Annotated in this window: 59 protein-coding genes and 2 tRNA genes (1 of these 61 running past the window's edge); 57 read left to right on the forward strand and 4 right to left on the reverse strand. The window is 59.8% G+C overall.

Annotated elements, in window-relative coordinates; all coding sequences use genetic code 11:
* The 44 genes from tuf (DQ397_RS10485) to bfr all read left to right on the forward strand — a co-directional run.
* A partial coding sequence (tuf, locus tag DQ397_RS10485; protein WP_139205772.1) for an elongation factor Tu occupies nt 1-1143 on the forward strand: 1143 nt, incomplete at its 5' end.
* Between the two features lie 55 nt (nt 1144-1198).
* Nucleotides 1199-1274: transfer RNA gene (locus DQ397_RS10490), tRNA-Trp, on the forward strand.
* 43 nt (nt 1275-1317) lie between these two features.
* Nucleotides 1318-1686 carry a preprotein translocase subunit SecE gene (gene secE, locus DQ397_RS10495; protein WP_043215359.1) on the forward strand — a complete coding sequence of 123 codons (369 nt, stop codon included), beginning with the start codon at nt 1318-1320 and terminating at the stop codon, nt 1684-1686.
* A gap of 9 nt (nt 1687-1695) precedes the next feature.
* Complete coding sequence (gene nusG / locus DQ397_RS10500; protein WP_011531880.1) at nt 1696-2229, forward strand: transcription termination/antitermination protein NusG; 534 nt, start codon at nt 1696-1698, stop codon at nt 2227-2229.
* 119 nt (nt 2230-2348) lie between these two features.
* A complete protein-coding gene (gene rplK / locus DQ397_RS10505; protein WP_043215356.1) occupies nt 2349-2780 on the forward strand; it encodes a 50S ribosomal protein L11 in 432 nt (143 codons plus the stop codon).
* Entirely contained in the window at nt 2780-3475 is a 696-nt protein-coding gene (gene rplA / locus DQ397_RS10510; RefSeq protein ID WP_043215354.1) for a 50S ribosomal protein L1, read from the forward strand. The genes rplK and rplA overlap by 1 nt, the downstream gene beginning before the upstream one ends.
* Before the next feature lie 200 nt (nt 3476-3675).
* Complete coding sequence (rplJ, locus tag DQ397_RS10515) at nt 3676-4176, forward strand: 50S ribosomal protein L10 (RefSeq protein ID WP_043215352.1); 501 nt, start codon at nt 3676-3678, stop codon at nt 4174-4176.
* An 80-nt stretch (nt 4177-4256) separates the two neighbouring features.
* Nucleotides 4257-4628: a 50S ribosomal protein L7/L12 gene (gene rplL / locus DQ397_RS10520; protein ID WP_043215349.1), complete on the forward strand. Its 372-nt coding sequence runs from the start codon at nt 4257-4259 to the stop codon at nt 4626-4628.
* 219 nt (nt 4629-4847) lie between these two features.
* Entirely contained in the window at nt 4848-8921 is a 4074-nt protein-coding gene (gene rpoB / locus DQ397_RS10525; RefSeq protein WP_043215345.1) for a DNA-directed RNA polymerase subunit beta, read from the forward strand.
* 64 nt (nt 8922-8985) lie between these two features.
* Entirely contained in the window at nt 8986-13185 is a 4200-nt protein-coding gene (gene rpoC, locus DQ397_RS10530; protein WP_043215343.1) for a DNA-directed RNA polymerase subunit beta', read from the forward strand.
* 210 nt (nt 13186-13395) lie between these two features.
* Nucleotides 13396-13767, forward strand: coding sequence for a 30S ribosomal protein S12 (rpsL, locus tag DQ397_RS10535; RefSeq protein WP_003257088.1), 372 nt, complete (start codon nt 13396-13398; stop codon nt 13765-13767).
* A 105-nt stretch (nt 13768-13872) separates the two neighbouring features.
* On the forward strand, nt 13873-14343 hold the full coding sequence (gene rpsG / locus DQ397_RS10540; RefSeq protein ID WP_003246741.1) for a 30S ribosomal protein S7: 471 nt from the start codon (nt 13873-13875) through the stop codon (nt 14341-14343).
* Between the two features lie 30 nt (nt 14344-14373).
* Entirely contained in the window at nt 14374-16521 is a 2148-nt protein-coding gene (fusA, locus tag DQ397_RS10545) for an elongation factor G (protein WP_043215341.1), read from the forward strand.
* 30 nt (nt 16522-16551) lie between these two features.
* Nucleotides 16552-17745, forward strand: coding sequence for an elongation factor Tu (tuf, locus tag DQ397_RS10550; RefSeq protein ID WP_099593972.1), 1194 nt, complete (start codon nt 16552-16554; stop codon nt 17743-17745).
* A 141-nt stretch (nt 17746-17886) separates the two neighbouring features.
* Nucleotides 17887-18198, forward strand: a complete 312-nt coding sequence (gene rpsJ / locus DQ397_RS10555) for a 30S ribosomal protein S10 (RefSeq protein WP_003186070.1) — start codon at nt 17887-17889, stop codon at nt 18196-18198.
* A gap of 81 nt (nt 18199-18279) precedes the next feature.
* Entirely contained in the window at nt 18280-18915 is a 636-nt protein-coding gene (gene rplC / locus DQ397_RS10560) for a 50S ribosomal protein L3 (protein WP_043210317.1), read from the forward strand.
* Between the two features lie 12 nt (nt 18916-18927).
* On the forward strand, nt 18928-19530 hold the full coding sequence (gene rplD / locus DQ397_RS10565; protein WP_043210315.1) for a 50S ribosomal protein L4: 603 nt from the start codon (nt 18928-18930) through the stop codon (nt 19528-19530).
* Complete coding sequence (gene rplW, locus DQ397_RS10570; protein WP_003255484.1) at nt 19527-19826, forward strand: 50S ribosomal protein L23; 300 nt, start codon at nt 19527-19529, stop codon at nt 19824-19826. The genes rplD and rplW overlap by 4 nt, the downstream gene beginning before the upstream one ends.
* Nucleotides 19827-19840: 14 nt before the next feature.
* Nucleotides 19841-20665, forward strand: a complete 825-nt coding sequence (gene rplB, locus DQ397_RS10575) for a 50S ribosomal protein L2 (protein ID WP_043210313.1) — start codon at nt 19841-19843, stop codon at nt 20663-20665.
* Nucleotides 20666-20681: 16 nt separating this feature from the next.
* The gene (rpsS, locus tag DQ397_RS10580) at nt 20682-20957 is read left to right on the forward strand and encodes a 30S ribosomal protein S19 (RefSeq protein WP_010486981.1); all 276 of its coding nucleotides are present in this window, start codon (nt 20682-20684) and stop codon (nt 20955-20957) included.
* An 11-nt stretch (nt 20958-20968) separates the two neighbouring features.
* A complete protein-coding gene (rplV, locus tag DQ397_RS10585; RefSeq protein ID WP_003103908.1) occupies nt 20969-21301 on the forward strand; it encodes a 50S ribosomal protein L22 in 333 nt (110 codons plus the stop codon).
* A gap of 13 nt (nt 21302-21314) precedes the next feature.
* The gene (gene rpsC / locus DQ397_RS10590; RefSeq protein ID WP_003255481.1) at nt 21315-22001 is read left to right on the forward strand and encodes a 30S ribosomal protein S3; all 687 of its coding nucleotides are present in this window, start codon (nt 21315-21317) and stop codon (nt 21999-22001) included.
* 12 nt (nt 22002-22013) lie between these two features.
* Nucleotides 22014-22427, forward strand: coding sequence for a 50S ribosomal protein L16 (rplP, locus tag DQ397_RS10595; RefSeq protein WP_009397508.1), 414 nt, complete (start codon nt 22014-22016; stop codon nt 22425-22427).
* Nucleotides 22427-22618 carry a 50S ribosomal protein L29 gene (gene rpmC / locus DQ397_RS10600; RefSeq protein WP_002555481.1) on the forward strand — a complete coding sequence of 64 codons (192 nt, stop codon included), beginning with the start codon at nt 22427-22429 and terminating at the stop codon, nt 22616-22618. The genes rplP and rpmC overlap by 1 nt, the downstream gene beginning before the upstream one ends.
* A gap of 2 nt (nt 22619-22620) precedes the next feature.
* Complete coding sequence (rpsQ, locus tag DQ397_RS10605) at nt 22621-22887, forward strand: 30S ribosomal protein S17 (RefSeq protein WP_043210310.1); 267 nt, start codon at nt 22621-22623, stop codon at nt 22885-22887.
* 23 nt (nt 22888-22910) lie between these two features.
* A complete protein-coding gene (gene rplN / locus DQ397_RS10610; protein WP_008089810.1) occupies nt 22911-23279 on the forward strand; it encodes a 50S ribosomal protein L14 in 369 nt (122 codons plus the stop codon).
* 11 nt (nt 23280-23290) lie between these two features.
* Nucleotides 23291-23605: a 50S ribosomal protein L24 gene (rplX, locus tag DQ397_RS10615; protein ID WP_013970637.1), complete on the forward strand. Its 315-nt coding sequence runs from the start codon at nt 23291-23293 to the stop codon at nt 23603-23605.
* 20 nt (nt 23606-23625) lie between these two features.
* Nucleotides 23626-24165, forward strand: a complete 540-nt coding sequence (gene rplE / locus DQ397_RS10620; protein WP_043210306.1) for a 50S ribosomal protein L5 — start codon at nt 23626-23628, stop codon at nt 24163-24165.
* 13 nt (nt 24166-24178) lie between these two features.
* A complete protein-coding gene (gene rpsN / locus DQ397_RS10625; RefSeq protein WP_013970638.1) occupies nt 24179-24484 on the forward strand; it encodes a 30S ribosomal protein S14 in 306 nt (101 codons plus the stop codon).
* Nucleotides 24485-24693: 209 nt separating this feature from the next.
* Nucleotides 24694-25086: a 30S ribosomal protein S8 gene (gene rpsH, locus DQ397_RS10630; protein ID WP_043210304.1), complete on the forward strand. Its 393-nt coding sequence runs from the start codon at nt 24694-24696 to the stop codon at nt 25084-25086.
* A 12-nt stretch (nt 25087-25098) separates the two neighbouring features.
* A complete protein-coding gene (gene rplF / locus DQ397_RS10635; protein WP_043210302.1) occupies nt 25099-25632 on the forward strand; it encodes a 50S ribosomal protein L6 in 534 nt (177 codons plus the stop codon).
* Nucleotides 25633-25642: 10 nt separating this feature from the next.
* The gene (gene rplR, locus DQ397_RS10640; RefSeq protein WP_011531893.1) at nt 25643-25993 is read left to right on the forward strand and encodes a 50S ribosomal protein L18; all 351 of its coding nucleotides are present in this window, start codon (nt 25643-25645) and stop codon (nt 25991-25993) included.
* Between the two features lie 3 nt (nt 25994-25996).
* The gene (gene rpsE / locus DQ397_RS10645) at nt 25997-26497 is read left to right on the forward strand and encodes a 30S ribosomal protein S5 (protein ID WP_023382626.1); all 501 of its coding nucleotides are present in this window, start codon (nt 25997-25999) and stop codon (nt 26495-26497) included.
* A 2-nt stretch (nt 26498-26499) separates the two neighbouring features.
* Nucleotides 26500-26676 carry a 50S ribosomal protein L30 gene (gene rpmD, locus DQ397_RS10650; RefSeq protein ID WP_009397493.1) on the forward strand — a complete coding sequence of 59 codons (177 nt, stop codon included), beginning with the start codon at nt 26500-26502 and terminating at the stop codon, nt 26674-26676.
* 3 nt (nt 26677-26679) lie between these two features.
* The gene (gene rplO / locus DQ397_RS10655) at nt 26680-27114 is read left to right on the forward strand and encodes a 50S ribosomal protein L15 (RefSeq protein ID WP_003257107.1); all 435 of its coding nucleotides are present in this window, start codon (nt 26680-26682) and stop codon (nt 27112-27114) included.
* Nucleotides 27115-28446 carry a preprotein translocase subunit SecY gene (secY, locus tag DQ397_RS10660; RefSeq protein WP_043210294.1) on the forward strand — a complete coding sequence of 444 codons (1332 nt, stop codon included), beginning with the start codon at nt 27115-27117 and terminating at the stop codon, nt 28444-28446.
* A gap of 28 nt (nt 28447-28474) precedes the next feature.
* Nucleotides 28475-28591 (forward strand): 50S ribosomal protein L36, encoded by a 117-nt coding sequence (rpmJ, locus tag DQ397_RS10665; protein WP_011531897.1) that lies wholly within the window; start codon nt 28475-28477, stop codon nt 28589-28591.
* Nucleotides 28592-28722: 131 nt separating this feature from the next.
* Nucleotides 28723-29079 (forward strand): 30S ribosomal protein S13, encoded by a 357-nt coding sequence (gene rpsM / locus DQ397_RS10670; RefSeq protein WP_003255457.1) that lies wholly within the window; start codon nt 28723-28725, stop codon nt 29077-29079.
* A gap of 18 nt (nt 29080-29097) precedes the next feature.
* Complete coding sequence (rpsK, locus tag DQ397_RS10675) at nt 29098-29487, forward strand: 30S ribosomal protein S11 (RefSeq protein ID WP_003255454.1); 390 nt, start codon at nt 29098-29100, stop codon at nt 29485-29487.
* A 15-nt stretch (nt 29488-29502) separates the two neighbouring features.
* Nucleotides 29503-30123 (forward strand): 30S ribosomal protein S4, encoded by a 621-nt coding sequence (gene rpsD, locus DQ397_RS10680; protein ID WP_043210292.1) that lies wholly within the window; start codon nt 29503-29505, stop codon nt 30121-30123.
* A gap of 22 nt (nt 30124-30145) precedes the next feature.
* Entirely contained in the window at nt 30146-31147 is a 1002-nt protein-coding gene (gene rpoA / locus DQ397_RS10685; RefSeq protein ID WP_003255452.1) for a DNA-directed RNA polymerase subunit alpha, read from the forward strand.
* 42 nt (nt 31148-31189) lie between these two features.
* On the forward strand, nt 31190-31576 hold the full coding sequence (gene rplQ / locus DQ397_RS10690) for a 50S ribosomal protein L17 (RefSeq protein WP_043210290.1): 387 nt from the start codon (nt 31190-31192) through the stop codon (nt 31574-31576).
* 170 nt (nt 31577-31746) lie between these two features.
* Nucleotides 31747-33186 carry a catalase gene (locus tag DQ397_RS10695; protein ID WP_043210287.1) on the forward strand — a complete coding sequence of 480 codons (1440 nt, stop codon included), beginning with the start codon at nt 31747-31749 and terminating at the stop codon, nt 33184-33186.
* A 164-nt stretch (nt 33187-33350) separates the two neighbouring features.
* Nucleotides 33351-33815 (forward strand): bacterioferritin, encoded by a 465-nt coding sequence (gene bfr, locus DQ397_RS10700; RefSeq protein WP_028690240.1) that lies wholly within the window; start codon nt 33351-33353, stop codon nt 33813-33815.
* Nucleotides 33816-33887: 72 nt separating this feature from the next.
* Here the strand turns inward: bfr and uvrA are convergent, their stop codons facing one another.
* Nucleotides 33888-36722, reverse strand: a complete 2835-nt coding sequence (uvrA, locus tag DQ397_RS10705) for an excinuclease ABC subunit UvrA (RefSeq protein WP_043210283.1) — start codon at nt 36720-36722, stop codon at nt 33888-33890.
* A gap of 129 nt (nt 36723-36851) precedes the next feature.
* Between uvrA and DQ397_RS10710 the strand changes: the two genes are divergently transcribed.
* Both DQ397_RS10710 and DQ397_RS10715 read left to right on the forward strand, forming a co-directional pair.
* Nucleotides 36852-38246 carry an MFS transporter gene (locus tag DQ397_RS10710; protein ID WP_043210280.1) on the forward strand — a complete coding sequence of 465 codons (1395 nt, stop codon included), beginning with the start codon at nt 36852-36854 and terminating at the stop codon, nt 38244-38246.
* Nucleotides 38247-38255: 9 nt separating this feature from the next.
* Nucleotides 38256-38801, forward strand: coding sequence for a single-stranded DNA-binding protein (locus DQ397_RS10715; protein WP_043210277.1), 546 nt, complete (start codon nt 38256-38258; stop codon nt 38799-38801).
* A gap of 84 nt (nt 38802-38885) precedes the next feature.
* Here the strand turns inward: DQ397_RS10715 and DQ397_RS10720 are convergent, their stop codons facing one another.
* On the reverse strand, nt 38886-40268 hold the full coding sequence (locus DQ397_RS10720; RefSeq protein ID WP_043210274.1) for a PLP-dependent aminotransferase family protein: 1383 nt from the start codon (nt 40266-40268) through the stop codon (nt 38886-38888).
* Between the two features lie 273 nt (nt 40269-40541).
* Here DQ397_RS10720 and DQ397_RS10725 point away from each other — a divergent pair, with 273 nt between their 5' ends.
* The 8 genes from DQ397_RS10725 (at nt 40542) to DQ397_RS10760 (ending at nt 50664) form a co-directional block, all read left to right on the forward strand.
* Entirely contained in the window at nt 40542-41312 is a 771-nt protein-coding gene (locus tag DQ397_RS10725; protein ID WP_043210271.1) for an SDR family NAD(P)-dependent oxidoreductase, read from the forward strand.
* Nucleotides 41313-41477: 165 nt separating this feature from the next.
* On the forward strand, nt 41478-44546 hold the full coding sequence (gene fdnG, locus DQ397_RS10730; RefSeq protein ID WP_148921544.1) for a formate dehydrogenase-N subunit alpha: 3069 nt from the start codon (nt 41478-41480) through the stop codon (nt 44544-44546).
* Nucleotides 44546-45496 carry a formate dehydrogenase subunit beta gene (gene fdxH, locus DQ397_RS10735; protein ID WP_043210267.1) on the forward strand — a complete coding sequence of 317 codons (951 nt, stop codon included), beginning with the start codon at nt 44546-44548 and terminating at the stop codon, nt 45494-45496. Before fdnG ends, fdxH begins: the two co-directional genes overlap by 1 nt.
* Complete coding sequence (locus DQ397_RS10740; RefSeq protein ID WP_043210265.1) at nt 45493-46149, forward strand: formate dehydrogenase subunit gamma; 657 nt, start codon at nt 45493-45495, stop codon at nt 46147-46149. Before fdxH ends, DQ397_RS10740 begins: the two co-directional genes overlap by 4 nt.
* A 4-nt stretch (nt 46150-46153) precedes the next feature.
* On the forward strand, nt 46154-47074 hold the full coding sequence (gene fdhE, locus DQ397_RS10745; RefSeq protein ID WP_043210263.1) for a formate dehydrogenase accessory protein FdhE: 921 nt from the start codon (nt 46154-46156) through the stop codon (nt 47072-47074).
* A gap of 141 nt (nt 47075-47215) precedes the next feature.
* On the forward strand, nt 47216-48643 hold the full coding sequence (selA, locus tag DQ397_RS10750) for an L-seryl-tRNA(Sec) selenium transferase (RefSeq protein ID WP_043210262.1): 1428 nt from the start codon (nt 47216-47218) through the stop codon (nt 48641-48643).
* Complete coding sequence (selB, locus tag DQ397_RS10755) at nt 48640-50562, forward strand: selenocysteine-specific translation elongation factor (protein ID WP_043210260.1); 1923 nt, start codon at nt 48640-48642, stop codon at nt 50560-50562. The genes selA and selB overlap by 4 nt, the downstream gene beginning before the upstream one ends.
* 6 nt (nt 50563-50568) lie before the next feature.
* Nucleotides 50569-50664, forward strand: a tRNA-Sec gene (locus tag DQ397_RS10760).
* A gap of 74 nt (nt 50665-50738) precedes the next feature.
* Here the strand turns inward: DQ397_RS10760 and DQ397_RS10765 are convergent.
* Nucleotides 50739-51728: an asparaginase gene (locus DQ397_RS10765; protein ID WP_043210258.1), complete on the reverse strand. Its 990-nt coding sequence runs from the start codon at nt 51726-51728 to the stop codon at nt 50739-50741.
* A 70-nt stretch (nt 51729-51798) separates the two neighbouring features.
* Nucleotides 51799-53241, reverse strand: a complete 1443-nt coding sequence (locus tag DQ397_RS10770) for a sodium:alanine symporter family protein (protein WP_043210256.1) — start codon at nt 53239-53241, stop codon at nt 51799-51801.
* A gap of 175 nt (nt 53242-53416) precedes the next feature.
* Between DQ397_RS10770 and DQ397_RS10775 the strand changes: the two genes are divergently transcribed.
* The 3 genes from DQ397_RS10775 to DQ397_RS10785 all read left to right on the forward strand — a co-directional run.
* Nucleotides 53417-54229, forward strand: coding sequence for a helix-turn-helix transcriptional regulator (locus tag DQ397_RS10775; RefSeq protein WP_043210254.1), 813 nt, complete (start codon nt 53417-53419; stop codon nt 54227-54229).
* Between the two features lie 157 nt (nt 54230-54386).
* Entirely contained in the window at nt 54387-55271 is an 885-nt protein-coding gene (locus DQ397_RS10780) for a sugar nucleotide-binding protein (protein ID WP_043210252.1), read from the forward strand.
* Nucleotides 55264-55925, forward strand: the 5' portion of a protein-coding gene (locus DQ397_RS10785) for an NAD-dependent epimerase/dehydratase family protein (protein WP_043210250.1). 271 nt of this gene lie beyond the right edge of the window; only the first 662 of its 933 coding nucleotides appear in the window; it begins with the start codon at nt 55264-55266; the stop codon falls past the right edge of the window. Before DQ397_RS10780 ends, DQ397_RS10785 begins: the two co-directional genes overlap by 8 nt.

Genomic DNA, 55925 nt, shown 5'->3' on the forward strand with positions numbered 1-55925 from the left:
ATCGGCCACGTTGACCACGGTAAGACCACTCTGACTGCAGCTCTGACCCGCGTCTGCTCCGAAGTCTTCGGTTCGGCCGTCGTTGAGTTCGACAAGATCGACTCGGCGCCAGAAGAAAAAGCACGCGGTATCACCATCAACACCGCTCACGTCGAGTACAACTCGAACATTCGTCACTACGCTCACGTTGACTGCCCAGGTCACGCTGACTACGTGAAGAACATGATCACCGGTGCTGCCCAGATGGACGGCGCGATCCTGGTTTGCTCGGCCGCCGATGGTCCGATGCCACAAACCCGTGAGCACATCCTGCTGTCCCGTCAGGTTGGCGTTCCGTACATCGTGGTCTTCCTGAACAAGGCTGACCTGGTAGACGACGCTGAGCTGCTGGAACTGGTCGAGATGGAAGTTCGCGACCTGCTGTCCACCTACGACTTCCCAGGCGACGACACTCCGATCATCATCGGTTCGGCTCGTATGGCTCTGGAAGGCAAAGACGACAACGAAATGGGTACCAGCGCTGTTAAGAAGCTGGTTGAGACTCTGGATGCCTACATCCCTGAGCCAGTTCGTGCCGTTGACCAGCCGTTCCTGATGCCGATCGAAGACGTCTTCTCGATCTCGGGTCGTGGTACCGTTGTTACCGGTCGTATCGAGCGTGGTATCGTCCGCGTTCAGGACGCCCTGGAAATCGTTGGTCTGCGTCCAACCACCACCACCACCTGCACCGGCGTTGAGATGTTCCGCAAGCTGCTGGACGAAGGTCGTGCTGGCGAGAACTGCGGCGTCCTGCTGCGCGGCACCAAGCGTGACGAAGTTGAGCGTGGCCAGGTTCTGGTCAAGCCAGGTTCGGTCAAGCCGCACACCAAGTTCACTGCAGAAGTCTACGTCCTGTCGAAGGAAGAAGGCGGTCGTCACACTCCGTTCTTCAAAGGCTACCGTCCTCAGTTCTACTTCCGTACCACTGACGTGACCGGTAACTGCGAACTGCCGGAAGGCGTTGAAATGGTAATGCCAGGTGACAACATTCAGATGACTGTTACCCTGATCAAGACCATCGCAATGGAAGACGGTCTGCGCTTCGCTATCCGTGAAGGCGGTCGTACCGTCGGCGCCGGCGTCGTAGCAAAAATTATTGAATAAGTAGTTGATTTCTCATGATCAGGCCGGCATAATGGCCGGCCTGATACAGCGTTAAAGGTCAGTAGCTCAATTGGCAGAGCGACGGTCTCCAAAACCGTAGGTTGGGGGTTCGATTCCCTCCTGACCTGCCATTCACCTCGGTGTGATGGCTTTCTTCTCACAGGATCCTCCTCGATGACTCCCAAAACTGAAGCCCAAGAATCGCGTTTTGATCTGTTCAAGTGGCTGGCTGTTGTTGTATTGGTAGTCGTTGGTGTTGTGGGTAATCAGTATTACTCCGCAGCTCCAATCCTGTATCGCGTCCTTGCGCTTCTTGCTCTGGCTGCCGTTGCGGGCTTTGTCGCCTTGCAGACTGCGAAGGGTAAGTCGTTCTTTGCGCTGGCGAAGGAAGCTCGTACCGAGATTCGTAAAGTCGTGTGGCCGACCCGCCAGGAAACCACTCAGACCACGCTCATTGTTGTGGTTGTCGTGTTGGTTATGGCGTTGCTGCTGTGGGGGCTCGATTCCCTGCTCGGCTGGGCGGTCTCCTTGATTGTTGGCTAAGGGTGTCCCGTGGCTAAGCGTTGGTACGTCGTGCATGCTTACTCGGGTTACGAGAAGCATGTGATGCGCTCCCTGATCGAGCGCGTCAAGCTGGCTGGCATGGAAGACGAGTTCGGCGAGATCCTGGTCCCGACCGAAGAAGTTGTTGAAATGCGCAATGGCCAGAAGCGCAAGAGCGAGCGCAAATTCTTCCCTGGCTATGTGCTGGTCCAGATGGAAATGAACGAAGGGACTTGGCACCTCGTCAAGGACACCCCTCGTGTCATGGGTTTCATTGGTGGTACCGCAGACAAGCCTGCGCCGATCACCGATAAAGAAGCTGAAGCTATCCTGCGTCGCGTTGCCGATGGTAGTGACAAGCCTAAGCCCAAGACGCTGTTCGAGCCGGGTGAAGTGGTTCGAGTCATTGATGGTCCGTTTGCTGACTTCAATGGCAGTGTCGAAGAAGTTAACTACGAAAAGAGCAGGCTGCAGGTTGCAGTGCTCATTTTCGGTCGCTCTACTCCGGTAGAGCTCGAGTTCAGCCAGGTCGAGAAGGTCTAGGCGAACGACGCATCCCATACCCCGCAGCCCTATGTGCTGCGGGGTTTTGTCGTCACTGGGATAAAACGCAAGTCATACGGGGAGCCATCTGGCGTTCGTACCCGATTTTGGAGTAGCTCATGGCTAAGAAGATTCAGGCTTACATCAAGCTGCAAGTTAAGGCCGGCCAGGCCAACCCAAGCCCACCCGTTGGTCCAGCACTGGGTCAACACGGTGTTAACATCATGGAATTCTGCAAGGCCTTCAACGCCCGTACTCAGGGTCAAGAGCCAGGTCTGCCGACTCCAGTGATCATCACTGTCTACAGTGACCGTAGCTTCACCTTCGAAACCAAGAGCACCCCTGCCTCGGTTCTGCTGAAGAAAGCTGCTGGCCTGAGCAGTGGTTCGGCTCGCCCGAACACCGTCAAGGTTGGTACCGTTACCCGTGCTCAGCTGGAAGAGATCGCCAAGACCAAGCAGGCTGATCTGACTGCCGCTGACCTGGATGCAGCTGTGCGCACCATCGCCGGCTCTGCCCGCAGCATGGGCCTGAACGTGGAGGGTGTGTAATGGCTAAGCTGACTAAGCGCCAAAAGGCTATCGCCGAGAAAATCGAAGCAGGCAAGGCCTACAACTTCGAAGAGGCCGCGACTCTGCTGGCTTCGCTGCCGGCCGCCAAATTCGTCGAGTCCTATGACATCGCCGTCAACCTCGGTGTTGACCCGCGTAAATCCGACCAGGTCGTTCGCAGCGCTACCGTGCTGCCGCATGGCACTGGCAAGACCGTTCGCGTTGCCGTCTTCACCCAGGGCCCAGCTGCTGAAGCTGCTCTGGCTGCCGGCGCTGACCGCGTAGGTATGGACGATCTGGCTGCCGAAATGAAAGGCGGCGACCTGAACTATGACGTCGTAATCGCATCGCCTGATGCCATGCGCGTTGTGGGTCAGCTGGGTCAGGTCCTGGGTCCTCGCGGCCTGATGCCGAACCCGAAAGTGGGTACTGTAACTCCAGACGTAGCCGGCGCCGTCAAGAATGCCAAGGCTGGTCAGGTTCGCTACCGTACCGACAAGAACGGTATCATCCATACCTCCGTTGGCAAGGTCGGCTTCGAAGCTGGCAAGCTGAAGGAAAACGTTGAAGCCCTGATCGCCGATCTGAAGCGTATCAAGCCGGCTTCCTCGAAAGGTATCTACGTCAAGCGCGTCACCCTGAGCACCACCATGGGCCCAGGTCTGATCATCGATCAGAGCTCGCTGAACGTGTAATGCTCGGCCGGTGCGGCCCTGTCCGCACCGGCTGCTGAAAATTGGGGTCCCTGCCTGGCGGGGGCTATCCAAGACCGTAGGCGGCGCAAGCCTTAAACCACAAGCCTACGCAGATGGTGCTCCCGATTCGTTACCGAATCAGACACCAAAACGACATCCGGCCTCGGCTGGATGAAACGGTAGAAACCAGGAGTAAACCCGTGGCAATTAAACTCGAAGACAAGAAGGCCATCGTCGCTGAAGTCAACGAGGCTGCCAAAGTCGCTCTGTCCGCTGTCGTGGCTGATGCCCGTGGTGTGACTGTAGGCGCAATGACCGGACTCCGTAAAGAGGCCCGCGAAGCTGGCGTTTACGTACGTGTCGTACGTAACACCCTGCTCAAGCGCGCTGTTGAAGGCACCGAGTACTCGATCCTCAACGACGCGTTCAAAGGCCCGACCCTGATCGCCTTCTCCAATGAACATCCGGGCGCTGCTGCTCGTCTGTTCAAAGAGTTCGCCAAGGGTCAGGACAAGTTCGAGATCAAGGCAGCTGCGTTCGACGGCAAGTTCCTTGCCGCTAACCAGATCGACGTGCTGGCAACTCTGCCAACTCGCGACGAGGCTATCGCACAGCTGATGAGCGTAATCCAAGGTGCAACCAGCAAGCTGGCTCGTACCCTGGCTGCTCTGCGCGACCAGAAAGAAGCTGCTGCTGCCTAAGGCCGCGTAGCTTATTTCGAAATCAAACGTTTAATTTGATGGCCGCGTAGGCTGTCACCCCAATACAGGAATTCATAGTCATGTCTCTGACTAACGAGCAAATCATCGAAGCGATCGGCCAGAAAACCGTTCTGGAAATTGTTGAACTGATCAAAGCGATGGAAGAAACCTTCGGCGTTACCGCTGCTGCCGCCGTTGCTGCTGCCCCTGCTGGTGGCGCTGCTGCCGCTGCTGAAGAGCAGACCGAGTTCAACGTCGTTCTGGCCGAAGCTGGCGACAAGAAGGTCAACGTGATCAAGGCAGTTCGTGAACTGACCGGTCTGGGCCTGAAAGAAGCCAAAGAGAAAGTAGACGGCGCTCCTGCTGTCATCGCTGAAGGCGTTTCGAAAGAAGCCGCTGAAGACGCGAAGAAGAAGCTGGAAGAAGCAGGCGCTAAAGTCGAGCTGAAGTAATTTCGACTTTGCGACTCCAGCCCAAGCGTTGAGCGAAAGGCTGACGGCTGGTGGCTTATGCCACCGGCCTTTTTCCGTTATTGGTGGCCGATCAGGTCGGCCCCGATAACGAGCTGTAAAACACCCAAGAGGGTGTGCAAACCATGGGGTTTGCAGATTTTCTGGCTGCTTCCGCTCGGAAGGAGCCAAACAAGCAGGTGACCAAGCTGGGGAACGCTGATGGCTTACTCATACACTGAGAAAAAACGTATCCGCAAGGACTTTAGCAAGTTGCCGGACGTCATGGATGTGCCTTACCTCCTGGCCATCCAGCTGGATTCGTATCGCGAATTCCTGCAGGCGGGAGCATCCAAGGATCAGTTCCGCGACGTCGGCCTGCACGCGGCCTTCAAATCGGTATTCCCGATCATCAGCTACTCCGGCAATGCTGCCCTGGAGTACGTCGGCTATCGCCTGGGCGAGCCGGCTTTCGATGTGAAGGAATGTGTCCTGCGCGGTGTGACATTCGCTGTTCCGCTGCGTGTGAAGGTGCGCCTGATCATCTTCGACAAGGAATCGTCGAACAAAGCGATCAAGGACATCAAAGAGCAAGAAGTCTACATGGGTGAAATCCCCCTGATGACTGAGAACGGTACCTTCGTTATCAACGGTACCGAGCGTGTAATCGTTTCCCAGCTGCACCGTTCGCCAGGTGTGTTCTTCGACCACGATCGTGGCAAGACCCACAGCTCCGGCAAACTGCTGTACTCCGCCCGTATCATTCCTTACCGCGGTTCCTGGCTGGACTTCGAGTTCGATCCGAAGGACTGCGTGTTCGTTCGTATCGACCGTCGCCGCAAGCTGCCGGCCTCGGTACTGCTGCGAGCGCTGGGCTACAGCACCGAAGAAATCCTCAACACCTTCTACACCACCAACGTGTTCCACGTTTCCGGCGAAAAACTCAGCCTGGAACTGGTGCCTCAGCGTCTGCGTGGTGAAGTCGCGGTCATGGATATCCATGACGGCAGCGGAAAGATCATCGTTGAGCAAGGCCGTCGTATCACCGCGCGCCATATCAACCAGCTCGAAAAAGCCGGCGTCAAGCAGCTGGACGTTCCAATGGAGTACGTCCTGGGCCGCACCACTGCCAAGGCCATCGTGCATCCGGCCACCGGCGAGATCCTTGCCGAATGCAACACCGAGCTGACCACTGAGCTGCTGATCAAGGTCGCCAAGGCTCAGGTTGTACGCATCGAGACGCTGTACACCAACGACATCGATTGCGGTCCGTTCATCTCGGATACTCTGAAGATCGACACCACCAGCAACCAGCTGGAAGCCTTGGTGGAAATCTACCGCATGATGCGTCCAGGTGAGCCGCCAACCAAGGATGCCGCCGAGACCCTGTTCAACAACCTGTTCTTCAGCGCCGAGCGTTACGATCTGTCCGCTGTTGGCCGCATGAAGTTCAACCGCCGTATCGGTCGTACCGAGATCGAAGGTTCGGGCGTGCTGAGCAAGGAAGATATCGTCGACGTCCTCAAGACCTTGGTCGATATCCGTAACGGCAAAGGCATCGTCGACGACATCGACCACCTGGGTAACCGTCGTGTCCGTTGCGTTGGCGAGATGGCCGAGAACCAGTTCCGTGTCGGCCTGGTGCGCGTCGAGCGTGCGGTCAAGGAACGTCTGTCGATGGCGGAAAGCGAAGGCTTGATGCCGCAGGACCTGATCAACGCCAAGCCGGTCGCGGCGGCGGTGAAGGAGTTCTTCGGTTCCAGCCAGCTCTCGCAGTTCATGGACCAGAACAACCCACTCTCCGAGATCACCCACAAGCGCCGTGTCTCCGCGCTCGGCCCAGGTGGTCTGACCCGTGAGCGTGCAGGCTTCGAAGTCCGTGACGTACACCCGACTCACTACGGCCGTGTATGCCCGATCGAGACCCCTGAAGGTCCGAACATCGGTCTGATCAACTCCCTGGCGGCCTATGCCCGCACCAATCAGTACGGCTTCCTGGAAAGCCCGTACCGCGTGGTGAAAGAAGGCGTGGTCACCGACGAAATCGTGTTCCTGTCTGCCATCGAAGAGGCCGATCACGTGATCGCCCAGGCTTCCGCTGCGATGAACGAGCAGAAGCAACTGGTCGATGAGCTGGTCGCCGTACGTCACCTGAACGAATTCACCGTCAAGGCGCCGGAAGACGTCACCCTGATGGACGTTTCGCCGAAGCAGGTTGTTTCCGTCGCTGCCTCGCTGATTCCGTTCCTCGAGCACGACGACGCCAACCGTGCATTGATGGGTTCGAACATGCAGCGTCAGGCTGTTCCGACCCTGCGCGCCGACAAGCCGCTGGTAGGTACTGGCATGGAGCGCAACGTTGCTCGTGACTCCGGCGTCTGCGTCGTTGCTCGTCGCGGTGGTGTGATCGACTCGGTCGACGCCAGCCGTATCGTCGTGCGTGTAGCCGATGACGAAGTAGAAACTGGCGAAGCAGGTGTGGATATCTACAACCTGACCAAGTACACCCGTTCGAACCAGAACACCTGCATCAACCAGCGTCCGCTGGTGAGCAAAGGTGATGTGGTCGCGCGTGGCGACATCATGGCCGACGGCCCGTCCACCGACATGGGTGAGCTGGCGTTGGGTCAGAACATGCGCATCGCGTTCATGGCGTGGAACGGCTTCAACTTCGAAGACTCCATCTGCCTGTCCGAGCGTGTGGTTCAGGAAGACCGCTTCACCACTATCCACATCCAGGAACTGACCTGTGTGGCGCGTGACACCAAGCTTGGCCCAGAGGAAATCACTGCGGACATCCCGAACGTGGGTGAGGCTGCGCTGAACAAGCTGGACGAAGCCGGTATCGTCTATGTGGGTGCTGAAGTCGGCGCAGGCGACATTCTGGTCGGTAAGGTCACTCCGAAAGGCGAGACCCAGCTGACTCCAGAAGAAAAGCTGCTGCGTGCGATCTTCGGTGAGAAGGCCAGCGACGTAAAAGACACCTCCCTGCGCGTGCCGACCGGCACCAAAGGTACTGTCATCGACGTCCAGGTCTTCACCCGTGACGGCGTTGAGCGCGACAGCCGCGCCCTGGCCATCGAGAAGATGCAACTGGACGAGATCCGCAAGGACCTCAACGAAGAGTTCCGCATCGTCGAGGGCGCGACCTTCGAGCGTCTGCGTGCAGCCCTGAACGGCCAGGTGGTCGATGGTGGCGCGGGCCTGAAGAAAGGCACCGTGATCACTGACGACGTACTGAACGGTCTGGAGCACGGCCAGTGGTTCAAGCTGCGCATGGCCGAAGATGCTCTGAACGAGCAGTTGGAAAAGGCTCAGCAGTACATCGTCGATCGCCGTCGTCTGCTGGACGACAAGTTCGAAGACAAGAAGCGCAAGCTGCAGCAGGGCGATGACCTGGCACCGGGCGTGCTGAAGATCGTCAAGGTCTACCTGGCTATCCGTCGCCGCATCCAGCCGGGCGACAAGATGGCAGGCCGTCACGGTAACAAGGGTGTGGTCTCCGTGATCATGCCGGTCGAAGACATGCCGCACGACGCCAACGGTACTCCAGTCGACGTCGTTCTGAACCCGCTGGGTGTACCTTCGCGTATGAACGTCGGTCAGATCCTTGAAACCCACCTGGGCCTCGCGGCCAAGGGCCTGGGCGAGAAGATCGATCGCATGCTCGAAGAGCAGCGCAAAGCCGCTGAGCTGCGCAGCTTCCTGACCGAGGTCTACAACGAGATCGGTGGTCGTCAGGAAAACCTGGACGAGTTCTCGGACGAAGAGATCATCGCTCTGGCCAACAACCTGAAGAAAGGCGTGCCGATGGCTACGCCGGTCTTCGACGGTGCCAAGGAGCGTGAAATCAAGGCCATGCTGAAGCTGGCCGACATGCCTGAGAGCGGCCAGATGGTCCTGTTCGATGGCCGTACCGGCAACAAGTTCGAGCGTCCTGTGACCGTTGGTTACATGTACATGCTCAAGCTGAACCACTTGGTGGACGACAAGATGCACGCGCGTTCCACTGGTTCGTACAGCCTGGTTACCCAGCAGCCGCTGGGTGGTAAGGCGCAGTTCGGTGGTCAGCGTTTCGGGGAGATGGAAGTGTGGGCGCTGGAAGCATACGGCGCGGCATACACCCTGCAAGAAATGCTCACAGTGAAGTCGGACGACGTGAACGGCCGTACCAAGATGTACAAGAACATCGTGGATGGCGATCACCGTATGGAGCCGGGCATGCCCGAGTCCTTCAACGTGTTGATCAAAGAGATCCGTTCGCTCGGTATCGATATCGATCTGGAAACCGAATAACACGTGACGCGAAGGGGAGCGGGGCAGGTATTGCCCGCTTCCTGCTCCGCCAGGAGGAAAGGCCTTGAAAGACCTACTGAATTTGCTGAAAAACCAGGGTCAAGTCGAAGAGTTCGACGCCATCCGCATCGGTCTGGCGTCGCCTGAAATGATCCGTTCGTGGTCGTTCGGTGAAGTTAAGAAGCCGGAAACCATCAACTACCGTACGTTCAAACCTGAGCGTGACGGCCTGTTCTGCGCCAAGATCTTTGGCCCAGTCAAGGATTACGAGTGCCTGTGCGGAAAGTACAAGCGCCTCAAGCATCGCGGCGTCATCTGCGAGAAGTGCGGCGTTGAAGTCGCTCTGGCCAAGGTTCGTCGTGAGCGCATGGCGCACATCGAGCTGGCCTCGCCGGTTGCCCACATCTGGTTCCTGAAGTCGCTGCCGTCCCGTATCGGCCTGCTGATGGACATGACCCTGCGTGACATCGAGCGCGTGCTCTATTTCGAGAGCTACGTCGTTATCGATCCGGGCATGACCACCCTCGAGAAGGGTCAGCTGCTCAACGATGAGCAGTACTTCGAAGCACTGGAAGAGTTCGGTGACGACTTCGACGCCCGTATGGGTGCCGAGGCTGTTCGCGAGCTGCTGCACGCTATCGACCTGGAGCACGAAATTGGTCGCCTGCGCGAAGAGATTCCGCAGACCAACTCGGAAACCAAGATCAAGAAGCTGTCCAAGCGCCTGAAGCTGATGGAAGCTTTCCAGGGCTCGGGCAACCTGCCTGAGTGGATGGTCCTGACCGTTCTGCCGGTTCTGCCGCCGGATCTGCGTCCGCTGGTTCCGCTCGATGGCGGTCGCTTCGCGACTTCCGACCTGAACGACCTGTACCGCCGGGTGATCAACCGTAACAACCGTCTGAAGCGCCTGCTCGATCTGTCGGCGCCGGACATTATCGTGCGCAACGAAAAGCGCATGCTGCAGGAAGCGGTCGACGCCCTGCTGGACAACGGCCGCCGCGGTCGCGCCATCACTGGCTCGAACAAGCGTCCGCTGAAGTCCCTGGCTGACATGATCAAAGGTAAGCAAGGTCGCTTCCGTCAGAACCTGCTCGGTAAGCGCGTGGACTACTCCGGTCGTTCCGTAATTACCGTAGGTCCGACCCTGCGCCTGCACCAGTGCGGTCTGCCGAAGAAGATGGCGCTGGAGCTGTTCAAGCCGTTCATTTTCGGCAAGCTGGAAATGCGCGGTCTGGCGACCACCATCAAAGCTGCCAAGAAGATGGTCGAGCGCGAGCTGCCGGAGGTGTGGGACGTCCTCGCCGAGGTGATCCGCGAACACCCCGTACTGCTCAACCGTGCACCGACCCTTCACCGTCTGGGTATCCAGGCGTTCGAGCCGGTGCTGATCGAAGGCAAGGCTATTCAGCTGCACCCGCTGGTGTGTGCTGCGTACAACGCCGACTTCGACGGTGACCAGATGGCCGTTCACGTGCCGCTGACGCTGGAAGCCCAGCTGGAAGCGCGCGCGCTGATGATGTCGACCAACAACATCCTGTCGCCTGCCAACGGTGAGCCGATCATCGTGCCGTCCCAGGACGTGGTTCTGGGTCTGTACTACATGACCCGTGAAGCCATCAACGCCAAAGGTGAAGGTCGTGTGTTCGCCGACCTGCAGGAAGTCGACCGCGTATTCCGCGCCGGCGAAGCTGCGCTGCACGCCAAGATCAAGGTCCGTATCAACGAGACCGTGAAAGAGCGTGACGGCAGCATCGTCAAGAACACCCGTATCGTCGACACTACCGTCGGCCGTGCGCTGTTGTTCCAGGTAGTGCCAGCCGGTCTGCCGTTCGACGTCGTCAACCAGTCGATGAAGAAAAAGGCGATTTCCAAGCTGATCAACCAGTGCTATCGCGTGGTGGGTCTGAAGGAAACCGTCATCTTTGCCGACCAGCTGATGTACACCGGTTTTGCCTACTCGACCATTTCCGGCGTTTCCATCGGTGTTAACGACTTCGTTATCCCAGATGAGAAGGCGCGCATCATCGGTACCGCTACCGATGAAGTGAAGGAAATCGAGAGCCAGTACGCCTCCGGCCTGGTAACCCAGGGCGAGAAGTACAACAAGGTCATCGACTTGTGGTCCAAGGCGAACGACGAAGTGTCCAAGGCGATGATGGCCAACCTCTCGAAAGAGAAGGTCATCGATCGTGATGGCAACGAAGTCGAGCAAGAGTCCTTCAACTCGATGTACATGATGGCTGACTCCGGTGCGCGGGGTTCCGCTGCCCAGATCCGTCAGTTGGCCGGTATGCGTGGCCTGATGGCCAAGCCGGACGGCTCCATCATCGAGACGCCGATCACCGCGAACTTCCGTGAAGGTCTGAGCGTACTGCAGTACTTCATTTCGACCCACGGTGCTCGTAAAGGTCTGGCGGATACCGCATTGAAGACCGCGAACTCCGGTTACCTGACCCGTCGTCTGGTTGACGTGGCACAGGATCTGGTCGTGACCGAGATCGACTGCGGCACTGATCAGGGTCTGCTGATGACCCCGCACATCGAAGGCGGTGACGTTGTAGAGCCGCTGGGTGAGCGTGTACTGGGTCGTGTCATCGCCCGTGACGTGTTCAAGCCAGGCACCGAGGACGTCATCGTTCCGGCCGGTACCCTGGTCGACGAGAAGTGGGTCGAGTTCATCGAGCTGAACAGCATCGACGAAGTGGTCGTGCGTTCCCCGATCAGCTGCGAAACCCGCTACGGCATCTGCGCCAAGTGCTACGGTCGTGACCTGGCTCGTGGTCACCAGGTGAACATCGGTGAAGCTGTCGGCGTTATCGCTGCCCAGTCGATCGGTGAGCCGGGTACCCAGCTGACCATGCGTACGTTCCACATCGGTGGTGCTGCAAGCCGTACCTCGGCTGCCGACAGCGTCCAGGTGAAGAACGGCGGTATGGTTCGTCTGCACAACCTCAAGCAGGTCGAGCGTGCCGATGGCAACCTGGTTGCCGTTTCGCGTTCCGGCGAGCTGGCCATCGCCGACGAATTCGGTCGCGAGCGTGAGCGCTACAAGCTGCCTTACGGTGCGGTGATTTCGGTCAAGGAAGGTGAGAAGGTCGAAGCTGGCGCCATCGTCGCCAAGTGGGACCCGCACACCCACCCGATCGTTACCGAACTCAAAGGTACCGTGACCTTCGTGGGCATGGAGGAAGGCATCACCATCAAGCGTCAGACCGACGAGCTGACCGGCCTGACCAACATCGAAGTGATGGACGTCAAGGATCGCCCTGCCGCAGGCAAGGAAATCCGTCCAGCGATCAAGATGGTCGACGCTGCTGGCAAGGATCTGTACCTGCCGGGTACCGACGTTCCAGCCCAGTACTTCCTGCCGGCCAACGCCCTCGTCGGTGTGGCTGACGGTGCACAGATCGGTGTAGGTGACGTTATCGCGCGTATTCCGCAAGAAACGTCCAAGACCCGAGACATCACCGGTGGTCTGCCGCGCGTTGCCGATCTGTTCGAAGCGCGTCGTCCGAAAGAAGCCTCGATCTTGGCTGAAGTCAGCGGCACCATCGCGTTCGGTAAGGAAACCAAGGGCAAGCGTCGCTTGGTCATCACGCCGACCGATGGCAGCGAGCCGTACGAAGAGCTGATTCCGAAGTGGCGCCACTTGAACGTCTTCGAAGGCGAACAGGTAAACCGCGGCGAAGTTATCTCCGACGGCCCGAGCGATCCGCACGACATCCTGCGTCTGCTGGGTGTAAGCGCGCTGGCCAAGTACATCGTCAACGAGATTCAGGATGTTTACCGCCTGCAGGGCGTGAAGATCAACGACAAGCACATCGAGACCATCCTGCGTCAGATGCTGCGTAAAGTTGAGATCACCGAATCCGGCGACTCCAGCTTCATCAAGGGCGACCAGATGGAACTGACTCAGGTGCTGGTCGAGAACGAGCGTCTCGCCGCCGAAGATAAGTTCGTCTCGAAGTTCTCGCGTGTACTGCTGGGTATCACCAAGGCCTCGCTGTCGACCGAGTCGTTCATTTCCGCGGCTTCCTTCCAGGAAACCACGCGCGTCCTGACCGAAGCGGCCGTCACCGGCAAGCGCGACTACCTGCGCGGCCTGAAAGAGAACGTGGTCGTGGGTCGTCTGATCCCGGCAGGTACCGGTCTGGCCTACCACAGCGAGCGCAAGCGCCGCCGTGATGCCGACAAGCCGCTGCGTGTAAGTGCCAGTGAGGTGGAAGCCGCACTGACCGAAGCGCTGAACTCCAGCGGTAACTAAGAACAGGGCTAGGCCCCGGTTCATCCTCCACGTCATTGGCGACATGAATTGTTGCCGATGACCGGGCGGGGAGGGCCGGGGCCTCGTCTTGACTGGGTGCAAGATCCTCTTTAGACTTTTGTACCCTTAAATTTGGTGAGGCTCCGTCTCGCCAATTTTTGGCTTTCTTGCAAGACAATAGCGTCGCAAGACAATCAGTGGAGCTAGTAGATGGCAACTATCAACCAGCTGGTACGTCAGCCGCGTAAGCGTACCGTCGAGAAATCCGACGTACCTGCGCTGCAGAACTGCCCGCAGCGTCGTGGCGTGTGCACCCGTGTGTACACCACCACGCCGAAAAAACCTAACTCGGCACTGCGTAAAGTATGCCGTGTGCGTCTGACCAACGGTTTCGAGGTTTCCTCGTACATCGGTGGTGAAGGCCACAACCTGCAAGAGCACAGCGTCGTTCTGATCCGTGGCGGCCGTGTAAAAGACTTGCCAGGTGTTCGTTACCACACCGTTCGCGGCTCTCTGGATACTTCGGGCGTTAAAGGCCGTAACCAGGGTCGTTCGAAGTACGGTACCAAGCGTCCGAAGTAATCGGCCGTTTGCAGACATCCATTTTTTGAGTCGATAAGAGTAAGGTCGGGCAGGGGTCGAAGACCCGCGTCCCGGGCTAACCTGAAGACCGTTTGAGGGCTTATCATGCCAAGACGTCGTGTAGCAGCAAAACGTGAGATCCTGGACGATCCGAAGTACGGATCCCAGATTCTCGCCAAGTTCATGAACCACGTGATGGAAAGCGGCAAGAAGGCCGTAGCCGAGCGCATCGTTTACGGTGCCCTGGATACCGTCAAAGCACGCAAGAACAGCGACCCCCTGGAAATCTTCGAGAAAGCTCTCGACGCCATCGCTCCGCTGGTCGAAGTAAAGTCCCGCCGTGTAGGCGGTGCCACTTACCAGGTTCCGGTTGAAGTTCGTCCGTCCCGTCGTAATGCTCTGGCAATGCGCTGGCTCGTAGACTACGCCCGCAAGCGTGGCGAGAAGTCCATGGCTCTGCGCCTGGCCGGTGAACTGCTGGATGCTGCTGAAGGCAAGGGTGCTGCAGTCAAGAAGCGTGAAGACGTGCACCGTATGGCCGAGGCCAACAAGGCGTTCTCGCACTACCGCTTCTAATTCAAGCATCAATCTTTTTGCGAGGGCTTTATGGCTCGTACTACAGCAATTAACCGCTACCGTAACATCGGTATCTGCGCGCACGTTGACGCGGGCAAGACTACCACTACCGAGCGGATCCTGTTCTACACAGGTCTGAGCCACAAGATGGGCGAGGTGCATGATGGCGCCGCGACCACCGACTGGATGGTGCAGGAGCAGGAGCGCGGTATCACCATTACCTCCGCTGCCGTTACCACCTTCTGGAAAGGCTCCCGTGGTCAGTACGACAACTACCGCGTAAACGTCATCGATACCCCCGGCCACGTTGACTTCACCATTGAAGTTGAGCGTTCGCTGCGCGTACTCGACGGCGCGGTCGTCGTATTCTGCGGTACCTCTGGCGTTGAGCCGCAGTCCGAAACCGTATGGCGTCAGGCCAACAAATACGGCGTTCCACGTGTTGTTTACGTGAACAAGATGGACCGTGCTGGTGCCAACTTCCTGCGCGTTGTCGGCCAGATCAAGAACCGTCTGGGTCACACCCCGGTTCCAATCCAGCTGGCTATCGGTTCGGAAGACAACTTCCAGGGTCAGGTTGACCTGATCAAGATGAAGGCCATCTACTGGAACGATGACGACAAGGGCACCACCTATCGCGAGGAAGAAATTCCTGCCGATATGCTGGAGCTGGCTGAAGAGTGGCGCGCCAATATGGTCGAGTCCGCTGCTGAAGCCAACGAAGAGCTGATGAACAAGTACCTTGAAGAAGGTGACCTGTCTGTCGAAGAGATCAAGGCCGGTCTGCGCGCCCGTACTCTGGCGAGCGAAATCGTTCCTGCCGTCTGCGGCTCCTCGTTCAAGAACAAGGGCGTTCCCCTGGTTCTCGATGCCGTGATCGACTTCCTGCCTGCTCCGACCGAGATTCCTGCGATCAAGGGTATCCACCCTGATCTGGCTGATACGCCGAAGGAAGAGATCACCGAAGAGCAGCAGGACGAGCGTCATGCCGACGACAACGAGCCGTTCTCGGCTCTGGCGTTCAAGATCGCTACCGACCCGTTCGTTGGTACCCTGACCTTCGTTCGCGTCTACTCGGGCGTTCTGACCTCTGGTGACTCGGTCATCAACTCGGTCAAAGGCAAGAAAGAGCGCGTTGGTCGTATGGTGCAGATGCACGCCAACCAGCGTGAAGAGATCAAGGAAGTTCGCGCTGGCGACATCGCGGCCCTGATCGGCATGAAAGACGTTACCACTGGTGAAACCCTGTGCGACGCCGACAAGCCAATCATCCTTGAGCGCATGGACTTCCCTGAGCCTGTAATCTCGCTCTCCGTTGAGCCGAAGACCAAGCAGGATCAGGAGAAGATGGGTATCGCTCTGGGCAAGCTGGCTCAGGAAGACCCGTCGTTCCGCGTCAAGACCGACGAAGAGACTGGTCAGACCATCATCTCCGGTATGGGTGAGCTGCACCTGGACATCATCGTTGACCGCATGAAGCGTGAATTCAACGTTGAAGCCAACATCGGCAAGCCGCAGGTTTCTTACCGCGAGAAGATCACCAAGTCCGGTGTCGAGATCGAAGGCAAGTTCGTTCGTCAGTCCGGTGGCCGTGGTCAGTTCGGTCATTGCTGGATCCGCTTCTCCGAGCCGGACCAGGATGCCAACGGCAACATCACTGAAGGCCTGGTCTTCACCAACGAAGTCGTTGGCGGTGTTGTTCCGAAGGAATACATCCCTGCGATCCAGAAGGGTATCGAAGAGCAGATGAAGAACGGCGTCGTTGCCGGCTATCCTCTGATCGGCCTGAAAGCTACCGTGTTCGACGGTTCGTACCACGACGTCGACTCCAACGAGATGGCGTTCAAGATCGCGGCCTCCATGGCGACCAAGCAGCTGGCTCAGAAGGGCGGCGGTGTTGTGCTTGAACCGATCATGAAGGTTGAGGTAGTAACCCCTGAGGATTACATGGGTGACGTGATGGGTGACCTGAACCGTCGTCGTGGTCTGATCCAGGGTATGGATGACTCGGTCTCCGGCAAGGTTATCCGTGCAGAAGTCCCGCTGGGAGAAATGTTCGGTTATGCAACCGACGTCCGTTCCATGTCTCAGGGTCGCGCAAGCTACTCCATGGAATTCTCCAAGTACTCCGAAGCTCCGTCGAACATCGTCGAAGCACTCGTTAAAAAACAAGGCTAATCCAGCCCTTTAGGCAAGAGGTTCACTGTCGTGGCTAAAGAAAAATTTGATCGTTCCCTTCCCCACGTTAACGTCGGCACCATCGGCCACGTTGACCACGGTAAGACCACTCTGACTGCAGCTCTGACCCGCGTCTGCTCCGAAGTCTTCGGTTCGGCCGTCGTTGAGTTCGACAAGATCGACTCGGCGCCAGAAGAAAAAGCACGCGGTATCACCATCAACACCGCTCACGTCGAGTACAACTCGAACATTCGTCACTACGCTCACGTTGACTGCCCAGGTCACGCTGACTACGTGAAGAACATGATCACCGGTGCTGCCCAGATGGACGGCGCGATCCTGGTTTGCTCGGCCGCCGATGGTCCGATGCCACAAACCCGTGAGCACATCCTGCTGTCCCGTCAGGTTGGCGTTCCGTACATCGTGGTCTTCCTGAACAAGGCTGACCTGGTAGACGACGCTGAGCTGCTGGAACTGGTCGAGATGGAAGTTCGCGACCTGCTGTCCACCTACGACTTCCCAGGCGACGACACTCCGATCATCATCGGTTCGGCTCGTATGGCTCTGGAAGGCAAAGACGACAACGAAATGGGTACCAGCGCTGTTAAGAAGCTGGTTGAGACTCTGGATGCCTACATCCCTGAGCCAGTTCGTGCCGTTGACCAGCCGTTCCTGATGCCGATCGAAGACGTCTTCTCGATCTCGGGTCGTGGTACCGTTGTTACCGGTCGTATCGAGCGTGGTATCGTCCGCGTTCAGGACGCCCTGGAAATCGTTGGTCTGCGTCCAACCACCACCACCACCTGCACCGGCGTTGAGATGTTCCGCAAGCTGCTGGACGAAGGTCGTGCTGGCGAGAACTGCGGCGTCCTGCTGCGCGGCACCAAGCGTGACGAAGTTGAGCGTGGCCAGGTTCTGGTCAAGCCAGGTTCGGTCAAGCCGCACACCAAGTTCACTGCAGAAGTCTACGTCCTGTCGAAGGAAGAAGGCGGTCGTCACACTCCGTTCTTCAAAGGCTACCGTCCTCAGTTCTACTTCCGTACCACTGACGTGACCGGTAACTGCGAACTGCCGGAAGGCGTTGAAATGGTAATGCCAGGTGACAACATTCAGATGACTGTTACCCTGATCAAGACCATCGCAATGGAAGACGGTCTGCGCTTCGCTATCCGTGAAGGCGGTCGTACCGTCGGCGCCGGCGTCGTAGCCAAAATCATCGAGTAATCACTCGGTCGATTGAAAAAGCCCCCGCTCAGCGGGGGCTTTTTTTATTGGGTTGACACTAAATAGGGGCGTCTATAGAATCACGCCTCCTTTTAACGGGCGTAGTGCGCCCGATGGGAACAGCCTGGAGTCTGAAATCCAATGCAAAATCAGCAAATCCGTATCAGGTTGAAGGCTTTTGACCATCGCCTGATCGACCAATCCACCCAGGAAATCGTGGAAACCGCGAAACGTACTGGTGCACAAGTGCGTGGTCCAATTCCACTGCCAACCCGCAAAGAGCGTTTCACCGTTCTGGTTTCCCCGCACGTCAACAAAGACGCGCGTGACCAGTACGAGATCCGCACTCATAAGCGTGTTCTGGACATCGTCCAGCCAACGGATAAAACCGTTGACGCGCTGATGAAGCTTGACCTTGCGGCAGGCGTGGAAGTACAGATCAGCCTCGGCTAAGACTTCGGTCTGAGTCGTGTAACGCTCTGAAATGGGCGGCCATAGCGGGTGAAAGCCCCGTACACTCATGAGGTTTACAACATGACTATTGGTGTAGTCGGTCGCAAGTGCGGTATGACCCGCATTTTCACCGAAGAAGGTGTCTCCATTCCGGTCACGGTCATCGAGATCGAGCCGAATCGCGTCACCCAGTTCAAAACTGAAGAAACCGATGGCTACCGTGCAGTGCAAGTCACTGTTGGTGAGCGTCGTGCTTCGCGCGTGACCGCCGCTCAGGCAGGTCACTTCGCCAAGGCTAACGTTGCCGCTGGTCGCGGTGTCTGGGAGTTCCGTCTTGAAGAAGGCGATTTCCAGGCTGGCGATCTGATCAAAGCTGAACTCTTCACTGCAGGCCAGCTGGTAGACGTAACCGGTCAGTCCAAAGGTAAAGGCTTCGCCGGTACCATCAAGCGTTGGAACTTCCGTGGTCAAGACAACACCCACGGTAACTCTGTATCGCACCGTGTCCCTGGCTCCATCGGCCAGTGCCAGACTCCTGGTCGTGTATTCAAGGGCAAGAAGATGTCCGGTCACATGGGCGCCGAGCGCGTGACTGTTCAGTCCCTGGAAGTAGTACGCGTAGACGCAGAACGCAACCTGCTGCTGGTCAAGGGTGCCGTTCCAGGCGCTACTGGCGGCGACGTGGTTGTGCGTCCAGCTGTCAAGGCTCGCGGTTAAGGGGAAACTGACATGCAACTTAATGTAAATGACGCTCAGGCGATCGAAGTTTCCGAACTGACTTTCGGTGGCGAATTCAACGAGACGCTGGTACACCAAGCAGTCGTGGCCTACATGGCCGGCGGCCGTCAGGGCACCAAGCAGCAGAAGACCCGTTCCGACGTAGCTGGTGGCGGCAAGCGCCCGTGGCGTCAGAAAGGCACCGGCCGCGCTCGTGCCGGTACCACTCGCGGCCCAATCTGGCGCGGCGGTGGTGTCACCTTCGCAGCTCGTCCGCAGGACCACTCGCAGAAGCTCAACAAGAAGATGTATCGCGCAGCCCTGCGCTCCATCCTCTCCGAGCTGGTACGTAGCGAGCGTCTGGTCGTAGTTCAGGACTTCGCTGTTGAAGCTCCGAAGACCAAAGACCTGCTGAACAAGCTGAACGGCATGGGTCTGAACGACGTACTGATCGTTTCCGACGCTGTTGATCAGAACCTGTACCTGGCTGCTCGTAACCTGCCGCACGTCGACGTACGTGACGTTCAGGGTTCCGATCCGGTCAGTCTGATCGCATACGAGAAAGTGTTGATCACTGTCTCGGCCGTGAAGAAATTCGAGGAGCTGCTGGGATGAACCAGGAACGCGTATTTAAAGTCCTCCTTGGCCCGCACGTTTCCGAGAAGGCTACCGTTCTGGCTGAGAAGAAAGGCCAGTTCGTATTCAAGGTTGCTACTGACGCAACCAAGCTGGAAATCAAGAAAGCTGTCGAAGGCCTGTTCAACGTAAAAGTTGAAAACGTGTCGACTGTTAACGTTCTGGGTAAAACCAAGCGTACCGCACGTGGTCTGGGCAAGCGTAATGACTGGAAGAAGGCGATCGTCTCCCTTCAGCCAGGCCAAGATCTCGATTTCAGCAGCAGTGCTGAGTAAGGAAGGGGTGCATCATGGCAATCGTTAAATGCAAACCGACTTCCCCTGGCCGCCGTTTCGTGGTCAAGGTGGTCAACAAGGAGCTGCACAAAGGCGCTCCTCACGCACCGCTGATCGAGAAGAAATCGAAGTCTGGTGGTCGTAACAACAATGGCCGCATCACCACTCGTCACGTTGGTGGTGGTCATAAGCAGCATTACCGTCTGGTTGACTTCCGTCGCAACGACAAAGATGGCATCCCAGCCACCGTCGAGCGTATCGAATACGACCCGAACCGTACTGCTCACATCGCCCTGCTGTGCTACGCAGACGGCGAGCGTCGCTACATCATCGCCCCTAAAGGCGTTGTTGCTGGCGACCAGCTGATCGCAGGCGCTCTGGCCCCAATCAAGGCCGGTAACTCCCTGCAACTGCGCAACATCCCAGTAGGTAGCACCATTCACGGCATCGAACTGAAGCCGGGCAAAGGTGCTCAGATCGCTCGTTCCGCTGGTGCTTCGGCTCAGCTGATCGCTCGCGAAGGCGCTTACGTGACCCTGCGTCTGCGCTCTGGTGAAATGCGTAAAGTACTGGCTGAGTGCCGTGCGACCCTGGGCGAAGTCTCGAATTCCGAGCACAGCCTGCGTTCGCTGGGTAAAGCTGGTGCCAAACGCTGGCGCGGCGTTCGCCCAACCGTTCGTGGTGTTGCCATGAACCCGGTTGACCACCCACATGGTGGTGGTGAAGGTCGTACCTCCGGTGGTCGTCATCCGGTATCGCCATGGGGCTTCCCGACCAAGGGTGCGAAGACCCGTGGTAATAAGCGTACCGACAATATGATCGTCCGTCGTCGCAAGTAACTAGAGGGATACGACAGTGCCACGTTCTCTGAAAAAAGGTCCTTTTATCGATCTTCACCTTCTGAAGAAGATCGAAGTGGCGGTGGAGAAGAACGATCGCAAGCCAGTTAAAACCTGGTCGCGCCGTTCGATGATCCTGCCACAAATGGTCGGTCTGACCATCGCGGTACATAACGGTCGCCAGCATGTCCCAGTTCTCGTGAACGAAGACATGGTCGGCCACAAACTGGGCGAGTTCGCCGGTACCCGCACCTATCGCGGGCACGTGGCTGACAAGAAAGCCAAGCGTTAAGGGGTAAGGAAATGGAAGTAGCCGCTAAGTTGTCGGGCGCTCGAATCTCCGCCCAGAAAGCCCGCTTGGTCGCCGACCAGATCCGCGGGAAGAAGGTGGGCGAAGCGCTCAACCTGTTGGCCTTCAGCAGCAAAAAAGCCGCTGAAATCATGAAGAAAGTCCTCGAGTCGGCCGTAGCCAACGCCGAACACAACGAAGGCGCAGACGTTGATGACCTGAAGGTCTCCACCGTCTTCGTCAACGAAGGGCGTTCGCTGAAGCGCATCATGCCGCGTGCCAAAGGCCGCGCTGATCGCATCGTCAAGCGGTCTTGCCATATCACTGTCAAGGTTGCGGACAAGTAACGGAGTCGATCAGATGGGTCAGAAAGTACATCCCACTGGCATTCGCCTGGGAATCGTCAAGGAGCACACCTCCGTCTGGTATGCAGACGGCGCTACTTACGCAGATTACCTGTTGAAGGATCTGAAAACGCGTGAGTACCTCCAGGACAAACTAAAAAGCGCGTCCGTAAGCCGTATCGATATTCATCGTCCGGCCCAAACTGCACGCATCACCATCCACACCGCTCGTCCCGGTATCGTTATCGGCAAGAAGGGTGAGGACGTTGAGAAGCTGCGTCAGGACCTGACCAAGCAGATGGGTGTGCCTGTGCACATCAACATCGAAGAGATCCGCAAGCCGGAACTCGACGCAATGCTGGTTGCCCAGAGCGTAGCTCAGCAGCTGGAGCGCCGCGTAATGTTCCGTCGCGCCATGAAGCGCGCCGTTCAGAACGCCATGCGTATTGGTGCCAAGGGCATCAAGATCCAGGTTAGCGGTCGTCTCGGCGGTGCCGAGATCGCTCGTACTGAGTGGTATCGCGAAGGTCGTGTGCCTCTGCACACCCTGCGTGCCGATATCGACTACAACACCTACGAAGCTCACACCACTTACGGTGTGATCGGTGTGAAGGTTTGGATCTTCAAAGGCGAAGTTATTGGTGGTCGCCAGGAAGAGCTGAAGCCTCAAGCGCCAGCGCCTCGTAAAAAAGCTGCTAAGTAAGGGGTACGCCAAATGTTGCAACCAAAGCGTACAAAATTCCGTAAGCAGATGACCGGCCACAACCGTGGTCTGGCACTGCGCGGTAGCAAGGTCAGCTTCGGCGAATTCGCCCTGAAGGCTGTTGCTCGCGGTCGTCTCACCGCCCGTCAGATCGAGTCGGCACGTCGTGCCCTGACCCGTCACGTAAAACGTGGCGGCAAGATCTGGATCCGCGTCTTCCCGGACAAGCCGGTTACCAAGAAGCCTCTCGAGGTTCGTATGGGTAAAGGTAAGGGTTCCGTGGAATACTGGGTTGCCCAGATTCAGCCAGGCAAAGTCCTGTACGAGATCGAGGGTGTTTCTGAAGAGCTGGCGCGCGAGGCCTTCGCCCTGGCTGCTGCAAAGCTGCCACTCGCCACCTCCTTTGTTAAGCGGACGGTGATGTGATGAAAGCGAATGAACTTCGTGAAAAATCGGCACAGCAACTGAATGAGCAACTGCTCGGCTTGCTGCGCGACCAGTTCAATCTGCGTATGCAGAAGGCAACTGGCCAGTTGGGGCAGTCGCACCTGCTCTCGCAAGTTAAGCGTGACATCGCTCGCGTGAAAACTGTGCTCAACCAGCAGGCAGGTAAGTGATCATGGCTGAAGCTGAAAAAACCGTCCGTACGCTGACTGGCCGTGTCGTCAGCGACAAAATGGACAAGACCATCACCGTTCTGATCGAGCGTCGCGTCAAGCACCCGATCTACGGTAAATACGTTAAGCGTTCGACTAAGCTGCACGCGCACGACGAGACTAACCAGTGCAAGATCGGCGACAAGGTTTCCATTCGTGAAACCCGTCCGCTGGCCAAGACCAAGTCCTGGGCACTGGTTGAAGTCATCGAACGCGCTGTTGAAGTCTAAGGGCGAAGGGTCGGAGAAATTTTATGATTCAGACTCAATCCATGCTCGATGTGGCCGATAACAGCGGCGCTCGTCGCGTCATGTGCATCAAGGTGCTCGGCGGTTCCCACCGCCGTTACGCCGGTATCGGTGACATCATCAAAGTTACCGTCAAGGAAGCAATTCCTCGCGGTAAGGTCAAAAAAGGCCAGGTGATGACTGCCGTTGTCGTTCGTACCCGTCATGGTGTACGTCGCGCTGACGGTTCCATCATTCGTTTCGACGGCAACGCTGCTGTTCTGCTGAACACCAAGCAAGAGCCGATCGGCACTCGCATCTTCGGGCCAGTGACCCGTGAACTTCGTACCGAGAAGTTCATGAAGATCGTCTCGCTCGCCCCTGAAGTGCTCTAAGGAGATCCGACATGCAAAAGATTCGTCGTGACGACGAGATCATCGTGATCGCCGGCAAGGACAAAGGTAAGCGCGGTAAGGTGCTGAAGGTTCTCGCTGACAACCGTCTGGTTGTTGGTGGTGTCAACCTGGTCAAGCGTCATACCAAGCCTAACCCAATGGCGGGCGTCCAGGGCGGTATCGTCGAGAAAGAAGCGCCTCTGCACGCTTCCAACGTTGCCATTTTCAATGGTGAAACCAACAAGGCTGACCGCGTTGGCTTCAAGGTTGAAGACGGCAAGAAAATTCGTGTCTTCAAGTCGACCCAGAAAGCGGTTGATGCTTGAACACTGCTAGGTAGAAGACAATGGCACGACTGAAAGAGATTTACCGGAACGAAATCGCTCCCAAGCTTAAGGAAGAACTTAAGCTGGCGAACGTGATGGAAGTTCCTCGCGTAACCAAGATCACCCTGAACATGGGTCTGGGCGAAGCGGTCGGTGACAAGAAAGTCATCGAGAACGCCGTTGCCGACCTGGAAAAGATCACCGGCCAAAAAGCCGTTGTGACTTTCGCTCGCAAGTCGATTGCGGGCTTCAAGGTTCGTGAAGGTTGGCCGATTGGCGTCAAGGTAACCCTGCGCCGTGATCGTATGTACGAATTCCTGGACCGCCTGCTGGCGATCTCCCTGCCTCGGGTTCGCGACTTCCGCGGCCTGAATGCCAAGTCCTTCGACGGTCGTGGCAACTACAGCATGGGCGTGAAAGAGCAGATCATCTTCCCGGAAATCGACTACGACAAGATCGATGCTCTGCGCGGTCTGGACATCACCCTGACCACCACTGCTCGTACGGATGACGAAGGTCGCGCTCTGCTGCGTGCTTTCAAATTCCCGTTCCGCAACTGATTGGAGTAGGAAAATGGCCAAGAAGAGCATGAAGAACCGCGAGCTGAAGCGTCAGCTCACGGTAGCCAAGTACGCTAAGAAGCGTGCTGAGCTGAAAGCGACCATCGTCAACCTGAACGCCTCTCCTGAAGAGCGTTTCGCTGCCGTAGTCGCTCTGCAGAAGCAGCCACGCGACGCTAGCGCCTCGCGCCTGCGTAACCGTTGCCGCCTGACCGGTCGTCCTCACGGTGTATACCGTAAGTTCGGCCTGGGCCGTAACATGCTGCGTCAAGCTGCAATGCGTGGCGACGTACCGGGTCTGGTCAAGGCCTCCTGGTAATCGCTGCAGGTGTAGAACCGGCGGAAGGGGAGCGATCTTCCGACCGTCGGTAACTTCGCCAACGAACAAGCCCCTTCATGGGGCTTGTTTCGTTTCTGCCTTGTGTCTAGAATGACCGGCTCACCTGAGCCTGGGTTTTTTACCCTGCCCGCTCGGGTGGTTGTGATAGCCGCAAGGCTAATAATTCTTGTATCAGGAGCATCTAGCCCATGAGTATGCAGGACCCGTTAGCGGACATGCTAACTCGCATCCGTAATGCCCAGATGGCTGAAAAGTCCGTCGTAAGCATGCCTTCCTCCACCCTGAAGGTCGCGGTTGCCAAAGTTCTGAAGGACGAAGGTTACATCGCTGGCTACCAGGTAACTGGTGAGGCCAAGCCTTCCCTGTCGATCGAACTGAAGTACTTCGAAGGCCGTCCGGTCATCGAGGAACTGAAGCGCTCCAGCCGTCCAGGCCTGCGCCAGTACAAGTCCGTCGCAGACCTGCCGAAAGTACGTGGCGGCCTGGGCGTGTCTATCGTCTCCACCAACAAAGGTGTGATGACTGATCGCGCTGCGCGCGCTGCCGGTGTCGGCGGCGAAGTTCTGTGCACAGTGTTCTAAGGGGAGATAGGCATGTCTCGCGTCGCTAAGAACCCCGTTAAGCTGCCAGCTGGCGTCGAAGTCAAATTCGCCGGCCAACAGCTTTCGGTTAAGGGTGCCAAAGGCACTCTCGAACTGAACGTTCACTCGTCTGTTGAAGTTACCGAAGAGTCTGGTGAGCTGCGTTTCGCCGCTCGCAACGGTGACCAGCAAGCCCGCGCCATGGCCGGTACCACCCGTGCTCTGGTCAACAACATGGTTCAGGGCGTAAGCCAAGGCTTCGAGCGTAAGCTCCAGCTGATCGGTGTTGGTTACAAAGCACAGGCCAAGGGCTCCGTCCTGAACCTGGCTCTGGGCTTCTCGCACCCAGTGGACTACGAACTGCCAGCCGGCATCACCGCTGAAACTCCCAGCCAGACCGACATCCTGATCAAGGGTATCGACAAGCAGCTGGTTGGTCAGGTGGCCGCTGAAATCCGCGACTTCCGTCCGCCAGAGCCTTACAAAGGCAAGGGTGTGCGTTACGCGGACGAAGTAGTCCGTCGTAAAGAAGCCAAGAAGAAGTAGGGCCTAGCAAATGACCGACAAAAAAGTTACTCGACTGCGTCGCGCTCGCAAAGCACGCCTGAAAATGCACGAGCTCGAAGCCGTGCGTCTCTGCGTGTTCCGCTCCTCGCAGCACATCTACGCCCAGGTCATTTCGGCCGACGGCAGCAAGGTTCTGGCAAGCGCCTCTACCTTGGACAAAGAACTGCGTGATGGCGCCACCGGCAACATCGACGCGGCCACTAAGGTTGGCAAGCTGGTAGCTGAGCGCGCGAAAGCCGCCGGCGTCTCTCAAGTTGCTTTCGACCGTTCTGGCTTCAAGTACCACGGCCGCGTCAAGGCGCTGGCTGATGCTGCTCGTGAAGGCGGGCTGGAGTTCTAAGTTATGGCAAATAACGACCAAAAGCGCGACGAAGGCTACATCGAGAAGCTGGTTCAAGTTAACCGCGTTGCAAAAACCGTCAAAGGCGGCCGTATCTTCACCTTCACCGCGCTGACCGTGGTAGGTGATGGCAAGGGCCGTGTCGGCTTCGGCCGTGGCAAGTCGCGCGAAGTACCTGCTGCGATTCAGAAAGCCATGGAAGCTGCCCGTCGCAACATGATCCAGGTTGACCTGAAGGGCACTACCCTGCAGTACGCCACCAAGGCCGCCCACGGCGCCTCGAAGGTTTACATGCAGCCTGCCTCGGAAGGTACCGGTATCATCGCCGGCGGCGCAATGCGTGCTGTCCTGGAAGTTGCTGGTGTCCAGAACGTTCTGGCCAAGTGCTACGGTTCGACCAACCCAGTGAACGTGGTTTACGCCACCTTCAAGGGTCTGAAAGCCATGCAATCTCCTGAGTCCATTGCTGCCAAGCGCGGCAAGAGCGTTGAGGAGATCATCTGATCATGGCAACCGTAAAAGTAACGCTGATCAAAAGCACCGCCGGCCGCCTGCCTAACCACAAACTGTGCGTTAAGGGTCTGGGTCTGCGTCGCATCGGTCACACTGTAGAAGTCCAAGACACTCCCGAAAACCGCGGGATGATCAACAAGGCTTACTACATGCTGCGCGTCGAGGGTTAATCGATGAAACTCAATGATCTGAGTCCAGCGCCGGGTTCCCGTCGCGAGAAGCATCGTCCGGGTCGTGGTATCGGTAGCGGTTTGGGCAAGACCGGTGGCCGCGGCCACAAAGGTCAAACCTCCCGTTCCGGTGGTTCGATCGCTCCGGGCTTCGAAGGCGGTCAACAGCCGCTGCACCGTCGTCTGCCGAAGTTCGGCTTCGTTTCCCTGAAAGCTATGGATCGCGCTGAAGTGCGTCTGTCCGAGCTGGCCAAGGTGGAAGGCGACGTGATCTCCGTGCAATCCCTGAAGGATGCCAACGTGATCGGCCAGAACGTACAGCGTGTGAAAATCATGCTGTCGGGCGAAGTCACTCGCGCAGTCACCATCAAGGGTATCGCAGCCACCAAGGGTGCGCGTGCGGCTATCGAAGCAGCTGGCGGCAAGTTCGAGGAATAAATGGCTAAGCAAGGTGCTCTCTCTTCGCTCGGTAAGGGCGGGATGTCGGAACTCTGGGCTCGTCTGCGCTTTCTGTTCATGGCGATCATCGTCTATCGAATTGGCGCGCATATCCCGGTGCCTGGCATCAATCCGGACCGTCTGGCGGATCTGTTTCGGCAGAATGAGGGGACCATTCTTAGCTTGTTCAACATGTTTTCCGGTGGTGCGCTGGAGCGCATGAGCATCTTTGCACTGGGGATCATGCCGTACATTTCGGCATCGATCATCATGCAGCTCATGACCGCGGTCAGCCCACAACTGGAGCAGTTGAAGAAGGAAGGTGAAGCTGGCCGTCGCAAGATCAGCCAGTACACCCGCTACGGCACCGTTATCCTGGCACTGGTTCAAGCCATTGGCATGTCCATCGGCTTGGCCAACCAGGGCGTGGCGTTTTCTGCAGGCCTGAGCTTCTATGTTGTCGCCGTTGCCACCTTCGTGGCCGGCGCGATGTTCATGATGTGGCTGGGCGAGCAGATCACCGAGCGCGGTGTGGGCAACGGTATCTCGATGTTGATCTTCGCAGGTATCGTTGCCGGTCTTCCGAGAGCAATCGGGCAGTCTTTCGAGTCTGCGCGTACAGGCGATATCAACATCTTCGCCCTGGTCGCTATCGGTTTGCTGGCAGTAGCGATTATCGGCTTCGTGGTGTTCATTGAGCGTGGTCAGCGTCGTATCGCCGTTCACTACGCCAAGCGTCAGCAGGGCCGTAAGGTCTTTGCTGCGCAGACTAGCCACTTGCCGCTCAAGGTGAACATGGCGGGGGTTATCCCGGCTATTTTCGCCAGCAGCATTTTGCTGTTCCCGGCTTCGCTGGGTGCCTGGTTCGGTCAGTCCGAAGGTATGGGCTGGCTGCAAGACATCTCGCAGTCGATCGCTCCTGGTCAGCCGTTGAACATTCTGCTGTTTAGTGCAGGGATCATTTTCTTCTGCTTCTTCTACACAGCATTGATGTTCAATCCGAAAGACGTAGCGGAAAACCTGAAGAAGTCCGGTGCCTTTATTCCGGGTATCCGTCCTGGTGAGCAGTCGGCGCGCTATATCGATGGCGTTCTGACTCGTTTGACCATGTTCGGTGCTCTTTACATGATGGCCGTCTGCCTTCTGCCCCAGTTCCTGGTGGTGGCAGCAAACGTGCCGTTCTACCTTGGCGGGACCTCGTTGCTGATTGTGGTAGTGGTTGTGATGGACTTCATGTCCCAAGTACAATCGCACCTCGTTTCGCACCAGTACGAATCCCTGATGAAGAAAGCCAACCTGAAAGGCTACGGTGGCAGCGGCCTGCTGCGCTGATAGTCCCCTAAGGTTCGAGGAGTCGGTAATGAAAGTTCGTGCATCGGTGAAAAAGCTGTGCCGCAACTGCAAGATCATTCGTCGCGAAGGTATCGTGCGCGTGATCTGCAGCGCGGAACCGCGTCACAAGCAGCGCCAAGGCTGAGTGTGATCCGCGCTTCAAACCCAGCAGCTAGTGTGCTGCTGGGTTGATTATTCGTTTCTACAGCGATATTATCTCGCGCCCTATTTCTTGGCTTCCGGGGCGTAGGTAGCTGTCAATTGGAGTCCCACTGAATGGCCCGTATTGCAGGCGTCAACATTCCAGATAACAAGCACACTGTTATCTCGCTGACCTACATCTATGGTGTCGGTCGCACAACTGCACAGAAGATCTGTGCAGACGCTGGTGTAAATCCAGCCGCTAAGATCAAGGATCTGAGCGACGAGCAAATCGAAACCCTGCGTGGCGAAGTCGCGAAGTTCACCACCGAAGGTGACCTGCGCCGTGACATCAACATGAAGATCAAGCGCTTGATGGACCTGGGTTGCTACCGCGGCCTGCGTCATCGTAAAGGTCTGCCGGTTCGCGGTCAGCGCACCAAGACCAACGCACGCACCCGTAAGGGCCCGCGTAAGCCGATCCGCAAGTAATCGCCCAGGAATATAGACATGGCAAAACCTGCTGCTCGTCCTCGTAAGAAAGTCAAAAAGACAGTGGTTGATGGCATCGCCCACATCCATGCGTCTTTCAACAACACCATCGTGACCATCACCGACCGTCAGGGCAACGCACTGTCCTGGGCTACTTCCGGTGGTTCGGGTTTCCGTGGTTCGCGCAAATCCACCCCGTTCGCAGCCCAGATCGCTGCTGAGCGTGCTGGTCAAGCTGCGCTGGAATATGGCCTGAAGAACCTCGACGTCAACGTCAAGGGTCCAGGTCCAGGTCGTGAGTCCGCCGTTCGTGCACTGAACAGCTGCGGCTACAAGATCGCCAGCATCACCGACGTGACGCCAATCCCGCACAACGGGTGCCGTCCGCCGAAGAAGCGTCGCGTGTAATCAGGAGACAGATAAATGGCACGTTACATTGGTCCAAAATGCAAACTGTCTCGTCGTGAAGGCACCGACCTGTTCCTGAAGAGCGGCGTTCGCGCTCTGGAATCGAAGTGCAACATCGAAGCAGCCCCAGGTATCCACGGTCAGCGCCGTGGCCGTCAGTCCGACTACGGTACCCAGCTGCGCGAGAAGCAAAAAGTTCGTCGTATCTACGGTGTACTGGAGCGTCAGTTCCGCGGTTACTACCAGACTGCTGCCTCGAAAAAAGGCGCCACCGGTGAAAACCTGCTGCAACTGCTCGAGTGCCGTCTGGACAACGTTGTCTACCGTATGGGCTTCGGTTCCACTCGTTCGGAATCGCGTCAGCTGGTTTCGCACAAGGCAATCAGCGTCAACGGCAAGACCGTAAACATTCCATCCTACCAAGTTCGTCCGGGTGACGTGGTCGCGGTTCGCGAGAAGTCGCAGAACCAGCTGCGCATTGTTCAAGCCCTTGAACTGTGCGCCCAGCGTGGCCGCGTTGAGTGGGTTGACGTGGATGCTGCCAAGAAGTCGGGCGTTTTCAAGAACGTTCCTGCTCGCAGCGACCTGTCCGCCGACATCAACGAAAACCTGATTGTCGAGCTCTACTCCAAGTAAGGGCTAGAAAATAGGTGCATCCATGCAGATTTCGGTAAATGAGTTCCTGACACCCCGCCACATTGATGTGCAGGTTGTCAGTCCGACCCGCGCCAAGATCACGCTCGAGCCTCTCGAGCGTGGTTTCGGCCATACCCTGGGCAACGCGCTGCGCCGCATCCTGTTGTCCTCCATGCCTGGCTGTGCAGTAGTCGAGGCCGAGATCGATGGCGTACTCCACGAGTACTCCGCGATCGAAGGTGTACAGGAAGATGTCATTGAAATCCTGTTGAACCTCAAAGGCCTGGCTATCAAGCTGCACGGTCGTGACGAAGTTACGCTGACCTTGTCGAAAAAGGGTTCGGGGGTGGTTACCGCTGCCGATATTCAGCTGGATCACGATGTCGAGATCGTCAATCCCGATCACGTAATCGCGAACCTGGCGTCCAACGGCGCCCTGAACATGAAGCTCACCGTAGCTCGTGGTCGCGGTTACGAGCCGGCCGACTCCCGTCAGACCGACGAAGACGAAAGCCGCAGCATCGGCCGTCTGCAGTTGGACGCTTCGTTCAGCCCGGTGCGTCGTATCGCCTATGTGGTCGAGAACGCCCGTGTTGAGCAGCGTACCAACCTGGACAAGCTGGTCATCGATCTGGAAACCAACGGCACCCTGGACCCTGAAGAGGCTATCCGCCGCGCCGCGACCATCCTGCAACAGCAGCTGGCCGCGTTCGTCGACCTCAAAGGTGACAGCGAGCCTGTTGTAGTCGAGCAGGAAGACGAGATCGATCCGATCCTGCTGCGTCCGGTTGACGATCTGGAACTGACCGTACGTTCGGCCAACTGCCTCAAGGCGGAGAACATCTACTACATCGGCGACCTGATTCAGCGTACCGAAGTAGAGCTGTTGAAGACTCCTAACCTGGGCAAGAAGTCCCTGACTGAAATCAAGGACGTCCTGGCCTCTCGTGGTCTGTCTCTCGGCATGCGCCTCGACAACTGGCCGCCTGCAAGTCTTAAGAAAGACGACAAGGCGACCGCCTGATCGTCGTAATCACCGAACGTAGTGTTTGGTAAGGAATGAATCATGCGTCATCGTAAAAGTGGACGTCACCTGAGCCGTACCAGCTCTCACCGCAAGGCTATGTTCCAGAACATGGCAGTGTCGTTGATCGAGCACGAGCTGATCAAAACCACCCTGCCGAAAGCCAAGGAACTGCGCCGCGTTGCCGAGCCGCTGATCACCCTGGCCAAGGAAGACAGCGTCGCCAACCGCCGTCTGGCTTTCGACCGTACCCGTTCGAAAGCTGCCGTTGGCAAGCTGTTCAACGATCTGGGCAAGCGCTACGCCACCCGTCAGGGCGGCTACCTGCGTATCCTGAAGTGCGGTTTCCGCGCTGGCGACAACGCGCCTATGGCGTACGTCGAGCTGGTTGATCGTCCGGTCGGTGGTGCTGTAGAAGCCGCCGAGTAAGACGTCAGTCTGCTACAAGAAACCGGGCCTAGTGCCCGGTTTTTTGTGCTTGCGAGGATTATCAATTTCTATTGATGTGAATCAATCAATGAATTAGTTCTTGTAACCAGGGTTGCCCATACTTGTCAGCACGCCGATCAGCGGCAGCTAAAAACTGATAAGGAGAGCCCATGAGCAAGATTCTCACCACCGCCAGCGGTGCCCCAGTAGCAGACAACCAGAATTCCCGTTCGGCCGGGCCGCGCGGCCCGCTGTTGCTCGATGATTTCCATCTGATCGAGAAACTCGCCCACTTCAACCGGGAGAACATCCCGGAACGCCGTGTACACGCCAAGGGCTCTGGCGCATACGGTACCTTCACTGTCACCCGCGATATCACCCAATACACCAGCGCCAAGCTATTCGAGCGTATCGGCAAGGAAACAGAGACCTTCCTGCGTTTCTCCACCGTAGGCGGAGAGCGCGGCTCTGCGGACACCGAGCGTGATCCGCGTGGCTTTGCAGTGAAGTTCTATACCGAGGAAGGCAATTGGGACATCGTTGGCAACAACACACCTGTATTCTTCATTCGCGATCCGCTGAAATTCCCGGACTTCATCCATACCCAAAAGCGGCACCCGCAGTCCAATTTGAAGAATGCCCAAATGATGTGGGACTTCTGGTCTCATTCGCCGGAGGCGCTGCACCAGGTCACCATTCTGTTCTCTGATCGAGGCATTCCGGATGGCTACCGCCACATGCACGGCTTTGGCAGTCATACCTACAGCCTGATCAACGCCAAGGGCGAGCGCACTTGGGTCAAGTGGCACTTCAAGACCCAGCAAGGCATCAAGAACCTGTCGCCCGTCGAGGCCGCCCGTTTGGCAGGTACAGACCCGGACTACGCTCAGCGTGACCTGTTCGAGGCCATCGAGCGTGGTGATTACCCGCGCTGGACTGTATGCATCCAAGTGATGAGCGAGGCAGAGGCAGCAGCTCGGGAGGAAAACCCCTTTGATGTGACCAAGACTTGGTCGCAGAAGGAATACCCGTTGATCGAAGTTGGTGTGTTGGAGCTCAACCGTAACCCGCTCAACTATTTCGCTGAAGTCGAGCAGGCCGCCTTTGGCCCGAGCAACATGGTCCCAGGTGTGGGCCTCTCGCCGGATCGGATGCTGCAAGGGCGCGTGTTCGCCTATGCCGATGCGCACCGCTATCGCGTTGGCACCAACCATCAGCAGCTGCCAGTCAATGCGCCGCGCTGCCCTGTGCACAGCTACCAGCGCGATGGCGCGATGGCCTTCGGTAACTATGGCAGTGCGCCGAACTACGAGCCCAACAGCTACAGTGATGCGCCCAAACAGTCGTCGCGTCACGCCGAGCCGGCACTGGCCCTGCAGGGCGCCGCTGATCGCTATGATCACCGTGAAGACACGGACTACTACAGTCACGCCGGTGCACTGTTCCGCTTGATGAGTGACGAGCAAAAGGCACTGCTCATCAGCAATATCGCCGGGGCGATGGCGGGGGTTAGCGATGATGTAGTGCAACGTCAGTTGCAGTACTTCTTCAAGGCGGATCCTGCCTATGGCGAGGGCGTTGCAAAGGCTCTGGGCGTCAATCTCGCCTAAGTCGAAGTGATAAGAAGAACCGCCCTCATTTGGGCGGTTTTTCAATGAATATCACTACTGTTTAACCGATTTTTTGCTTCTAATTGCGCCTTTGTCCGTGACCGTAGACAAATCCTGGTTCAAACTATGAGCCATAAGCCGTTTTCACAGGGAGAAGCAGGGCGATGCAAGGTCACCCGGATGTAATCAACTACCTCGTCACGTTGCTGAAGGGCGAACTGGCAGCACGCGATCAATACTTCATCCATTCTCGCATGTATGAAGATTGGGGCCTGACCAAGCTCTACGAGCGTATCAACCACGAGATGGAAGAGGAGACGCAGCACGCCGATGCTCTGATGCGTCGGATCCTCATGCTCGAAGGTACGCCCGACATGCGCGCCGACGATCTGGAGGTCGGCAGCACCGTGCCGGAGATGATCGAGGCCGATTTGAAGCTCGAGTACAAGGTGCGTGCCGCACTGTGCAAAGGCATCGAATTGTGCGAGCTGCACAAGGACTACATCAGTCGCGACATTCTGCGTGCGCAACTGGCCGATACTGAAGAAGATCACACCTATTGGCTGGAGAAACAGCAAGGCCTGATCAAAGCGATCGGCCTGGAGAACTACCTGCAGTCGCAGATGTAATGCCCCACGCCTTCCGCGAGGAGGTGGCGCCAAGCAAAGCCCCTGGCATCAACATGCCAGGGGCTTTTTTCATCACACTCGGTCACGCTCCAGCAGCGGCTTGAGGTAATGGCCGGTATAGGACTGTTTCATCTCGGCCAGTTCTTCAGGCGTACCGCAGGCGATGATTTGCCCGCCCTTCGAGCCTCCCTCCGGACCAAGGTCCACAAGCCAGTCGGCGGTCTTGATCACATCCAGGTTGTGCTCGATCACCACCACGGTGTTGCCGTGATCGCGCAAGCGGTGCAGCACATCGAGCAGTTGCTGGATGTCAGCGAAGTGCAGGCCCGTGGTCGGCTCGTCGAGGATGTAGAGCGTCTTGCCGGTGTCGCGCTTGGACAGCTCTCGGGACAGCTTGACCCGCTGCGCTTCGCCGCCGGATAGCGTTGTAGCCGATTGCCCGAGCTTGATGTAGGAAAGCCCGACATCCATCAGCGTTTGCAGCTTGCGCGCCAGGGCGGGGACCGCGTCGAAGAATTCACGGGCGTCCTCGATGGTCATTTCCAGGACCTCGTGGATGTTCTTGCCCTTGTACTTGATCTCCAGCGTCTCGCGGTTGTAGCGCTTGCTCTTGCACACATCGCACGGCACATAGATGTCCGGCAGGAAATGCATTTCCACCTTGATCAGACCATCGCCCTGGCAGGCTTCGCAGCGACCACCCTTGACGTTGAACGAGAAGCGCCCTGGGCCATAGCCGCGGGCGCGCGACTCCGGCACGCCGGCGAACAGCTCGCGGATCGGGGTGAAGATACCGGTGTAGGTCGCCGGGTTGGAGCGCGGCGTGCGGCCGATGGGGCTCTGGTCGATATCGACCACCTTGTCCAGGTGTTGCAGGCCGTCGAGGCTGGTATGAGCAGCCGCTTCCAGGCTGCTGGCGCCATTGAGGGCCGTGGCCGCCAGTGGGAACAGAGTATTGTTGATCAGTGTCGATTTGCCCGAGCCGGAAACCCCGGTGACGCAGGTCAGCAGGCCGATCGGCACTTCGAGATCAACGTTTTGCAGGTTGTTCCCGCGGGCGCCTTTGAGCTTGAGGGCAAGCTTCTTGTCGCGGGGGGTGCGCTTGGCCGGCACGACGATTTTCTTGCGCCCGGACAGGTATTTGCCTGTGAGCGAGTCGGGGTGAGCCATGACTTCCTCAGGCGAGCCTTCCGCGACGATCTTCCCTCCGTGCACGCCCGCGCCAGGGCCGATGTCCACCACATAGTCGGCTAGACGGATCGCGTCCTCGTCGTGCTCCACCACAATCACGGTATTGCCAAGGTCCCGCAGGTGATTGAGGGTCGCCAGCAAGCGGTCGTTGTCGCGCTGGTGCAGGCCAATGGAGGGTTCGTCGAGAATGTACATCACCCCCACCAGGCCAGCGCCGATCTGGCTGGCCAGGCGGATGCGCTGGGCTTCGCCGCCGGAGAGGGTCTCGGCGCTGCGGTCCAAGGTGAGGTAGTCGAGGCCGACGTTGACCAGGAACTGCAGTCGCTCGCAAATCTCCTTGAGGATCTTCGCCGCGATTTCGCCGCGTCGGCCTGTCAGGGTGAGGTCGCTGAAGTAGTCGCTGGCTTCGCCGATCGGTAGGTTGGTGACGGCCGGCAAGGTCTTCTCGCCCACCCACACGTGACGCGCTTCACGACGCAGGCGGGTGCCGCGGCAGTCCGGGCAGGGTTGGGTGCCCAGATACTTGGCCAGCTCTTCGCGCACAGTGGCTGATTCGGTCTCGCGGTAACGCCGCTCCAGGTTGGGCACGATGCCCTCGAACGGGTGCGAGCGCTTGACGATGTCGCCACGGTCGTTGAGGTACTTGAAGTCGACGCTTTGCTTACCACTGCCGTGCAGAATGACTTTCTGGTGCTCGGCCGACAGCTCACCGAATGGCAGTTCGAGACTGAAACCGTAGTGTGCCGCCAGGGAGCCGAGCATTTGGAAGTAATAGACGTTGCGCCGATCCCAGCCACGAATAGCGCCCTCGGCCAGGGTCAGTTCAGTGTTGACCAGGCGCTTGGTGTCGAAGAACTGCTTGACCCCCAGGCCGTCGCAGGTCGGGCAAGCGCCGGCCGGGTTGTTGAAGGAGAACAGCTTCGGCTCGAGCTCGCTGATGGCATGCCCGCACACCGGGCAGGCGAAGCGCGCGGAGAAGATCATCTCTTCTCCGGTCTCGTCGTCCATCGGCGCTACCAAGGCGATGCCGTCGGCCAGCTTCAAGGCCGTTTCGAACGACTCCGCCAGGCGCTGCTGCAAGTCTTCGCGGACCTTGAAGCGGTCCACCACCACATCGATGCTGTGCTTTTTCTGTTTATCCAGCTTGGGCAGCTCGTCCAGCTCGTAGAGCTTGCCGTTGACTCGGGCGCGCACGAACCCCTGGGCGCGCAGTTCGTCGAACACCGCCAGATGCTCGCCCTTGCGTTCGCGCACTACCGGCGCCAGCAGCATCAGTTTGGTGCCTTCCGGGCGCTCGAGCACCAGGTCGACCATCTGGCTGATCGTTTGCGCCTCCAGCGGAATGTCATGGTCCGGGCAGCGTGGCGTGCCGACGCGGGCATAGAGCAGGCGCAGGTAATCGTAGATCTCGGTGATGGTGCCGACAGTGGAGCGTGGGTTGTGGGAGGTCGACTTCTGTTCGATGGAGATGGCCGGCGACAGGCCTTCGATGGTATCGACGTCAGGTTTTTCCATCATCGACAGGAACTGCCGGGCATAGGCCGACAGGGATTCCACATAGCGCCGCTGGCCCTCGGCGTAGAGGGTATCGAACGCCAGGGACGACTTGCCGGAGCCGGACAAGCCGGTGATCACGATCAGCTTGTCCCGGGGCAGGGTCAGGTCGATGTTCTTCAGGTTGTGGGTACGTGCCCCACGAATCAGGATCTTGTCCACTGCGGCCTCGCTCGGCGGGCATAAACAAGGGAGTATAAGGCGCGCTGCCAGTACGCGGCAAAGCGTCGCGTAGATGCTGTTACGCTGTCGGACTGATAGAATCGCCGCCGGTTCACACGAGGTTATTCCATGCACGACACGCACAACGAGCGCATGAGTGGCAGCGAAACCCGCGCTGCTGGCGGCCTGGCCCTGGTCTTTGCCTTTCGTATGCTGGGCATGTTCATGGTCCTGCCGGTGCTGGCGACCTACGGCATGGACCTGGCCGGTGCCACGCCGGCGCTGATTGGCCTGGCCATCGGGGCCTATGGCCTGACTCAGGCTGTCTTGCAGATCCCGTTCGGGATGATTTCCGACCGCATCGGCCGCCGTCCGGTCATTTACCTCGGATTGGTGGTGTTCGCGCTCGGCAGTTTGCTGGCGGCCCAGGCGGACTCCATCTGGGGCGTGATCGCCGGTCGCATCCTGCAAGGTGCCGGGGCGATTTCGGCCGCCGTCATGGCGCTGTTGTCCGACCTGACCCGTGAACAGCACCGCACCAAAGCAATGGCCATGATCGGCATGAGCATCGGCCTGTCGTTCGCGGTTGCCATGGTCGTCGGCCCGTTGCTGACTCGTGCCTTCGGCCTGTCAGGATTGTTCCTTGCCACGGCAGGACTTGCCCTGGTGGGTATCGTGCTCATCGCCTTCGTCGTGCCTAGCGCACACAGTGCCCTGCAGCACCGAGAGTCGGGCGTGGCCCGCAAGGCGCTCGGCCCGACGCTGCGTCATCCGGACCTTCTGCGCCTGGATGTGAGCATCTTCATCCTCCACGCCATCCTCATGGCCAGCTTCGTCGCGCTGCCCTTGGCCTTCGTCGAGCGTGGCGGCCTGCCGAAAGAGCAGCATTGGTGGGTGTACCTGACCGCGTTGCTCGTTTCATTTTTTGCAATGATCCCCTTCATCATCTATGGCGAGAAGAAGCGCAAGATGAAACGGGTGTTGCTCGGCGCGGTCAGTGTGCTGCTGATGGTCGAGGTGTTCTTCTGGCAGTGGGCTGACAACTTGCGCGGACTGGTGATCGGCACCGTGGTATTCTTTACGGCATTCAACCTGCTGGAGGCATCGCTGCCTTCGCTGGTGAGCAAAGTGTCGCCCGCAGGCGGCAAAGGGACGGCCATGGGGGTATATTCCACCAGTCAGTTCCTAGGCGCCGCACTGGGAGGAATCATCGGTGGCTGGTTGTTCCAGCACGGTGGTCTGGGCATGGTGTTCCTCGGTTGCGCAGGGCTGTGCGCCATCTGGTTGGCCACGGCATTGAGCATGAACGAGCCGCCGTATGTAACCAGCCTGCGCATGCCGCTGTCGCCTGAAGGTGTCCGGGAAGCCGGGCTGACCGAGCGCCTGCTGGCTGTGCCGGGTGTGACCGACGCCGTAGTGGTGGCGGAAGAAGCCGCCGTCTATATCAAACTGGATACGAAAATTTTGGACCGTGCGACCCTTGAGCGTCTGGTGAACCCAGCGTCTTCGGCGTGCGAAGCCTAGGAGAACGTTATGGCCCGTGGGGTTAACAAAGTCATTCTGGTCGGCACTTGCGGTCAGGATCCCGAAGTCCGCTACCTGCCCAACGGTAACGCCGTGACCAACCTGAGCCTGGCCACCAGCGAGCAGTGGACCGACAAGCAGTCCGGCCAGAAAGTCGAGCGCACCGAGTGGCACCGTGTTGCCATGTTCGGCAAAGTCGCCGAAATCGCTGGCGAATACCTGCGCAAAGGTTCCCAGGTGTACATCGAGGGCAAGCTGCAGACCCGCGAGTGGGAAAAAGACGGCATCAAGCGCTACACCACCGAAATCATCGTCGACATGCAGGGCACCATGCAGCTGCTGGGCGGTCGTCCGCAGAACCAGCAACAGGGCGGCGACCCGTACAACCAAGGTGGTGGCAACTACAACCAAGGTGGTGGCCAGCAGCAGTACAACCAGGCGCCACGCCAGCAGGCTCCGCGTCCACAGCAGGCTCCACAGCGTCCTGCGCCACAGCAGCCAGCTCCGCAACCGGCCGCTGACTTCGACAGCTTCGACGACGATATTCCGTTCTAACGGATCGCTGCCCGATCAGTACTCGAAAAAAAGCCGCAGCCAGGCAACTGGCTGCGGCTTTTTCATGCGCGCTCTAAAACGGGGTCAATAGAACAACCGTGGCTCTGATGAGTCCAGCAAGCTGGCCAGTTTGGTCAGCGCAAAGGCGAGCTCGTCCCGGGTGGGGGCCATCAGCGCAATGCGCACGCCGTTGGGCGCGTCGCTGCGTTGAGGCAGGAACTGGCTACCGCTGACGACAGTTACGCCGTTGCTGCGTGCCAGGTGGGCGAATTCATCGCTGGTCCAAGGGGCTGGGAGTTCGAGCCAGAGATGGAAACTGTGGGGTTGGCTGCGGATCGAGTACTTGCCGAGGATGTTCTTGGCCATCTGCTGGCGTGCGGCGGCTTCCTCCTGCTGGGTTCTTAACAGTTGGTCCGCCCTGCCGCTGTTGATCAAGTTGCTGGCGAGCTGGGCCATCAAGGGCGAGGGCATCCAGACGCTGCTGCGCACCATCGAGGACAAGCGCGACAACATGTGTGGCGGTGCATACAGATAACCGATGCGCAGCGCCGGCAACACGCTCTTGGACAGGCTGGTCAGGTAAATGGAACGCTCCGGTGCATAGGCGGCCAGGGGCTTGTAGCTGGACGTCGGCGCCAGGAATCCGTAGATGTCGTCATCGATGATGACCAGGTCGAACTCGCGGGCAATAGCGGCGATGGCCTCACGCCGGGCGTGGGGCATGATCGAGTTGGTCGGGTTCTGGTGTGTAGTTACACAAACCAGCAGGGTAGGGCGATGCTCGAGGCAGGCGGCGCGCAGCGCCTCAGGAATCAGGCCATGCTCATCCACGGCCACGCCCTGAAGGCGCCGGCCCAGGCTGTGGGCCAAGGAAATGATACCGGGGTAGCAGAAGGATTCGCACAGAATCACATCGTCGGTTTTCGACAGGCTGCTGAGGGCGACCAGCAGGCCGTGCTGGGCGCCGGAGGTCAAGACCACCTGCTGCCAGCTGGCATCCGGCAGCCAGCGCCTGATCCAGGCCGCGCCCGCTTCCTTGTGGACGGCATGACCACCGTCGGTGACGTAATCGAGCGCCTGGATCAGGTCGGCGGCGTCGGCCAGCTCGTGGAGCGAGCCGCGCAACCACTGTGTCATGTGGGCGTCGTTTGGCTTGATGATCGACAAATCGATCTGGCCGTTTTCATTGCTGATGCCCGTGCTGCGAGTTGCCGGGGCAGCAGGGGCTTTTGAGGGGCGTACAAAGGTGCCGCGTCCTACTTCGCCGATCACCAGACCCCGCTTGGCCGCCTCATCATAAGCCCGGCCAATGGTGCCTGGCGTCACGCTCAGGCGCTCGGCCAAGTCCTTGAGCGTCGGCAATCGGTCGCCGGCTACCAGCTTCCCGCTGGCAATGTCCTGTTCAAGGGCATCGGCGATCATCAGGTAAACCGGTTGCGTCAGGGCGCTGTAATGAGGAACCCACATGAAATGGCACCAGTATAGGGTGAGCGGGCAAGCCTAGCATGAATGCAATAGGGGTGTAATCAAGGTGAATTACTCCCCAAGTCCATTACATGAAGTCACTTGATTTCGCATATACAGACAATAATTACTTATCAATCAAAGAGTTGTGCGAATTGGTAAGATCAAGAAAATAAAGTAATTGAATCGATGATATTTTCCTGATTACCATCATTGGATCGATGTAATCTCGCCGTAACAAGCACCTGACCTGATGTTCGACCTCTGGAGATCCTTATGAAAACCGCATTTGTAACTGGCGCTTCCGCAGGCTTTGGCCGCGCCATCTGCCGCACGCTGGTCGCCGAGGGCTACCGGGTCATCGGTGGCGCTCGGCGCATGGACAAACTCAAGGAGCTCGAGGGCGAACTGGGCGACTCGTTCATCCCGCTGGCGCTGGATGTCACTGATCCGGCCTCGGTGGACGCGGCTGTCGAGTGGATCGGCAAGGCCTCGTTGAACATCGATGTGCTGGTCAACAATGCCGGGCTGGCGCTGGGCATTGATCGGGCGCAGCAGGCCAGTGCCGAGAACTGGCAGCGGATGATCGACACCAACATCACCGGCCTGACGATGGTCACACATAAAATCCTCCCCCGCATGGTCGAGGCCGACAGCGGCCTGATCGTCAATATCGGCTCCATCGCCGGCACCTATCCGTACCCGGGCGGTAACGTGTATGGCGCCAGCAAGGCATTCGTCCGACAGTTCAGCCTCAACCTGCGCGCCGACCTCGCCGGCACCCGGGTACGGGTGAGCAACATCGAGCCGGGCCTGTGTTCGGGTACCGACTTCTCGGTGGTTCGACTCAAGGGCGACCTGGACGCCGTGGAAGCGCTGTACCGCGACGTCGAGGCGCTTCTGCCCGAGGACATCGCCGCCACCGTAGCCTGGATCGCAGCCCAACCGGCGCATGTGAACATCAACACCATCGAGATCATGCCGGTGGCGCAAAGCAGCGCGGGGCTGAACGTGGTGCGTAATCTGCCTCGTACCGCGCAGGCGTGAGGGGCAAGGGCTGTTTCACTGATGAAACAGTCCTTTGAGCCATGTCATCGCGTATTCAGGATTCTTGGCTAGAGTTAGGGTTGGTGGCCATCCGTTGGCCGCCACCGTGAAGTCCTTGAGGCGTCGGCGATGTCCCGACGTCCAGAACCTGATCAGGAGTGCACGATGGACCTCAACCGTCGGCAGTTTTTCAAGGTCGCCGCGATCGGCCTTGGAGGCTCGAGCCTTGCGGCGTTGGGCATGGCCCCGACCCCCGCGTTCGCCGAGCAGGTGCGCCACTTCAAGCTGGCGCACACCAAAGAAACCCGTAACACCTGCCCCTACTGCTCGGTCGGCTGCGGCCTGATCATGTACAGCCAGGGCGATGCGGGCAAGAACGTCAAACAGAACATCATCCACATCGAGGGCGATGCGGACCATCCGGTCAACCGCGGGACCTTGTGCCCGAAAGGTGCGGGCCTGCTGGACTTCATCCACAGCCCGAACCGCCTGCAATACCCCGAAGTTCGCAAGCCTGGCAGCAAGGAGTGGACCCGGATCAGCTGGGACGAGGCGCTCGATCGCATCGCCGATCTCGTGAAAAAGGACCGCGACGCCAACTTCATCGAGAAGAACGCCCAAGGGCAGACGGTCAACCGTTGGCTCAGCGTGGGCTTTCTCGCAGCGTCCGCCGCTTCCAGCGAAGCTGGCTATCTGACGCATAAGGTCATTCGTTCATTGGGTGTTCTGGGGTTCGATAACCAAGCGCGTGTCTGACACGGCCCGACGGTGGCAAGTCTTGCCCCGACGTACGGCCGTGGTGCCATGACCAATCACTGGTCCGATATCGCCAATGCGAATCTGGTCCTGGTGATGGGTGGCAACGCAGCAGAAGCGCACCCGTGCGGCTTCAAGTGGGTGACCGAGGCCAAGGCGCACAACAAGGCGCGGCTGATCGTGGTCGACCCGCGGTTCACGCGTACCGCCTCGGTGGCGGACTATTACGCGCCGATCCGTACCGGAACCGACATCGCCTTCATGGGCGGGTTGATCAACTACCTGCTGAGCAACGACAAGATCCAGCACGAATACGTGCGCAACTACACTGACGTGTCGTTCATCGTCAAAGAAGGCTATGGCTTCGAGGACGGGCTGTTCAGTGGCTATGATGCGGACAAACGCATCTACGCCGACAAGTCCGGCTGGGGCTATGAGTTGGGCGAGGATGGTTTTGCCAAAGTCGATCCGACCTTGCAGCACCCGCGTTGCGTCTACCAGTTGATGAAGCAGCATTACAGCCGCTACACCCCGGAAGTGGCGAGCATGACCTGCGGCATGCCCCAGGACGCCATGATGAAGGTCTGGGAAGAGATCGCCACCTGCTCGCAGCCGGGCAAGACCATGACGATCCTGTATGCACTGGGCTGGACGCAGCATTCGATCGGTGCACAGATCATCCGTAGCGCGGCCATGGTCCAGCTGCTGCTGGGCAACGTCGGCATGCCGGGGGGCGGGGTCAACGCCCTGCGCGGTCACTCCAACATCCAGGGCCTGACCGACCTGGGGCTGCTGTCCAACTCGCTGCCCGGTTACCTCACCCTGCCCGGCGATGCCGAGCAGGACTACGCCGCCTTCATCGACAAGCGCGCCTCCAAACCGCTACGCCCAGGGCAGTTGTCCTACTGGCAGAACTACGGCAAGTTCCATGTCAGCCTCATGAAGGCCTGGTACGGCCCCAACGCTACCGCCGAGAACCACTGGGGCTATGACTGGCTGCCCAAGCTCGATGTGGGCTCCTACGACGTGCTGCGCATGTTCGAGATGATGAGCCAGGGCAAGGTCAACGGCTACTTCTGCCAGGGCTTCAATCCGATCGCCGCGTTGCCGGACAAGAACCGCGTCACCGCTGCGCTGGCCAAGCTCAAGTGGCTGGTCGTGATGGATCCGCTGGCCACCGAGACGTCCGAGTTCTGGCGCAATGCCGGGCCCTTCAACGACGTCGATACCGCCAATATCCAGACCGAAGTGATCCGCCTGCCCACCACCTGTTTTGCCGAGGAGGATGGCTCGCTGGTCAACAGCAGTCGCTGGTTGCAGTGGCACTGGAAGGGCGCCGATGGGCCGGGCGAGACCCGCACCGATGTGCAGATCATGAGCGAGCTGTTCCTGCGCTTGCGTCATCGCTACAAGACCGAGGGCGGTGCGTATCCTGATCCGCTGCTCAACATCAACTGGCCTTACAAGATTCCCGAAGAGCCTTCGCCTAAGGAGTTGGCCAAGGAAATGAACGGCTGGGCGGTCAGCGACTTCACCGACCCTACCGGTGCCACGCTCAAGGCTGGCCAGCAACTGGCAGGCTTCGGCCAGCTCAAGGACGACGGCAGTACGGCGTCCGGCTGCTGGATCTTCGCCGGTAGTTGGACCGAGCAGGGCAACCAGATGGCCCGGCGCGACAACAGCGACCCTTACGGCATGCATCAGGTGCAGAACTGGGCCTGGGCCTGGCCGGCCAACCGCCGCATCCTCTACAACCGCGCCTCCAGCGACCCGCAAGGCAAGCCTTGGGATCCGGAGAAAAAACGCCTGGTGTGGTGGAACGGCAAGGCCTGGACGGGGACCGACGTGCCGGACTTCAAGGTCGACTCGCCGCCGGAAGCGGGGATGAACCCGTTCATCATGAACCCCGAGGGGGTAGCGCGGTTCTTCGCCATCGACAAGATGGCCGAGGGGCCGTTCCCCGAGCACTACGAGCCGTTCGAGACGCCCATCGGCATCAACCCGCTCAACCCGCAGAACAAGAAGGCCATCAGCAACCCGGCCGGGCGCGTGTTCGACTCGGTATGGGACACCCTGGGCAAGGCCGATGAGTTCCCTTACGCGGCGACCACCTACCGACTGACCGAGCACTTCCACTTCTGGAGCAAGCACTGCCGCCTCAACGCCATCGCCCAGCCCGAGCAGTTCGTCGAGATCGGCGAGGTACTGGCCAACGAGAAAGGCATCAAGGCGGGCGACCGGGTGCGGGTCAGCTCCAAGCGCGGGCATATCGAGGCGGTGGCGGTGGTGACCAAGCGGATCCGTCCGCTGAAGGTCAACAACCAGACCGTTCACCAAATTGGCATTCCGCTGCACTGGGGCTTCACCGGCATCACCCGGCACGGCTACCTGACCAACACCCTGGTGCCGTTCCTGGGTGATGGCAATACCCAAACGCCGGAGTCCAAGTCGTTCCTCGTCAACGTGGAGAAAATCTAATGGCCCAGCAAGACATCATCGCCCGCTCGGCCACCACGACCGTACCGCCTTCGGTGCGCCAGCAGCAGGAAGTCGCCAAGCTGATCGACACTACCAAGTGCATCGGCTGCAAGGCCTGCCAGGTGGCGTGCTCGGAGTGGAACGAACTGCGTGACGAGGTCGGCCACAACCATGGCACTTACGACAACCCCCAGGACCTGACCGCCGAAACCTGGACCCTGATGCGCTTCACCGAGCACGAACGCGACGATGGCAACCTGGAGTGGCTGATTCGCAAGGACGGCTGCATGCACTGCGCCGAGCCAGGTTGCCTGAAGGCCTGTCCGAGCCCGGGGGCGATCATCAAGCACGCCAACGGCATCGTCGACTTCAACCAGGACCACTGCATCGGCTGCGGTTATTGCATCACCGGCTGCCCGTTCAACATCCCGCGGATTTCGCAGAAAGACCACAAGGCCTACAAATGCAGCCTGTGTTCCGACCGCGTGGCCGTGGGCTTGGAACCGGCCTGCGTGAAGACCTGCCCGACCGGGGCGATCGTCTTCGGCAGCAAGGATGAAATGAAGGTGCACGCCGCCGAGCGCATCGTCGACTTGAAGTCCCGGGGCTTCGACAAGGCCGGGCTGTATGACCCGGATGGCGTCGGTGGTACCCACGTGATGTATGTGCTGCACCACGCCGACACGCCCAAGTTGTACGCCGGGCTGCCGGATGCGCCGGTAATCAGCCCGTTGGTGGGGTTGTGGAAAGGCATCAGCAAACCGCTGGCGCTGCTGGCGATGGGCGCGGCAGTGCTGGCGGGGTTCTTCCACTATGTGCGGGTCGGCCCGCAGCGGGTCGAGGAGGACGACGCCCTGGCGCCTGCCGATGACAGCGTGCATCAGGTGGACCCGTCGGTGCATGTCTATGATCCGACCAAGCCGGGTGGGCAAGGGGGGCCGCGGCCATGAGCGACAACAAACCGATCCTGCGCTACAACGCCAACGAGCGCAGCAACCACTGGGTCGTCGCGATCCTGTTCGTGATGGCCGGGCTGTCGGGGCTGGCACTGTTCCATCCGGCGCTGTTCTGGCTCAGCCATCTGTTCGGCGGTGGTCCGTGGACGCGCATCCTGCACCCATTCCTGGGCGTGGCGATGTTCGTGTTCTTCCTGGGGCTGGTACTGCGGTTCTGGCGAGCCAACTTCATCACTGCCAATGATCGTTTGTGGCTGCGCCGTATCGACCGGGTGATGCGCAACGAGGAGGAGGGCGTACCTCCGATCGGCAAGTACAACGCTGGGCAAAAGCTGCTGTTCTGGACCCTGCTGCTGTGCATGCTGGTGCTACTGGTCAGTGGCGTGGTGATCTGGCGCGCCTGGTTCAGCCAATACTTCGACATCGGAGCGATTCGCCTGGCGACCTTGCTTCATGCGCTGGCGGCGTTCGTGCTGATCCTCAGCATCATCGTGCATATCTATGCCGGCATCTGGATCAAAGGCTCGGTAGGCGCCATGCTGCATGGCTCGGTCAGCCGCGCTTGGGCACGCAAGCACCATGAGTTGTGGTATCGCGACGTGACCGGCGACAAGACTCCGGGCAATCACGGCAGAAAAGAAGGATGAGCGCTTGAGCACGATACTTGAACCCGGGCAGATCGAAGCGTCGGCCGTGGCGCCGCCGTTTCTGAACCTGCCACCCGCCAACCTGTTCGAACGGCGCGCCGAGCGCCTGGAGCACCTGGCCGAGGGCAATGCCCTTGGCCAGTACCTGATGCTGGTCGCGCGGTTGTGCCGCCTCCAGCAGCAGCTTGTGGATAACCCGCCCGGTGACTTGCCGGTGGCACACGAGCGCCAGCGCCTGTGCATAAGTCATGGCTTGCCGCCGCTGGCAGCCGACAGCCTGGTACGCGAGGGGTCTTGGCTGGCTTGGCTGCAGGCGCTGCTCGAGCGCTTCGATGAGGCGTCCGACGGGCCCTTGGGCGAGGCGCTGCGGACCTTGCGGGAAAGCGACGACAGTCAGCGCAAAGGCTGGGCCATTGCCCTGCTGGCCGGCCAGTACGATGCCGTGCCGGCGGCGCTGGTGCCCTTTATCGGCGCTGCGCTGCAGGCGGCCTGGTCCTATTGGCTGCTGGCGCTGCCGGAGGCTGAACTCAAGCCCGCCGACAGCCTGGCCCAATGTCCGGCCTGTGGATCACCGGCCATGGCTGGGGTGGTGCGCAACCGCGGCAAGCACAATGGCCTGCGATACCTGGTCTGTTCACTGTGTGCCTGCGAGTGGCATGTGGTGCGGGTCAAGTGCGTGTACTGCGAATCGAGCAAGGACTTGCGTTACACCAACCTCGAGGATGACCGGCACGCGCCAGGCAAAGCGCCACTGCGCGCCGAATGCTGCCCTGGATGCCAGCGTTACCTAAAGCAGAGCTACTTGGAGAACGACGCTGCGGCCGAGCCGCTGGCCGATGACCTGGCGAGCCTGGCGCTGGATATCCGCCTGGACGAGGAGGGCTTCCAGCGGCTGGCGCCGAACCTGATGCTGGCGCCGGGATAGAGGAGAGTGTCTACACTGCAACATCGAGTTGCCCTGTTCGCGGGTAAGCCCGCTCCCACAAGGTTTGGCGCATTGCGGTGGGAGCGGGTTCGCCCGCTAGCAGGGCACAACAGACTAAGGATCAGTTTAAGGTAGTACTGCATGTCCTCGAGCCCCGCCAGCGACACCCCACGCCTGCCGTCCATCGACACCCTGCTACGCCACCGAACCTGCGAGCCGCTGATCGAGCGCCATGGCCGCGAGGCAGTACTAGCCACCCTGCGTCAGCTGCTTGGCGATCTGCGCGAACCCGCTCGCCTTGGCCAGATGAGTGCAGTCGAGCTGGCGCCGGATGTCCTCAATGGCCGCGCCGGCGAACGCCTGGCCATCCAGCAGCGCAGCCAGGTCCGCCGTGTTTTCAACCTTACCGGCACGGTGCTGCACACCAACCTGGGCCGAGCGCTGTTGCCTGAGGAGGCAGTGGAGGCCATGCAGATCGCCGCGCGCCACCCGCTGAACCTGGAGTTCGACCTTGCCACCGGCAAACGTGGTGATCGCGACGACCTGATCGAAGGTCTGGCCCGCGAGCTCACCGGGGCCGAGGCCGTGACGGTGGTCAACAACAATGCCGCTGCCGTGCTGCTGGCACTCAACAGCCTGGGCGCGCGCAAGGAGGGCGTCATCTCCCGGGGCGAGCTGATCGAAATCGGCGGCGCCTTCCGTATCCCCGACATCATGGCCCGCGCTGGTGTCCGCCTGCATGAGGTCGGCACCACCAACCGCACCCACGCCCGTGACTACGAAGGTGCGATCAACCCGCGTACCGGCTTGCTGATGCGGGTGCATTGCAGCAACTACAGCATCCAAGGCTTCACCACCCAGGTATCGACCGCCGAGCTGGCAGCCATCGCCCACGCCCATGGTTTGCCTCTGCTGGAGGACCTGGGCAGCGGCAGCCTGCTCGACCTCACCCGCTGGGGCCTGCCGGCTGAGCCCACGGTGCGCCAGGCCCTGGCCGACGGCGCCGACATCGTCACCTTCAGCGGCGACAAGCTGCTCGGTGGACCCCAGGCCGGCATCATCGTCGGGCGCAAGGAGCTGATCGCCAAGATCAAGAAGAACCCCCTCAAGCGCGCTCTGCGGGTCGACAAGATCACCTTGGCCGCGCTGGAGGCCGTGCTGGCGCTGTACCGCAATCCGGATCGGCTGGCCGAGCGCTTGCCCAGCCTGCGCCTGTTGACTCGCCCTCAGGAAGAGATTGCGGCCCAGGCCGAGCGCCTGGCTCCGGCACTCGCAACCTGCCTGGGGGCGCAATGGACCGTGAGCGTCGAGCCGGCCTTGGGCATGATCGGCAGTGGTAGCCAGCCGGTGGCGCGTCTGCCCAGCGCCGCCCTGTGCCTGCGTCCGCAGGTGTCGAAGAAGCTGCGTGGGCGCAGTTTGCACGTGCTGGAGCGCGCCCTGCGCGATCTGCCGGTGCCGGTGCTCGGACGCATCGACGACGACGCCCTGTGGCTCGACCTGCGTCAGCTCGACGATGAGGCCCACTGGCTGGCGCAACTGCGAGCACTGCGCCTGGGGCCGGTCCAGTGATCGTCGGCACCGCCGGCCATATCGACCATGGCAAGACTGCACTGCTCCAGGCCCTGACCGGCCAGGCCGGTGACCATCGCCAGGAAGAGCGCGCCCGGGGCATGACCATCGATCTCGGCTACCGCTATGCTGCGCTGGCCGAGGGGGCGCCCTTGACGGGTTTCATCGACGTCCCCGGACACGAGCGCTTCATCCACAACATGCTCGCCGGTGCCCATGGCATCGACCTGGTGTTGCTGGTGGTGGCCGCGGACGACGGCGTCATGCCGCAGACCCGTGAGCACCTGGCGATCATCGAGCTGCTGGGCATCCCCCAGGCCTTGGTGGCGATCAGCAAGTGCGACCGGGTCGAGCCGCAGAGGGTGACGCAGGTCCAGGCTCAGGTGTCGGCGCTGCTGGCGCCCGGGCCCTATGCGCAGGCGAAGCAGTTCCCGTTGTCCAGCGTCACCGGGGAGGGCGTCGAGGCGTTGCGCCAGGCGCTGCTGGACGCTGAACAAACTGTAGGTCAACGCAGCGCACGCGGCGGTTTCCGTCTGGCCGTGGATCGGGCGTTTGCCGTGGCCGGCGCCGGCGTCGTGGTCACCGGCACCGCCTTGGCCGGGCAGGTCAGCGCGGGCGATACCTTGCTGCTGGGCAAGGCCGGCAAGCCGGTACGGGTGCGCGGGCTGCACGCGCAGAACCAGGCCGCGTTGGTGGCCCAGGCCGGCCAGCGAGTGGCGCTTAACCTCCACGCCGAGCGCCTGGCGCTGGAGCAGATCCATCGGGGCGACTGGCTGGTACCGGACTGGCTGCATGCACCCAGCATGCGGGTGGATATCGATCTCACGTTATTGCCCAGCGAGACGCGTACCTTCGAGCATTTCAGCGCCGTGCACGTGCATCTGGGCACTCAGGATGTCACGGCGCGTGTCGCGTTGCTTGAGGGGGAGAAACTGCAGGCAGGCCAACGGATGTTCGCCCAGTTGCTGCTCAACGCACCTTTGCAGGCGGTGCATGGCGATCGGCTGGTGCTCAGGGATCAGCGCGCCCAACGTACCTTGGGCGGTGGGCGTGTGCTCGATCCCTTTGCCCCGAGTCGGCAGCGGCGAAGTGAAATGCGCCTGCGGCAGTTGCAGGCTCTGAGCGAGGCCCAGGCCTTGGAGCAGGCCTTGCCGGCCTTGCTCGATGCCGCTCCTGGCGGGCTGGATCCGCAACGCTTGGAGCGTCAGTTCAACCGACAGCGCGAAACCTGGGCATTACCTGAAACGGTCCAGGTCATCGCCACGCGGCAAGGGCCATTGCTATTCGCCAGGCACCACTGGCAAGCGCTGAAAGAGCGGGTCACGATGCAGTTGGCGCTGTTCCATGAGCAGGAGCCTGACCAGCTGGGGCCGGATCGCGACCGCCTGCGCAGGTTCGCCGCGTTGCCCATGGAGCGTTCGGCGTTCGTCAGTTTGCTGGAGGAGTTGCTCGAAGCCGGCGTAGTCGTCAGTAGCGGGCCGTGGTTGCATCTGCCGGAACATAAAGTGCAATTGAGCGACGCCGACGCTGTCTTGTGGGCGCTGCTGGAGCCTGAGTTGTCGAGGGGGGAGTACGATCCGCCCTGGGTCAGGACGTTGGCCGCGGCGCAAGGACGCGATGAAGCCGACGTGCGCCTGTTGCTGCGCAAGCTGGCGCGGCTGGGGCTGGTGCACCAGGTGGTGCGCGATCTTTTTTACCCTGAAGCGACTGTCCGGCGCATGGCAGACATGCTGTTGCAGCTGTCGGCCAGTACGCCGATAGTGCAGGTGGCCGCGTTTCGCGATATGTTGGGCATCGGTCGCAAACGCAGTGTTCAGATCCTCGAATACTTCGACCGAATCGGCCTGACCCGGAGGGTCGCCGACCAGCGTTACATCCGAGCCGACAGTGCACTGGCCGAGCAGCAGACCAGGCACTGACTACAAGGAAGGCAATCGCGCCCGGTGGCGCGGCCGGGCTTCAAACCCGGTTGGGGACGGCATCCGTTCCCGGGCAGGTTCGACTCCCGCTGCCTTCCGCCATTTCTCCGAGAACCTCTGGGGAGCGGGTTTATCGAGGCGTCGAACCGCCGCGAATGCGTCAGTCTGGACGGCCTTCAGGCCCGCTCACCGCACAGGTCCAGGGCAAACCAGTGTTCTGCCGCCTGCACATCCAGCCCTGCGCCCAGCAGTGCGAACAGCTTGCCCAGCGCCGCCTCGCGGGTCATGCCGCCGCCGCTGACCAACCCGGTATCGCGCAGGCGGCTGCCAGCGGCATAAGTATCGAACACCACCGAACCTTCAGGGCACTGGCTGATCGCAACGATCATTACCCCGCCTGTGCGGGCTTCGTGCAGCGCGTCCAGCAGCGCCTGGTCATCCGAAGGGCCGGTGCCGCTGCCGTAGCATTCCAGTACCAGACCCTGCACGCCGGTAGCGAGCATCGCCTGCACGAAGCCGGCCTGCAGGCCAGGCACGACCGGCAGCACCGCAAGGCGCACCGGCTGGCGGCGTTGGCGATAATCCAGTGTCGGCGGGATCGCCGTGGCGCGCTCGCCTTCGCGGTGGCGGGGCAGAGCTGCGAAGGCATCGAAGGCTTCGCTGCGCAGCTTCGAGGCCCGGCAGCCATGCAGCAATTGGCCATGGAAGTACAACTGCACGCCATCGCCCAGGCCGCTTTCGAACAAATTCAGGGCGCCAAGCAGGTTGTCCCAGGCGTCGCTGTCCGGCGCACCGGCCGGCAGCATCGAGCCGGTCAGCAACACCGGTACAGGCAAGCCCAGCAGCAGGAACGACAATGCCGCCGCGCTGTAGGCCAGGGTATCGGTGCCATGCAGCACCAGCACACCGTCATGGCCGTCGTGTTCCACCGCCTCGACGATGGCATCGCGCATGGCCAGCCAGTTGGCCTGTTGCATGTTGGCGCTGTCGATCAATGGGTCGAGTTCGCGCAGCGACCACTGAAGGCGGGGCGCCACGGCGTGCAGCGCCAGGTGCTCGCGCATTCGCGCCTCGAAGCCGCTGGCCGGCGCCAGGCCCTCAGGGGTCTGCAGCATGCCGATGGTGCCACCGGTATAGAGGACGAGAAGATTCTTGACTGCACGCATGGAAAGCATCCGTAGCGATGAGCGGAGAAGGAAAGCCGCCCCGGACGGGGCGGCTGGGCAGCAGAGGATATCAGCGCTGTGGCTGAGCTTGGGCGACGGCTTTGTCAGCGGCGGTTTCAGCCTGAGGATTGGCCGGCCAGGCGTTGCGGTCCAGGTCCAGGTCTGCGAACTTGCTGGAGTCGAACACCGGCTGGTCGATGCCCGCGCGGCGCTGTTCGTCGTAGTCGCGCATCACACGCAGACCGACCTTGAATAGCAGGGCCAGAGCGATCAAGTTGACGAACGCCAGGCAAGTCATGGTGATGTCGGCGAAGGCGAACACGGTCGACAGGTCTTGCATCGAACCCCATACCACCAGCGCCAGTACCAGACCGCGGAAGATCATCAGCACGACGCGGTTGCGGCTGAGGAACTGCAGGCTGTTCTCGCCCAGGTAGTAGTTGTAGAGGATGCAGGTGAAGACGAACAGCGACAGGGCGATGCTGACGAACAGACGGCCCCAGTCACCGACCACGGCGGCCAGCGAGTTCTGGGTCAGGACGATGCCATCACCTTCGAAGCCCGGGGTGTAGAAGCCCGACAGCAGGATCAGCAGAGCGGTGCAGGTGCAGATCACGAAGGTATCGAGGAACACGCTGAAGGCCTGGACCACGCCCTGGGCGCCCGGGTGCTTCACGGCGGCCACGGCGGCGACGTTCGGCGCACTGCCCAGGCCCGCTTCGTTGGCGAACACGCCACGCTTCACACCCATTACGATGGCGCTGCCGAGCAGGCCGCCGAACGCAGGGTCGAGGCCGAAGGCGCTCTTGAAGATGGTTTCCAGCATGGCGGGGACGTGTTCGATCTGGGTGCCGATCACGTACAGGGTCACGCCGATGTAGGCCAGGGTCTTGATCGGAACCAGCAGGTCCGACACCGCGGCGATGCGCTTGATGCCGCCGATGAAGGTAATGGCCAGCAGCACTGCCAGGACGATGCCGGTGTGCTTTGGATCGAAGGCAAAGGCGTTCTGCAGCGAGTGGGTCACGGTGTACGACTGCAGGCCGATGAAGGCGAAGCCGTAGGTGACCAGCAGCAGGATCGAGAACACGATCGCCATGCTTTTGAGCTTCAGGCCGTGCTGGATGTAGTACGCCGGGCCGCCGCGGTACAGGCCGTCGCCGTCGGCGCGCTTGTAGACCTGGGCCAGGGTGCATTCGAAGAAGCTGCTGGACATGCCCACCAGCGCGGTGACCCACATCCAGAACACGGCGCCTGGGCCACCGAGGGTCACGGCGATGCCGACGCCCGCGATGTTACCGGCGCCTACACGGCCGGCAAGGCTCAGCATCAGGGCCTGGAACGAGCTCAGTTGGCCTGCCTGGCCGCGGAGGGATTCCTTGAAGACCCCGAACATGTGGCCGAAATGACGGAACTGGACGAACCGAGAGCGGATGGTGAAGTAACCGCCGAGTCCGACGATCAGCACGATGAGGAGTTTCCCGGAAAGGAAATCGTTGAGTGCTTCGAGCATTGAAAAATGACCTCGATTCTTATTGTTCGTGTGGAAAGACCAGCGGGCGGCAGGCGCACCGCTATTGGGGGCGCATGGTTGGCCATGACAACAACGGTTACAATTTCGCGTGTTGCTCTGACTTGATGCGACTTGATGCTAAACTTGCACCACTCGCATCATCTGGACCCTTCTCATGGGCGATCATTTCGCTATCAATCTCAAACTGGCGTGCAGTCATTACCGCTCTATTTCAGAGGTTTGCCGACAGCTTTCGATCAACCGCGCGCAGTTCAACAAGTACCTCAGCGGCCAGAGCCGTCCGACGGCTTACAACCTCAAGCGCATCGGCGACTTCTTCGGTGTCGAGGAATACGAATTGGGTCTGCCGCCCGAGCAGTTCGCCCGCCTGATCGGGGCTCGCAATCTGTCGGCCGAATCCGGACCGCAGAACGACCCGATCAGCGAGCTGTTCAAGCCGCTGCATGCCCATGCGGGCAATCTGTCGCGTTATTGCGGCTATTACTTCGAATATTCCAACTGCATGTCGGTCCCAGGCTCGATTCTGGTGTCGCTGGTGCACCTGTGGGAGGAGCGCGGCAGCTTTCTGTTCGAGCGCCAGGAGCGACAGGAGCGCTCCAGTGCCACCGATCTGCATGCAGAGGTACGTTGCCGCTACCTCGGCGCAGCCTTCCAGTTGCAGGACCGGGTCTTTCTGATCGACTACGAATCACTGACGCTCAACGAGATGAGCCAGACCGTGCTCATCCCCAGCTTCAAGAGCCGCATCACCCGGCTCAACGGTTTGAAGACCGGAGTCTCCAGTGGGGATCGGCGCAACCCGGCCTGTACCCGCGTGGTATGGGAGTACCTGGGCGAGGAGATCAACCGCATCAACGCCTACCGCCAGGTGAGGCTGTACCGCCCGGACGACCCGCGCATCGATGACGACGTACGCGAGCGCCTGAAGGCAGGGCCGATCAGCAACGGCTTGTTCGAGATCGAGTGAGCGCGGTCCCGCGACGCATGCGCCGCGCTGCTTGGCAATTCGTCATCGACGCCGGATGTCCTGTCGCGCCCAGGCATGTGCTGTGGTTGGACTTCCCCGAGAGGAACCCGCAAAATGTCCGCTTCCTTCTATCAACCTGTTCGGATCTGCTGACTCTATGCGTATGCGCCTGATGCTGTTGGGTGGTGGCAATGCCCTCGGGCAAGCGCTGATTCGTCTCGGGGCCGAAGAGGACATCGGATTCCTGGCGCCGCGCCCACCGGAGAACGGCTGGGGGCCGGCCAGTCTTACGCAATTGCTTGACGATCACCGTCCCGATGTCGTGGTCAACCTGGCGTACTATTTCGACTGGTTCCAGGCCGAGTCGGTCAGCGAACAACGCCTGGCGTTGCAGGAGCGGGCCGTTGAGCGGCTGGCCGAGCTCTGCCAGCACCACCAGATCATTCTCGTGCAGCCTTCGAGCTACCGAGTGTTCGATGGCTCAAGGGCCACGGCCTACAGCGAAAAGGATGAGCCGGTGCCCTTGGGCCTGCGTGGCCAGGCGCTCTGGCGGATCGAACAGAGCGTTCGGGCGACCTGTCCGCAGCATGTGCTGCTGCGTTTTGGCTGGGTGCTCGACGAAAGCATCGACGGCGTGCTCGGCCGCTTCCTCACCCGCGCCGAGCAACCCCAGGAGCTGCTGCTGGCCGATGACCGCCGCGGCAATCCGACGCCGGTCGACGACGCCGCACGGGTGATTCTCTCGGTGCTCAAGCAGCTCGATTGCGACGCACCGCTGTGGGGTACCTACCACTACGCCGGCAACGAGGCGACCACGCCGCTGGCGCTGGGCCAGGCGATCCTCGGCGAGGCGGCGCAGTGGCACAAGCTGGCCGTGCAGGCCCCTACGCCCCAGGCCCATGCCGCGCGCCCCGATGCCAGCGAGGAACCGCAGAACGCGGTGCTGGCCTGCAAAAAGATTCTTCACACCTTCGGCATCAAGCCCCGCGCCTGGCGCGCCGGCTTGCCGTCTCTACTGGACCGGTTCTACCGACATGGCTGACGCCCCCATCCTGATCACCGGCGGTGCCGGCTTCATTGGCTCCCACCTGTGCGATGCGTTGCTGGATAAAGGCTATGCGGTACGGGTGCTCGATGACCTTTCCACCGGCAAGCGCGCCAACCTGCGTCTGGACCATCCCGGCCTGGACCTGATCGAAGGCGACGTCGCCGATGCCGAACTGGTACGCCGGGCCACGGCAGGCTGTCGCGCCGTGGTGCACCTGGCCGCGGTCGCGTCGGTACAAGCGTCGGTCGAAGACCCGGTGCGTACCCACCAAAGCAACTTCATCGGTACCCTCAATGTCTGCGAAGCCATGCGCCTGGAAGGCGTGCGGCGTGTGTTGTTCGCCTCCAGCGCGGCGGTTTATGGCAACAACGGCGAGGGCCAATCGATTGCCGAGGACACGCCCAAGGCGCCGCTGACCCCTTATGCGGTGGACAAGCTGGCCAGCGAGCAGTACTTGGACTTCTATCGTCGTCAGCACGCGCTGGAGCCGGTGGTGTTCCGTTTCTTCAATATCTTCGGACCGCGCCAGGATCCATCTTCGCCCTATAGCGGGGTCATCAGTATCTTCTGCGAACGTGCTACCCAAGGCCTGCCGATCACGGTCTTCGGCGATGGCGAGCAAACGCGAGACTTCCTATACGTGGGCGA

This window comes from Pseudomonas sp. CK-NBRI-02, from assembly GCF_008124495.1.
Taxonomy (GTDB): Bacteria; Pseudomonadota; Gammaproteobacteria; order Pseudomonadales; family Pseudomonadaceae; genus Aquipseudomonas; species Aquipseudomonas guariconensis.

Coding starts and splice junctions, on each gene's coding strand:
- secE (WP_043215359.1), top strand. CDS start 1,318: ATGACTCCCAAAACTGAAGCCCAAGAATCGCGTTTTGATCTGTTCAAG.
- rplK (WP_043215356.1), top strand. CDS start 2,349: ATGGCTAAGAAGATTCAGGCTTACATCAAGCTGCAAGTTAAGGCCGGC.
- rplA (WP_043215354.1), top strand. CDS start 2,780: ATGGCTAAGCTGACTAAGCGCCAAAAGGCTATCGCCGAGAAAATCGAA.
- rplL (WP_043215349.1), top strand. CDS start 4,257: ATGTCTCTGACTAACGAGCAAATCATCGAAGCGATCGGCCAGAAAACC.
- rpoB (WP_043215345.1), top strand. CDS start 4,848: ATGGCTTACTCATACACTGAGAAAAAACGTATCCGCAAGGACTTTAGC.
- rpsL (WP_003257088.1), top strand. CDS start 13,396: ATGGCAACTATCAACCAGCTGGTACGTCAGCCGCGTAAGCGTACCGTC.
- rpsG (WP_003246741.1), top strand. CDS start 13,873: ATGCCAAGACGTCGTGTAGCAGCAAAACGTGAGATCCTGGACGATCCG.
- fusA (WP_043215341.1), top strand. CDS start 14,374: ATGGCTCGTACTACAGCAATTAACCGCTACCGTAACATCGGTATCTGC.
- rpsJ (WP_003186070.1), top strand. CDS start 17,887: ATGCAAAATCAGCAAATCCGTATCAGGTTGAAGGCTTTTGACCATCGC.
- rplC (WP_043210317.1), top strand. CDS start 18,280: ATGACTATTGGTGTAGTCGGTCGCAAGTGCGGTATGACCCGCATTTTC.
- rplD (WP_043210315.1), top strand. CDS start 18,928: ATGCAACTTAATGTAAATGACGCTCAGGCGATCGAAGTTTCCGAACTG.
- rplW (WP_003255484.1), top strand. CDS start 19,527: ATGAACCAGGAACGCGTATTTAAAGTCCTCCTTGGCCCGCACGTTTCC.
- rplB (WP_043210313.1), top strand. CDS start 19,841: ATGGCAATCGTTAAATGCAAACCGACTTCCCCTGGCCGCCGTTTCGTG.
- rplV (WP_003103908.1), top strand. CDS start 20,969: ATGGAAGTAGCCGCTAAGTTGTCGGGCGCTCGAATCTCCGCCCAGAAA.
- rpsC (WP_003255481.1), top strand. CDS start 21,315: ATGGGTCAGAAAGTACATCCCACTGGCATTCGCCTGGGAATCGTCAAG.
- rplP (WP_009397508.1), top strand. CDS start 22,014: ATGTTGCAACCAAAGCGTACAAAATTCCGTAAGCAGATGACCGGCCAC.
- rpmC (WP_002555481.1), top strand. CDS start 22,427: ATGAAAGCGAATGAACTTCGTGAAAAATCGGCACAGCAACTGAATGAG.
- rpsQ (WP_043210310.1), top strand. CDS start 22,621: ATGGCTGAAGCTGAAAAAACCGTCCGTACGCTGACTGGCCGTGTCGTC.
- rplN (WP_008089810.1), top strand. CDS start 22,911: ATGATTCAGACTCAATCCATGCTCGATGTGGCCGATAACAGCGGCGCT.
- rplX (WP_013970637.1), top strand. CDS start 23,291: ATGCAAAAGATTCGTCGTGACGACGAGATCATCGTGATCGCCGGCAAG.
- rplE (WP_043210306.1), top strand. CDS start 23,626: ATGGCACGACTGAAAGAGATTTACCGGAACGAAATCGCTCCCAAGCTT.
- rpsN (WP_013970638.1), top strand. CDS start 24,179: ATGGCCAAGAAGAGCATGAAGAACCGCGAGCTGAAGCGTCAGCTCACG.
- rpsH (WP_043210304.1), top strand. CDS start 24,694: ATGAGTATGCAGGACCCGTTAGCGGACATGCTAACTCGCATCCGTAAT.
- rplF (WP_043210302.1), top strand. CDS start 25,099: ATGTCTCGCGTCGCTAAGAACCCCGTTAAGCTGCCAGCTGGCGTCGAA.
- rplR (WP_011531893.1), top strand. CDS start 25,643: ATGACCGACAAAAAAGTTACTCGACTGCGTCGCGCTCGCAAAGCACGC.
- rpsE (WP_023382626.1), top strand. CDS start 25,997: ATGGCAAATAACGACCAAAAGCGCGACGAAGGCTACATCGAGAAGCTG.
- rpmD (WP_009397493.1), top strand. CDS start 26,500: ATGGCAACCGTAAAAGTAACGCTGATCAAAAGCACCGCCGGCCGCCTG.
- rplO (WP_003257107.1), top strand. CDS start 26,680: ATGAAACTCAATGATCTGAGTCCAGCGCCGGGTTCCCGTCGCGAGAAG.
- secY (WP_043210294.1), top strand. CDS start 27,115: ATGGCTAAGCAAGGTGCTCTCTCTTCGCTCGGTAAGGGCGGGATGTCG.
- rpmJ (WP_011531897.1), top strand. CDS start 28,475: ATGAAAGTTCGTGCATCGGTGAAAAAGCTGTGCCGCAACTGCAAGATC.
- rpsM (WP_003255457.1), top strand. CDS start 28,723: ATGGCCCGTATTGCAGGCGTCAACATTCCAGATAACAAGCACACTGTT.
- rpsK (WP_003255454.1), top strand. CDS start 29,098: ATGGCAAAACCTGCTGCTCGTCCTCGTAAGAAAGTCAAAAAGACAGTG.
- rpsD (WP_043210292.1), top strand. CDS start 29,503: ATGGCACGTTACATTGGTCCAAAATGCAAACTGTCTCGTCGTGAAGGC.
- rpoA (WP_003255452.1), top strand. CDS start 30,146: ATGCAGATTTCGGTAAATGAGTTCCTGACACCCCGCCACATTGATGTG.
- rplQ (WP_043210290.1), top strand. CDS start 31,190: ATGCGTCATCGTAAAAGTGGACGTCACCTGAGCCGTACCAGCTCTCAC.
- DQ397_RS10695 (WP_043210287.1), top strand. CDS start 31,747: ATGAGCAAGATTCTCACCACCGCCAGCGGTGCCCCAGTAGCAGACAAC.
- bfr (WP_028690240.1), top strand. CDS start 33,351: ATGCAAGGTCACCCGGATGTAATCAACTACCTCGTCACGTTGCTGAAG.
- DQ397_RS10710 (WP_043210280.1), top strand. CDS start 36,852: ATGCACGACACGCACAACGAGCGCATGAGTGGCAGCGAAACCCGCGCT.
- DQ397_RS10715 (WP_043210277.1), top strand. CDS start 38,256: ATGGCCCGTGGGGTTAACAAAGTCATTCTGGTCGGCACTTGCGGTCAG.
- DQ397_RS10720 (WP_043210274.1), bottom strand. CDS start 40,268: ATGTGGGTTCCTCATTACAGCGCCCTGACGCAACCGGTTTACCTGATG.
- DQ397_RS10725 (WP_043210271.1), top strand. CDS start 40,542: ATGAAAACCGCATTTGTAACTGGCGCTTCCGCAGGCTTTGGCCGCGCC.
- fdxH (WP_043210267.1), top strand. CDS start 44,546: ATGGCCCAGCAAGACATCATCGCCCGCTCGGCCACCACGACCGTACCG.
- DQ397_RS10740 (WP_043210265.1), top strand. CDS start 45,493: ATGAGCGACAACAAACCGATCCTGCGCTACAACGCCAACGAGCGCAGC.
- selA (WP_043210262.1), top strand. CDS start 47,216: ATGTCCTCGAGCCCCGCCAGCGACACCCCACGCCTGCCGTCCATCGAC.
- DQ397_RS10765 (WP_043210258.1), bottom strand. CDS start 51,728: ATGCGTGCAGTCAAGAATCTTCTCGTCCTCTATACCGGTGGCACCATC.
- DQ397_RS10770 (WP_043210256.1), bottom strand. CDS start 53,241: ATGCTCGAAGCACTCAACGATTTCCTTTCCGGGAAACTCCTCATCGTG.
- DQ397_RS10775 (WP_043210254.1), top strand. CDS start 53,417: ATGGGCGATCATTTCGCTATCAATCTCAAACTGGCGTGCAGTCATTAC.
- DQ397_RS10780 (WP_043210252.1), top strand. CDS start 54,387: ATGCGTATGCGCCTGATGCTGTTGGGTGGTGGCAATGCCCTCGGGCAA.